The organism is Kitasatospora xanthocidica, from assembly GCF_014656195.1.
Classification (GTDB): Bacteria; Actinomycetota; Actinomycetes; order Streptomycetales; family Streptomycetaceae; genus Kitasatospora; species Kitasatospora xanthocidica.
This window is the reverse complement of the sequence record NZ_BNBY01000012.1, coordinates 167,442-225,112: the sequence shown is the minus strand read 5'-3', so window position 1 is coordinate 225,112 and position 57,671 is coordinate 167,442. Positions and strand designations below refer to the sequence as shown.

General features: G+C 74.6%; 43 protein-coding genes, 3 tRNA genes and 1 pseudogene (2 of these 47 cut by a window edge). 27 read left to right on the top strand and 20 right to left on the bottom strand.

Translation table 11 applies throughout. The annotated features are described in order from the left end of the window. Positions 1–2,791, bottom strand: partial view of an ABC transporter ATP-binding protein gene (locus IE332_RS22715; RefSeq protein WP_229928819.1) — the 5' portion only. The gene continues 1,274 nt to the left of window position 1, outside the view; only the first 2,791 of its 4,065 coding nucleotides appear in the window; the start codon lies at positions 2,789–2,791; its stop codon lies off the left edge, out of view. Between the two features lie 302 nt (positions 2,792–3,093). After that, complete coding sequence (locus IE332_RS22710; RefSeq protein ID WP_189919429.1) at positions 3,094–3,855, bottom strand: TetR/AcrR family transcriptional regulator; 762 nt, start codon at positions 3,853–3,855, stop codon at positions 3,094–3,096. Positions 3,856–3,988: 133 nt separating this feature from the next. Between IE332_RS22710 and IE332_RS22705 the strand changes: the two genes are divergently transcribed. The 4 genes from IE332_RS22705 to IE332_RS22690 all read left to right on the top strand — a co-directional run bounded on the left by IE332_RS22705 (position 3,989) and on the right by IE332_RS22690 (position 10,492). Beyond that, a complete protein-coding gene (locus IE332_RS22705) occupies positions 3,989–5,701 on the top strand; it encodes a carboxyl transferase domain-containing protein (RefSeq protein WP_229928818.1) in 1,713 nt (570 codons plus the stop codon). A 153-nt stretch (positions 5,702–5,854) separates the two neighbouring features. After that, positions 5,855–8,137: an acetyl/propionyl/methylcrotonyl-CoA carboxylase subunit alpha gene (locus tag IE332_RS22700; protein WP_189919427.1), complete on the top strand. Its 2,283-nt coding sequence runs from the start codon at positions 5,855–5,857 to the stop codon at positions 8,135–8,137. After that, positions 8,134–9,120 carry a hydroxymethylglutaryl-CoA lyase gene (locus IE332_RS22695; RefSeq protein WP_373313797.1) on the top strand — a complete coding sequence of 329 codons (987 nt, stop codon included), beginning with the start codon at positions 8,134–8,136 and terminating at the stop codon, positions 9,118–9,120. The genes IE332_RS22700 and IE332_RS22695 overlap by 4 nt, the downstream gene beginning before the upstream one ends. 181 nt (positions 9,121–9,301) lie before the next feature. Continuing rightward, entirely contained in the window at positions 9,302–10,492 is a 1,191-nt protein-coding gene (locus IE332_RS22690; RefSeq protein ID WP_189919424.1) for an acyl-CoA dehydrogenase family protein, read from the top strand. Positions 10,493–10,697: 205 nt separating this feature from the next. Here the strand turns inward: IE332_RS22690 and IE332_RS22685 are convergent, their stop codons facing one another. Further along, complete coding sequence (locus IE332_RS22685; protein ID WP_373313796.1) at positions 10,698–11,237, bottom strand: universal stress protein; 540 nt, start codon at positions 11,235–11,237, stop codon at positions 10,698–10,700. A 1,085-nt stretch (positions 11,238–12,322) separates the two neighbouring features. Between IE332_RS22685 and IE332_RS41140 the strand changes: the two genes are divergently transcribed. After that, entirely contained in the window at positions 12,323–13,456 is a 1,134-nt protein-coding gene (locus IE332_RS41140; RefSeq protein WP_229928817.1) for an HAD family hydrolase, read from the top strand. Positions 13,457–13,808: 352 nt separating this feature from the next. On the opposite strand, the gene IE332_RS22675 is transcribed toward IE332_RS41140, so the two are convergent. After that, a complete protein-coding gene (locus tag IE332_RS22675) occupies positions 13,809–14,609 on the bottom strand; it encodes a GNAT family N-acetyltransferase (RefSeq protein ID WP_189919422.1) in 801 nt (266 codons plus the stop codon). Between the two features lie 1,109 nt (positions 14,610–15,718). Here IE332_RS22675 and IE332_RS22670 point away from each other — a divergent pair. The 5 genes and pseudogenes from IE332_RS22670 to IE332_RS22650 all read left to right on the top strand — a co-directional run. Next, positions 15,719–16,724, top strand: a pseudogene (locus tag IE332_RS22670) (helix-turn-helix domain-containing protein); the annotation flags it as partial. An 862-nt stretch (positions 16,725–17,586) separates the two neighbouring features. Further along, positions 17,587–18,189 carry an oligoribonuclease gene (gene orn, locus IE332_RS22665; RefSeq protein WP_189919421.1) on the top strand — a complete coding sequence of 201 codons (603 nt, stop codon included), beginning with the start codon at positions 17,587–17,589 and terminating at the stop codon, positions 18,187–18,189. Positions 18,190–18,412: 223 nt separating this feature from the next. Further along, a tRNA-His gene (locus IE332_RS22660) sits at positions 18,413–18,488 on the top strand. Positions 18,489–18,645: 157 nt separating this feature from the next. Then, positions 18,646–19,092, top strand: a complete 447-nt coding sequence (locus IE332_RS22655; RefSeq protein WP_189919419.1) for a DUF4442 domain-containing protein — start codon at positions 18,646–18,648, stop codon at positions 19,090–19,092. Between the two features lie 109 nt (positions 19,093–19,201). Continuing rightward, positions 19,202–20,086 (top strand): hypothetical protein, encoded by an 885-nt coding sequence (locus IE332_RS22650; protein WP_189919417.1) that lies wholly within the window; start codon positions 19,202–19,204, stop codon positions 20,084–20,086. A gap of 117 nt (positions 20,087–20,203) precedes the next feature. Here the strand turns inward: IE332_RS22650 and IE332_RS22645 are convergent, their stop codons facing one another. The 3 genes from IE332_RS22645 to IE332_RS41130 form a co-directional block, all read right to left on the bottom strand. Then, positions 20,204–20,665, bottom strand: coding sequence for a GNAT family N-acetyltransferase (locus tag IE332_RS22645; protein ID WP_229928816.1), 462 nt, complete (start codon positions 20,663–20,665; stop codon positions 20,204–20,206). Between the two features lie 107 nt (positions 20,666–20,772). Next, positions 20,773–21,681: a spermidine synthase gene (locus IE332_RS22640; protein ID WP_189919414.1), complete on the bottom strand. Its 909-nt coding sequence runs from the start codon at positions 21,679–21,681 to the stop codon at positions 20,773–20,775. Positions 21,682–21,849: 168 nt separating this feature from the next. Next, positions 21,850–22,362, bottom strand: a complete 513-nt coding sequence (locus IE332_RS41130) for a hypothetical protein (protein ID WP_229928815.1) — start codon at positions 22,360–22,362, stop codon at positions 21,850–21,852. Positions 22,363–22,626: 264 nt separating this feature from the next. On the opposite strand from IE332_RS41130, the gene IE332_RS22630 reads away from it, so the two are divergent. Next, entirely contained in the window at positions 22,627–24,249 is a 1,623-nt protein-coding gene (locus IE332_RS22630) for an NsdA family TPR-like regulatory protein (RefSeq protein ID WP_189919412.1), read from the top strand. A 51-nt stretch (positions 24,250–24,300) separates the two neighbouring features. Here the strand turns inward: IE332_RS22630 and IE332_RS22625 are convergent, their stop codons facing one another. Next, positions 24,301–24,957: a histidine phosphatase family protein gene (locus tag IE332_RS22625; protein WP_189919410.1), complete on the bottom strand. Its 657-nt coding sequence runs from the start codon at positions 24,955–24,957 to the stop codon at positions 24,301–24,303. Between the two features lie 278 nt (positions 24,958–25,235). Here IE332_RS22625 and IE332_RS22620 point away from each other — a divergent pair, with 278 nt between their 5' ends. The 3 genes from IE332_RS22620 to IE332_RS22610 all read left to right on the top strand — a co-directional run bounded on the left by IE332_RS22620 (position 25,236) and on the right by IE332_RS22610 (position 29,645). Continuing rightward, positions 25,236–26,477 (top strand): hypothetical protein, encoded by a 1,242-nt coding sequence (locus IE332_RS22620; RefSeq protein ID WP_189919408.1) that lies wholly within the window; start codon positions 25,236–25,238, stop codon positions 26,475–26,477. Between the two features lie 109 nt (positions 26,478–26,586). Then, positions 26,587–28,212, top strand: coding sequence for an ATP synthase subunit B family protein (locus tag IE332_RS22615; protein WP_189919406.1), 1,626 nt, complete (start codon positions 26,587–26,589; stop codon positions 28,210–28,212). After that, positions 28,212–29,645 carry an AAA family ATPase gene (locus IE332_RS22610; RefSeq protein ID WP_189919405.1) on the top strand — a complete coding sequence of 478 codons (1,434 nt, stop codon included), beginning with the start codon at positions 28,212–28,214 and terminating at the stop codon, positions 29,643–29,645. Before IE332_RS22615 ends, IE332_RS22610 begins: the two co-directional genes overlap by 1 nt. Positions 29,646–29,658: 13 nt before the next feature. Here the strand turns inward: IE332_RS22610 and IE332_RS22605 are convergent, their stop codons facing one another. After that, positions 29,659–29,967, bottom strand: coding sequence for a hypothetical protein (locus tag IE332_RS22605; protein WP_189919403.1), 309 nt, complete (start codon positions 29,965–29,967; stop codon positions 29,659–29,661). Positions 29,968–30,225: 258 nt separating this feature from the next. Between IE332_RS22605 and IE332_RS22600 the strand changes: the two genes are divergently transcribed. From IE332_RS22600 to IE332_RS22590, 3 genes are all read left to right on the top strand, one after another. Further along, complete coding sequence (locus IE332_RS22600) at positions 30,226–30,582, top strand: DUF8844 domain-containing protein (RefSeq protein ID WP_189919401.1); 357 nt, start codon at positions 30,226–30,228, stop codon at positions 30,580–30,582. Between the two features lie 114 nt (positions 30,583–30,696). After that, on the top strand, positions 30,697–31,254 hold the full coding sequence (locus IE332_RS22595; RefSeq protein ID WP_373313795.1) for a bifunctional DNA primase/polymerase: 558 nt from the start codon (positions 30,697–30,699) through the stop codon (positions 31,252–31,254). 68 nt (positions 31,255–31,322) lie between these two features. Further along, positions 31,323–31,396: transfer RNA gene (locus IE332_RS22590), tRNA-Lys, on the top strand. A gap of 116 nt (positions 31,397–31,512) precedes the next feature. On the opposite strand, the gene pgi is transcribed toward IE332_RS22590, so the two are convergent. Beyond that, entirely contained in the window at positions 31,513–33,174 is a 1,662-nt protein-coding gene (gene pgi, locus IE332_RS22585) for a glucose-6-phosphate isomerase (RefSeq protein ID WP_189919397.1), read from the bottom strand. Between the two features lie 190 nt (positions 33,175–33,364). Then, entirely contained in the window at positions 33,365–34,948 is a 1,584-nt protein-coding gene (locus IE332_RS22580) for a Na+/H+ antiporter (protein WP_189919395.1), read from the bottom strand. A gap of 187 nt (positions 34,949–35,135) precedes the next feature. Between IE332_RS22580 and IE332_RS22575 the strand changes: the two genes are divergently transcribed. The 3 genes from IE332_RS22575 to IE332_RS22565 all read left to right on the top strand — a co-directional run bounded on the left by IE332_RS22575 (position 35,136) and on the right by IE332_RS22565 (position 37,046). Next, a complete protein-coding gene (locus IE332_RS22575; RefSeq protein WP_189919393.1) occupies positions 35,136–36,044 on the top strand; it encodes an NADP-dependent oxidoreductase in 909 nt (302 codons plus the stop codon). 101 nt (positions 36,045–36,145) lie between these two features. Then, positions 36,146–36,219 (top strand) — tRNA-Lys (locus tag IE332_RS22570). A gap of 164 nt (positions 36,220–36,383) precedes the next feature. Further along, positions 36,384–37,046: a DJ-1/PfpI family protein gene (locus IE332_RS22565; RefSeq protein WP_189919391.1), complete on the top strand. Its 663-nt coding sequence runs from the start codon at positions 36,384–36,386 to the stop codon at positions 37,044–37,046. Between the two features lie 47 nt (positions 37,047–37,093). On the opposite strand, the gene IE332_RS22560 is transcribed toward IE332_RS22565, so the two are convergent. Beyond that, positions 37,094–38,284, bottom strand: a complete 1,191-nt coding sequence (locus IE332_RS22560; RefSeq protein WP_229928814.1) for an MFS transporter — start codon at positions 38,282–38,284, stop codon at positions 37,094–37,096. Between the two features lie 95 nt (positions 38,285–38,379). Beyond that, positions 38,380–40,053, bottom strand: coding sequence for a chitinase (locus IE332_RS22555; RefSeq protein ID WP_189919387.1), 1,674 nt, complete (start codon positions 40,051–40,053; stop codon positions 38,380–38,382). Between the two features lie 212 nt (positions 40,054–40,265). Here IE332_RS22555 and IE332_RS22550 point away from each other — a divergent pair, with 212 nt between their 5' ends. Next, positions 40,266–43,535: a S41 family peptidase gene (locus tag IE332_RS22550; RefSeq protein WP_189919385.1), complete on the top strand. Its 3,270-nt coding sequence runs from the start codon at positions 40,266–40,268 to the stop codon at positions 43,533–43,535. A 79-nt stretch (positions 43,536–43,614) separates the two neighbouring features. Here IE332_RS22550 and IE332_RS22545 read toward each other — a convergent pair whose 3' ends face one another. Then, positions 43,615–43,845, bottom strand: a complete 231-nt coding sequence (locus IE332_RS22545; RefSeq protein WP_189919377.1) for a hypothetical protein — start codon at positions 43,843–43,845, stop codon at positions 43,615–43,617. A 150-nt stretch (positions 43,846–43,995) separates the two neighbouring features. On the opposite strand from IE332_RS22545, the gene IE332_RS22540 reads away from it, so the two are divergent. Further along, positions 43,996–44,775 (top strand): phosphoribosyl-dephospho-CoA transferase MdcG domain-containing protein, encoded by a 780-nt coding sequence (locus IE332_RS22540; protein WP_189919375.1) that lies wholly within the window; start codon positions 43,996–43,998, stop codon positions 44,773–44,775. A 133-nt stretch (positions 44,776–44,908) separates the two neighbouring features. After that, positions 44,909–45,553 (top strand): dihydrofolate reductase family protein, encoded by a 645-nt coding sequence (locus tag IE332_RS22535; RefSeq protein ID WP_189919373.1) that lies wholly within the window; start codon positions 44,909–44,911, stop codon positions 45,551–45,553. Positions 45,554–45,642: 89 nt separating this feature from the next. On the opposite strand, the gene IE332_RS22530 is transcribed toward IE332_RS22535, so the two are convergent. From IE332_RS22530 to snpA (IE332_RS22515), 4 genes are all read right to left on the bottom strand, one after another. Continuing rightward, the gene (locus IE332_RS22530; protein ID WP_189919371.1) at positions 45,643–47,724 is read right to left on the bottom strand and encodes a phosphocholine-specific phospholipase C; all 2,082 of its coding nucleotides are present in this window, start codon (positions 47,722–47,724) and stop codon (positions 45,643–45,645) included. 211 nt (positions 47,725–47,935) lie between these two features. Beyond that, positions 47,936–48,595, bottom strand: coding sequence for a pentapeptide repeat-containing protein (locus IE332_RS22525; protein WP_189919369.1), 660 nt, complete (start codon positions 48,593–48,595; stop codon positions 47,936–47,938). Positions 48,596–48,729: 134 nt separating this feature from the next. Next, positions 48,730–49,353: a snapalysin gene (gene snpA / locus IE332_RS22520; RefSeq protein WP_189919367.1), complete on the bottom strand. Its 624-nt coding sequence runs from the start codon at positions 49,351–49,353 to the stop codon at positions 48,730–48,732. A gap of 365 nt (positions 49,354–49,718) precedes the next feature. Beyond that, on the bottom strand, positions 49,719–50,369 hold the full coding sequence (gene snpA / locus IE332_RS22515; protein ID WP_189919365.1) for a snapalysin: 651 nt from the start codon (positions 50,367–50,369) through the stop codon (positions 49,719–49,721). A 225-nt stretch (positions 50,370–50,594) separates the two neighbouring features. Between snpA (IE332_RS22515) and IE332_RS22510 the strand changes: the two genes are divergently transcribed. Further along, positions 50,595–51,611, top strand: coding sequence for a LysR family transcriptional regulator (locus IE332_RS22510; protein ID WP_189919363.1), 1,017 nt, complete (start codon positions 50,595–50,597; stop codon positions 51,609–51,611). Here the strand turns inward: IE332_RS22510 and IE332_RS22505 are convergent. Continuing rightward, complete coding sequence (locus tag IE332_RS22505) at positions 51,608–52,822, bottom strand: low temperature requirement protein A (protein ID WP_229928812.1); 1,215 nt, start codon at positions 52,820–52,822, stop codon at positions 51,608–51,610. The two genes, IE332_RS22510 and IE332_RS22505, sit on opposite strands and share 4 nt — an antisense overlap. A 497-nt stretch (positions 52,823–53,319) precedes the next feature. Further along, positions 53,320–55,023 (bottom strand): ABC transporter family substrate-binding protein, encoded by a 1,704-nt coding sequence (locus IE332_RS22500; RefSeq protein WP_189919358.1) that lies wholly within the window; start codon positions 55,021–55,023, stop codon positions 53,320–53,322. A 337-nt stretch (positions 55,024–55,360) separates the two neighbouring features. Between IE332_RS22500 and IE332_RS22495 the strand changes: the two genes are divergently transcribed. The 3 genes in view from IE332_RS22495 to IE332_RS22485 are tightly spaced (at most 16 nt apart) and all read left to right on the top strand, a layout consistent with a single transcriptional unit that may run on beyond the window. Beyond that, positions 55,361–56,341, top strand: coding sequence for an ABC transporter permease (locus IE332_RS22495; RefSeq protein WP_189919356.1), 981 nt, complete (start codon positions 55,361–55,363; stop codon positions 56,339–56,341). A gap of 16 nt (positions 56,342–56,357) precedes the next feature. Then, positions 56,358–57,284, top strand: coding sequence for an ABC transporter permease (locus IE332_RS22490; protein ID WP_189919354.1), 927 nt, complete (start codon positions 56,358–56,360; stop codon positions 57,282–57,284). Continuing rightward, positions 57,281–57,671, top strand: the beginning of a protein-coding gene (locus IE332_RS22485) for a dipeptide ABC transporter ATP-binding protein (RefSeq protein ID WP_189919352.1). 1,763 nt of this gene lie beyond the right edge of the window; 391 of the gene's 2,154 nt are visible here — the first part of the coding sequence; the start codon lies at positions 57,281–57,283; its stop codon lies beyond the right edge, outside the window. Before IE332_RS22490 ends, IE332_RS22485 begins: the two co-directional genes overlap by 4 nt.

Sequence of the window (57,671 nt, the reverse complement as noted above, 5' to 3'; positions counted from 1 at the left end):
GCACGGCGAAGACCACCAGGGCCAGGCCCGCGTCGATGATCAGCAGGGCCGCGAAGATCCCGGCGAAGGTCAGCAGGCTGACCACGGCGGTGACCATGCCGGTCTGCAGGAAGGACGTCAGCGAGTCCAGGTCGGTGGTCATCCGGGTCATGATCCGGCCGGTCAGCTCGCGCTCGTAGTAGTCCAGGCCCAGCCGGTTGAGGTGGGCGAAGATCTTGAGCCGGAGCGTGTAGAGGACGCGCTCGCCGGTACGGCCGCTGATCCGGTTCTCGGCGCCCTGCACCAGCCAGTCCAGCAGGACCACGACCAGCGCGGTGAGCGCGGCCACCGCGACACCGGACATCAGGCCCTTGCGGACGCCCTCGTCGATGCCGTGCCGGATCAGCACCGGCAGGACCAGGCCGGCCCCCGCGTCCAGGGCGACCAGCAGGAGCGCGATCAGCAGCGGGGTACGGAAGGGGCGCAGCAGGCGGCCCAGGGAGAAGTCGGGGTCACCGGCCTCGGCCTCGGCCCGGGGGACGTCCGGGCTGTCGGCGGCGGGCGGCAGCGCGGCGACCTTGGCCAGCAGGTCGGGGTCGGCAGCGCGGGCGGCCTTGGCCAGGGCGGGGGTGGGGAGCGCGGGGATGGGGAGTGCGGGGGTGGACGGCTGTTCGACGGGCGGGGGGCCGGCGTGGGTGCCGGCCTGGGTGACCGTCGGGGCGTCGGCCTGGGCTTCCGTCGACGTGCCGGTCGGCCCTTCGGCCGGTGTGCCGGCGGCGGGGTGCTGGGTGGCGCGGCCCGCCTCGGGGTCGGTGATCAAGGCCCGGTACTGGGGACATCGGGCTTCGAGTTCCTCGTGCGTGCCGATGTCCAGCAGCCGGCCGCGTTCCAGGACGGCGATCCGGTCGGCGAGCTGGAGGGTCGAGCGGCGGTGGGCGATCAGCAGCGTGGTGCGGCCGGCCATCACCGAGCGCAGCGCGTCGTGGATCTCCGCCTCGACCTGCGGGTCCACCGCCGAGGTGGCGTCGTCCAGCAGCAGGATCCGGGGGTCGGTGAGGATCGCCCGGGCCAGCGCGATGCGCTGGCGCTGGCCGCCGGAGAGGGTCAGACCCTGCTCGCCGACCTTGGTCTCGTAGCCGTCCGGCAGCGCGCGGACGAACTCGTCGGCCTGGGCGGCGCGGGCGGCCGCGACGATCTGCTCGTCCGTGGCGTCCGGGCGGCCGTAGGCGATGTTGGTGCGGACCGACTCGGAGAAGAGGAAGCTCTCCTCGGGGACTATGCCGACCGTCGCGCGGACCGAGTCCAGGGTGAGGTCGCGCAGGTCGTGGCCGTAGAGGCGGACGGCACCCTCGGACGGGTCGTAGAAGCGCGACACCAGTTGGGCGACCGTCGACTTGCCGGAGCCGGAGGCGCCGACCAGGGCGAGGGTCTCGCCGGGGGCCAGCTCCAGGCTGAGGCCGTGCAGGACGGGGGCGGGGTGCTCGGGGTCGTACCGGAACTCGACCCGGTCGAACTCCAGGGCGACGTCGGAGGTCCGGGGGCCGACGGCCGTGCCGTGCGGGGTAGCGCCGTGCGGGGTCGTCCCGTGCGGGGTGGCGCCGTGCGAGGTCGTCCCGTGCGGGGTGGCGGCATCCTGGGTGAGGTCCAGGGTGAGCGCGTCCGGGCGCTCCTGGACCAGCGGGCGCTCGTCGATCAGCTGCAGGACGCGTTCCACGCCGGCCCGGGCCTGCTGGCCGACGGTGATGATCATGGTCAGCATCCGGACCGGGCCGGTCATCTGCGCGACGTAGGTCGAGAAGGCGACGAAGGTCCCGAGCGAGACCCGGCCGTCGACGGCCAGCCAGCCGCCGAAGGCCAGGACGGCGACCTGGGCGAGCGCGGGGATCGCCTGCATCGCCGGGTTGTAGCGGGCGTTGAGCCGGATCGAACGGAGCCGGGCCGCGAACAGGTTGTGGGAGGCCTGCTCCAGCTTGTCCAGCTCCTGCGCCTCCTGGCCGAAGCCCTTGACCACCCGGACGCCGCCGATCGCACCGTCCACCACGCCGGCGACGGCGGCCGCCTCCTGCTGGGCCGCCCAAGTCGCGGGGAACAGGCGCTTGCGGCTGAACGCGGAGACCCACCACAGCGCGGGCGCCATGACGAGGGCGACCAGGGTGAGCGGCGGGGACAGCCAGATCATCACGGCCAGCGACATGACGAACATCAGCAGGAAGCCGGTCATCATCGGCACCATCGAGAGCAGGCCGTTGACCAGCTGGAGGTCCGAGGTCGCGCGCCCGACCACCTGGCCGGTGTCGAGCCGGTCCTGGCGGTGGCCGTCGAGCCGGCCGAGCGAGCGGAACAGGTCGCTGCGCAGGTCGTGCTGGACGTCGAGGGCGAGCTGACCGCCGTAGTAGCGGCGGACCTGGGTGCAGCCGAAGACCACGACGGCGGCCAGCAGCAGCACCACCGCCCAGGGGGTCAGCGAGCGGGTGCGGGCGACGATGACGTCGTCGATGATCAGCTTGGTGACCAGCGGCACCAGCGCGGTGACGGCCATGCCGAGGAGCGAGGCACCGAAGGCGAGCAGCAGGCTGCGACGGGACCGCCAGCTGTACCCGACCAGACGGCGCAGCCAGCCGGCGGGCTCGGCGCGCCCGGTGCCGGTGTCCGCTCCGGTGGTGTCCGCTCGGGCGGTGTCCGTTCCGACGGCGTCCGCTCGCGCGGTGTCCGAACGGGCGGTGCGCTCGTCGACGAGGGCCTCCGGGGCAGGGCCCGGGGCCGGTGAGCCGCTCGGGGATGGCTCCACCGTGGATCCGTGAGTCTCAGGCATATTTAGGGATGCTAACCATTTCGTCGGGTGGCCGCCACGGCGTTTCCGCCCCGGTGGGGTCGGGCGGGCCGGAGCAGCCCGGATCGTCCGGTCCGGCGGACTGGGCAACAGCCGGCGGCCGACGGAGATTCCCGATCGAACGCCCGCACGGCCGACCTCGACGGCCGCCCGCCTCCAGGGTCGCCCCATCGCCCGGCGAACGCCCAGCGACCGGGGGTGGTCGGCCGCCCTCCTTTGGGCCTAGGCCTCCCGGCGGGGCGTTCGGGCGAGGGCTCGGCGGGAGAAGTCGCCGGGCGGAGGGGTCAGTCCTGTGCGGGGGCGTCGCCGCCCGAGGGCGACCCGTCGACGGCGGCCGAGCCCGTGGTGGCGGCGTTCGCGGCGGCGGCGAACGCGCCGTGGGCGAGGGTGTGCAGCAGGGCGGCCATGCCGTCCCGCTGGAGACCGGAGCGCTCACCCTGACCGGAGCGCTCACCCTGGCCGACGCGCTCGACGGAGCCGGGGTTCGGGCCGGAGCCCGAGCCCGGATTCGACCCCGGGTTCGAGCCGAGGCTGTGCGGGGTCGAGTTGATCAGGCCGAAGACGGCGTGCACGGTGGCCCGCGCCACCGGCTCGGCGGCGGGGTCGGCCAGCGGCGGGTAGGCCTGCCGGACCACGTCCACCCACAGCTCGACGTAGCCGCGCTGGAGCCGGCGGACGGTGCGGCGGTCCTCCTCCTTGAGGTTCAGCAGCTCGCGGTCGTGCAGGGTGATCAGGTCGCGGTCGTCCAGGGCGAAGTCGACGTGGCCGCCGATCAGCGCGTCCAGCGCGGCCGCCGGACCGTCGCCGCCGCCCGCCCGGCGGCGCCCCTCCTCCAGCAGGCGCTCGCTGATGCCGATCAGCAGGTCGGCGAGCATCGCGTCCTTGCCGGCGAAGTGGCGGTAGAGCCCGGGGCCGCTGATCCCGACGGCCTTGCCGATCTCGTCCACGCCCACGCCGAGGAAGCCCCGGGCGGCGAACAGTCGCGCGGCCTCCCGGCGGATCTGGTCGCGACGTGGGAGCGCGGAGGTTGCGGGGACGTTCGGCATGCCGTCCATCGTAGACAGTCGGGTTATCCGTCGTTAACCTGGGCGGCGTAAGTTAACGTTAATTAACGTCGGACTTCGAGGGCGCACGGCATCCGGCGCCCACCTGGTGCCGAGGGCAAGGGAGCTCTTGGGAATGGTCATCTCAACCGCCGGCACACCCACCGGCCTCCAGATCAGCGCAGCGAACGGCACCGCGACATCGCCGGTCCCCGTACCGCCCGGAGCCGCCGCCCCGGCACCCCGGCTCGGCACCTCGGTCGACCCGGGCTCCGCGGCCTACCGCGCGAACACCGAGGCGCACCAGGAGCTGGTCGCCGAACTGCGCGCGAAGCTCGACGCGGCCGCTCTGGGCGGCGGCGCCAAGGCCCGCGCCCGGCACACCGCGCGCGGCAAGCTCCTCCCGCGCGACCGGGTGGACACCCTGCTCGACCCCGCCTCCCCCTTCCTCGAACTGGCCCCGCTGGCCGCCGACGGGATGTACGACGGGGCGGCGCCCGCGGCCGGGGTGATCGCCGGCATCGGCCGGGTCGCCGGACGCGAGGTGGTGGTGGTCGCCAACGACGCCACCGTCAAGGGCGGCACCTACTACCCGATGACGGTGAAGAAGCACCTGCGCGCCCAGGAGGTCGCGCTGGAGAACCGGCTCCCCTGCCTCTACCTGGTGGACTCCGGCGGCGCCTTCCTCCCGATGCAGGACGAGGTCTTCCCGGACCGCGACCACTTCGGCCGGATCTTCTACAACCAGGCCAGGCTCTCCGCCGCGGGCATCCCGCAGATCGCCGCCGTGCTCGGCTCCTGCACGGCCGGCGGCGCGTACGTCCCGGCGATGAGCGACCAGGCCGTGATCGTCCGCAACCAGGGCACGATCTTCCTGGGCGGCCCGCCGCTGGTGAAGGCCGCCACCGGCGAGGTGGTCACCGCCGAGGAGCTGGGCGGCGGCGAGCTGCACTCCCGCACCTCGGGCGTGACGGACCACCTGGCCGAGGACGACGCCCACGCCCTCTCGATCGTCCGCACGATCGTCGCCGGGCTCGGCCCGCGCACGGCCCGGCCCTGGCCGCTCACCCCGGTCGAGCCGCCGGCCGTCGACCCGGCGGGCCTGTACGGCGCCGTCCCGGTCGACCCGCGCACGCCCTACGACGTCCGCGAGGTGATCGCCCGGCTGGTGGACGGCAGCCGCTTCGCCGAGTTCAAGGCCGAGTACGGCGCGACCCTGGTCACCGGCTTCGCCCGGATCCACGGCCACCCCGTCGGCATCGTCGCCAACAACGGCGTGCTGTTCTCCGAGTCGGCCGTCAAGGGCGCCCACTTCATCGAGTTGTGCGACCAGCGCGGCATCCCCCTCCTCTTCCTGCAGAACATCACCGGCTTCATGGTCGGTCGGCAGTACGAGGCGGGCGGCATCGCCAAGCACGGCGCCAAGATGGTCAACGCCGTCGCCTGCACCCGCGTCCCGAAGCTGACCGTGGTGATCGGCGGCTCGTACGGAGCCGGCAACTACTCGATGTGCGGCCGGGCCTACTCACCCCGCTTCCTGTGGATGTGGCCGGGTTCCAAGATCTCCGTGATGGGCGGCGAGCAGGCGGCCTCCGTGCTGGCCACCGTCCGCCGCGACCAGCTGGAGGCGCACGGCGAGCAGTGGCCGGCCGAGGCGGAGGAGGAGTTCAAGCGCCCGGTCCGCGAGCAGTACGAGCGGCAGGGCAGCGCCTACTACGCCTCCGCCCGGCTCTGGGACGACGGTGTGATCGACCCGATGGACACCCGCACCGTCGTGGGCCTGGCGCTCACCGCCTGCGCCAACGCCCCGCTGGCGCCGCCCGCCCCGTACGGCGTCTTCCGCATGTGACCGCCGGGCCGCCCCCGCGGTCGGTACCCCTTCGTCGTGACCCCTTCCTTCCGGGTGCGACGTCCGCGGCGCCGGTCCGGCTCCGGGCCGGCGCCCGACTTCCCACCGACACCTCCTTCGTACGGCTCCCCTCGACCCGGAGGAACGCCTCCCATGTTCGACACAGTTCTGGTCGCCAACCGCGGTGAGATCGCCCTCCGGGTGATCCGCACCCTGCGGCGGCTCGGCGTCCGCTCGGTCGCCGTGTTCAGCGACGCGGACGCCGACGCCCCGCACGTCCGCGAGGCGGACGTCGCGGTCCGGCTCGGCCCGGCCGACCGCAGCGACAGCTCGGCCGCCGAGACCTACCTGCGGACCGACCAGATCCTCGCCGCCGCCCGCCGCACCGGCGCCCAGGCCGTCCACCCCGGCTACGGCTTCCTCGCGGAGAACCCCGGCTTCGCCCGCGCCTGCGCCGACGCCGGCCTCGTCTTCATCGGACCGCCGCCCGGCGCGGTCGAGCTGATGGGCGACAAGATCAACGCCAAGGAGGCCGTCCGGGCCGCCGGCGTCCCGGTGGTCCCCGGCAGCCAGGCCACCGCGCCCACCGACGAGGAACTCGTCGCCGCCGCCGAGGAGATCGGCTACCCGGTGCTGCTCAAGCCGTCCGCCGGCGGCGGCGGCAAGGGCATGCGCCTCGTCCGGGACCCGGCCGAGCTGCCCACCGAGATCGCCGCCGCCCGACGCGTCGCCCGTACGGCCTTCGGTGACGACACCCTGCTGCTGGAGCGCTGGGTCGACCGGCCGCGCCACATCGAGGTGCAGGTGCTGGCCGACGCCCACGGCACCACCGTCCACCTCGGCGAGCGCGAGTGCAGCCTGCAGCGCCGCCACCAGAAGCTGATCGAAGAGGCTCCCTCCGTTCTCCTCAATGCCGAGACCCGCGCCGCGATGGGCGCCGCGGCCGTCCGCGCCGCGGAGTCCTGCGGCTACACCGGCGCCGGCACCGTGGAGTTCATCGTCCCCGGCATCGACCCGGACGCCCCCTCCGCCTCCGCCGCCGAGGGGGTACGGGACTTCTTCTTCATGGAGATGAACACCCGTCTCCAGGTGGAACACCCCGTCACCGAGCTCGCCGTCGCCGTCGGGCCCGACGCGACCCGGCTCGACCTGGTCGAGTGGCAGCTGCGCGTCGCCGCCGGCGAACCGCTCACCTTCACCCAGTCCGACATCTCCTTCCTGGGCCACGCCATCGAGGCCCGCATCTGCGCCGAGGACCCGGAACGGGACTTCCTGCCCACCGGCGGCCGCATCCTCACCCTGGACGAGCCCCGGGGCGAGGGCATCCGCGTCGACTCCGGGGTCGCCCCCGGAACCGTCATCACCAGCGCCTACGACCCGATGCTCGCCAAGGTCATCGCGTACGGTCCCGACCGACCGACCGCGCTGCGCCGGCTCCGCGCCGCGCTGGCCGACACCCGCATCCTGGGCGTCACCACCAACACCGGCTTCCTGCGCCGGCTCCTCGCACACCCCGAGGTCGTCGCCGGCCGACTGGACACCGGCCTGGTGGAGCAGACCGCCCAGCAGCAGCCGGCCCTGCTCACCGCGCCGTACTCCCCCGTCAACGCGACCGACCCGGCCGGGACCACGACGCCCGCCCACCCCGGGACCGGGGCCGACGCCGCGGCGACCGGATCACCGTCGCCCGCTCACCTCCTCTACTACGCGGCCGCGCTGGCACGGCACCTGGCACTCACCCCGGCCGCCACCCCCGACGGCTGGACCGACCCGTTCTCCCTTCCCTCCGGCTGGCGCCTGGGCGGCACCCCCGCCTGGACCACCCACCGACTCCGTACCCCCGGCCAGGACCCGGTGTCGGTGCGCATCCGTTCGATCACTGCGGGCAACGTAACCGATGCCACTGACAATCCCGCCGTGCCCACCCGTGAGGTGGAGCTCCGGCTCGGCGACGGACCGTCGCACCGCGCCCGCGCGACCCTGGCGGGCGACCGGCTGCACCTGACCGTCGACGGCCTGCAGACCACGTTCTCGCTGGCCACCGACGCCACCCCCGGCCTCGCCGCCGGGCCGGTGACCTGGCTCGGCATCGAGGGCGACGCCTGGCCGCTGCACGCCCACGACCCGGTCGGCGAGGCCGCCGCCGGGGCCGGCGCGCACCACGGCGCCCTCACCGCGCCGATGCCCGGCACCGTCACCGTCGTCAAGACCACGGCGGGCGAGACCGTCCGCAAGGGCCAGCCCCTGCTCGTGCTGGAGGCCATGAAGATGGAGCACGTGATCGCCGCGCCGCACGACGGCGTGGTGGCCGAACTACGGGCCACCGCCGGTGCCACCGTCGCGATGGAGGACCTGCTGGTCGTGGTCACCCCGGCCGAGGAGGCCACGACCGGAACGGTCACTGCCCCCGCCGAGCCCGCGGAGGTGCGGTCGTGACCACCCCCGCCCACGAGCCCGACGCCCTCGACCTGGGCCTGCCCGACCCGGTCCGCGCCCCCGGCCTGCCCGAGGAGGTCCGGATCCACGAGGTCGGACCGCGCGACGGCCTGCAGAACGAGGGCTCCCTGGTCCCGGTCGAGGTCAAGGCCGAGTTCATCGCCCGGCTCGCGGCGGCCGGCCTGCGCACCGTCGAGGCCACCAGCTTCGTCCACCCGAAGTGGGTGCCGCAGCTGGCCGACGCCGAGGAGCTGATGCCCAGGCTCGCCGGCCTGCCGGAGCGCCACCCCGGCCTGCGGCTGCCGGTCCTGGTGCCCAACGAGCGCGGCCTGGACCGCGCGCTCGCCCACCGGGCCGGCGACGTCGCGGTGTTCGCCAGTGCCACCGAGACCTTCGCCCGCCGCAACCTCAACCGCTCCGCGGACGAGGCCATGGCGATGTTCCGCCCGGTCGTGACCCGGGCGGCCGAGGCCGGGATCGCGGTCCGCGGCTACCTGTCGATGTGCTTCGGCGACCCGTGGGAGGGCCCCGTCCCGGTCCCCCAGGTGGTCCGGTACGGCGTGCAGCTGCTGGAGATGGGCTGCTCGGAGCTGAGCCTCGGCGACACCATCGGCGTCGCCACCCCGGGCCAGGTCGGCGCCCTGCTGGCCGGCTTCGCCCGGGCCGGGGTGGCCGCCGACCGGCTCGCCGTGCACTTCCACGACACCTACGGCCAGGCGCTCAGCAACACCCTGGCGGCGCTGCGCGAGGGCGTCACCACCGTGGACGCCTCGGCGGGCGGCCTGGGCGGCTGCCCGTACGCGAAGAGCGCCACCGGGAACCTGGCCACCGAGGACCTGGTCTGGATGCTGCACGGCCTCGGCATCCGCACCGGCGTCGACCTGCGCGCCCTGGTCGCCACCAGCGGCTGGATGGCCGAGCGCCTCGGCCGCCCGAGCCCCTCCCGCACCGTCCAGGCGCTGCTCGGCGCCGCCCGGGGCTGACCCGGCCCCGCCACCCGCTCCGGCGCCGGCCGCGCCCCCTTCGGTTCGGCCGGCGCCACGCACCACGTCCGTCCCGGACCGCCCATCCCTCAACCGCACCGCGCGACCGTCGGACCGCACGACGGCGCCGGTCGTCCCGCCCACGCCCGCGGCCACCCGGCCGGGCACCAGGAGGATCACCATGCTCGACCACCGACTCAGCAGCGAGTACGAGGAACTGCGGCGCACCGTCGCCGAGTTCGCCCAGGACGTGGTGGCGCCGAAGATCGGCGAGCTCTACGAGCGGGAGGAGTTCCCCTACGAGATCGTCCGCGAGATGGGGCGGATGGGCCTCTTCGGCCTGCCCTTCCCGGAGGAGTACGGCGGCATGGGCGGCGACTACTTCGCCCTCGGCCTCGTCCTGGAGGAGCTCGCCCGCGTCGACTCCTCCGTCGCGATCACGCTGGAGGCCGCCGTCTCGCTCGGCGCGATGCCGATCCACCGCTTCGGCACGGAGGAGCAGAAGCGCGAGTGGCTGCCCCGGCTGACCTCGGGCGAACTCCTCGGCGCCTTCGGCCTGACCGAGCCGGAGGGCGGCTCTGACGCCGGGGCCACCCGCACCACCGCGCGGTACGACGAGGCCACCGACGAGTGGGTCATCAACGGCACCAAGTGCTTCATCACCAACTCCGGCACCGACATCACCGGTCTGGTCACCGTCACCGCGCTCACCGAACCGATCGCTCGTTCGAGTGAAGAAGGCGAATTCCGCTCGCCCACGCGGGAGATCTCCTCCATCATCGTGCCCACCGGGACCCCGGGATTCCAGGTCTCGAAGAAGTACTCGAAGGTCGGGTGGAACGCATCCGACACCCGCGAACTGTCCTTTACCGACTGCCGCGTCCCCGCGGCCAACCTGCTGGGCGAGCGTGGCCGAGGCTACGCCCAGTTCCTGCGGATCCTCGACGAGGGCCGCATCGCGATCGCGGCCCTGGCCACCGGCCTGGCCCAGGGCTGCGTCGACGAGTCCGTGAAGTACGCCGGTGAGCGCCGGGCCTTCGGCCGGCCGATCGGCGCCAACCAGGCCGTCCAGTTCAAGCTCGCCGACATGGAGATGCGCGCCCACACCTCCCGTCTGGCCTGGCGGGACGCCGCCTCCCGGATGCTGCACGGTGAACCGTTCAAGAAGGAGGCCGCGATCGCGAAGCTGTACTCGTCCGAGGCCGCCGTCGACAACGCCCGCGAGGCGACCCAGATCCACGGCGGGTACGGCTTCATGAACGAATTCCCCGTCGCCCGTTTCTGGCGCGACAGCAAGATCCTGGAAATCGGCGAGGGCACCTCCGAGGTCCAGCGGATGCTCATCGCCCGGGAGCTCGGCATCACCTCGTGACCGCACGTCACCTCGTGACCGCACGTCACCTCGTGACCGCACGTCGGTGAACCACGCGGTCGTGGCGGCGACTTCGCAGCCGCCACGGTCGCGGAGGTCACGTCCTGAGCCGAGTCCCCCGGATCGACACGGTGCTCCGCAACCGGCGTCGAGGAGCGAGCCCACGGTGGAGGAGGCAACAGGAGGAGACGAACCGAACGGTCCCTCAGGGGATCACGATCACCGGGCGGTTGGCCCGCCGCGCCAGCCGGCCGGACACCGAGCCGAAGATCTTGCCGAGCAGGCCGTGCGTCGTGCCGACGACGATCGCGTCGGCGGCGTACTCGCGGCCGACCTCCTCGATCTCGTGGCAGATGTCGCCGCCGCGCTCGACCAGGATCCACGGCACCCCGGCGAGGAAGTCCGCGCAGGCGAGCTCCAGGCCGAGGACCTCGGTCCGGTGGTCGGGCAGGTCGACGAACACAGGCGGCTCACAGCCGGCCCAGACCGTCGCGGGCAGCCGGTTGGCGACGTGCACGATCACCAGGCCGCACTGCGACCGGCGCGCCATGCCGACCGCGTAGGCGAGGGCGCGCTCGCTCGACAGCGAGCCGTCGAAACCCACCACCACACCGTGCTGGAAGGTCGGGTCGAGGGACGGCGCGGGGTTGTCCTGTGCCGACGGCTCGGTACGGCCGCCGAAGGCGCTGGCTGCGCCCGAGGCCGCCTCCGGGCGCTCGGCGCCCGGGCCGAGGCGGCCCGTCACCGGAGGCCCCGCAGGGTCGGCCGGGGGCTCGCCACGCCGCTGGCGGGAGCCTGAACGGTCACGGCGGGCGAGGTTGCCGCGACGGGCGAGGCCGCGCAGAGCGCGCGCGAGGCCTTGGGGGCCGTCATGCCCGTCGTCCGGCTCCGCCCGCTCCGCGAGGTCACCCGGTCCACCCGGTCCGCCTGGTCCACCGGGTTCGTCCGGCTGGGCCGCAGCGGCGGCACTGGTCCGCTCACGGCCGATCGACTCGCTGCCGGTCCGCTCGCTGCCGGTCCGACCGGACGGGACGCGCCCTGGGGCCTCCGCAGGTGCGCCGGCCCACACGTCTGCGTGCCCGTCGTCGTTCCCACTGGCGTGCGCGCCCCCGAGGCCGCCCTCAGCACGGCCGAGAGCACCGTCGAGGCGCTCCGCGGCGTGGCCGTCGACCGGGCCGGGGTTCGTACGGGCGCCGTCTCCCCCGGTCGCTGCGCCCGCGCCGCGGGGCGTGTCCGGTTCAACCGGTCGGGGAGGCTCAAAACCAGCCATGGCTCACGGCTCTTCGATGGAGAGGGGCCGACAGGAGAGGACAACGCTGCCCGTGCGGCAGGCCCGCCCACGGGATGACGTCGGTCTGCGCCGCGCAGCACCGTATGTGACCTGTTCCTTTCAGAGTACGACGGGCAGGGGGCCCAGCCCAGTGGCGAAGCCCCGGAGCGACGTTGTTCCCGCGAAAGGGGGATGCGCCCGCCGTGGCAGTGCGCCCCGCCCGCAGGCCATCGCGCCCCCTCCGAGAAGGAGGTTCTCTGGAGCTTGACTGAGCGGACCGGGCGGCGCAACAGCCCCGCGGGACACCGTGACCGGACTGTCATGGATCGGCGACGATCCGTTGCGGCACGTCGCGAACCGTTACGCCCCGCCCGTCGCGAACCACCACGTCCCACAGCTCTCCGGCCGCCCCGCGGGCCCGCCCGCGCACCGCCCGTACCCGGCCCGCGCAGGATCCGTACGTCAGCCGTCGGAGCCCGAATCAGCCACTTCGTACGGCTTCGCGACGTGCTCTGGCATTTGCCACGTGCATAGGCGCGGGCGCTGGCACCATGCTCGGCATGCCCCTGCTCCTGTTCGACCTCGACAACACGCTGCTCCCCCGGGACGCCGCCTTCCGGGCGTGGGCGCAGGACTTCCTGTCCGACCACGGTCTGCCGCCCGGTGACCTCGACTGGTTCGTCACCCTCGACGGGGGCGGCTACGTACCGCGCAGCACCGTACTGTCCGCGGTCCGGCGCCGCTACGGCCTGGACGTGTCCACCGACTTCCTGCTCGCCCACTACCGACGCGGCATCAACTCCCATATCCACTGCCCGCCCCGGCACATCGAGGCGTTGCGGGCCGCGCGGGCGGCGGGGTGGACGCTCGGGATCGTCAGCAACGGCGGCACCGGGCCGCAGTTGGAGAAGATCCGCCGGACCGGGCTGGGGCCGCTGGTCGACGGCTGGGTCATCTCCGAGGAGGCCGACTGCCTCAAGCCGGACCCGCGGATCTTCGAGATCGCCGCCCAGCGTTGCGGTGTCGCGCCCAGCGGGGACTGGGCCGCGCGGACCTGGATGATCGGGGACCACGCGCCCGCGGACATCGCCGGGGCCGAACTGACCGGGCTGCGCAGCGTCTGGCTGCACCACGGCCGCCCGTGGGCGGAGATCGGCTACCGGCCGACGCTGAAGGCGGCCGGACTGCCGGAGGCCGTCGGCCAGGTGCTGGCCGCGCGCAGCGCGCCCTCGCCCCGGCCGGGGATCCGGGCCGGCGGGGCGTCCCGCCGGGGCGCGACCGGGGTGCCGGTGCGGGCGACGGCGCTTCTCGGCGCGCGGTCCGGCGCACGCCTGACGGCGGCCGCCCCGCAGGGCGCGAGTGCGCCCGTTCCCGCGAACGCCGGGACGGGCCGCGACCCGGGCGTAGCAGCCGGCTCGGGTGTCCGAAACCGGTCAGGCGGGTTTGCCGTGATCGCCGACGCCCGCACCGACGCGGGGGCGCTCTCCGGGGCAGGGGCGGAGGCCGGGCTCGGCGGGGGCGCAGACGACCTCGGGCGCGCGCCGGTCGTGCGCCCGGCGCCCCTCCGTACGGCACCCCTCCAGGCGGCGACCGACGGGCGGCCGGCAACCGCCCGGACCGTCTTCGCCGTGGCGCCCGGCGCGGCAGCCTCCCCGGGGTCGGCCCCGGCACCCGCGACGGCCGCCGCCGGATAGCAGCCCTTCGGCCCCACCGGCCCTACCAGTCCCAGGGGCCCCACCCACACCGGTGACCCCACCAGCCTCAGGGCCCCCGGGCCCCGTTTCGAACCCCCGTCGTCCGCTCCGAGGGCGGGCGGGGCGGGGTCGGGGCACCCGCGTCGCCAGGCGGGGGTTCGGAGACGGCTCCAGGGGCCCCGGCAGCGCTTGGCGGCCCCAGGGGCCCCACCACCAGCCGTGATGGTGCTCGGCCACCGACCGGCCACGGACCAGCCATGGACCGGCCACCGCTCGACAGCCCACCGGTCACGGACCACCGACCCGACCACTGGCGACCGGCCACCGACCACCGCCCGGCCGCTCCCCCCGGTCAGCCCGCCGCCGAGGTGCGGCTCCACCAGCAGGTGCGGGCCTGCTCGGTGAACCCGAGCTTGCGGTAGAGCGGTTCGCCGAGCGAGGTGGCGACCAGGGTGGCCGGGCGGTCCGGGTGCGCGTGGACCAGGGCGGTCTGCAGGACGACCTTGGCGACCCCCCGGCCGCGCCAGGCGGGCAGGGTGGCCACCCAGTACACGCCGGTGGCCCGGCCGTCGTCGTAGGTGAGGCAGGTACCGGCCACGGCGCCGTCGACCCGGCCGAGCCACGCCCGCCAGCCGGGTTCGGCCAGCAGCCGTTCCGGGAGCGCCTCGCCTCGGACCCAGGGCTGGCGGGCGGGCAGCGGGAATCCCTCCACGATCGCCCGTTCGACCTGCGCGAAACTGTCCCCGTCGACGGCCTCATCGACCGTCAGGGCGCCGCCCCCGTGCGCCTCGAAGACCGCGGGCAGCACGTCCGGCACGCCTTCGACCGGCGCCGGGTCACGGACCATCACCGGCATGACCGACGTCCGGTCGGCCCCGAAGCAGGTGAGGTCGAGCCCGCCGTACGGGTCCTCCAGGGTGAGGGATATGGTCGACCACTCGTCCAGCAGGTCAGCCAACTCCCGTTCCACCAAGCCTGGTTCGGCGTACGGGCGGGTGACCACGAAGCGGTGCGGGTCGCCCGGGGTCCGGGCGCAGCGGATCGCCGTCAGCCCTGGGAGGACACGGGTTCGCCAGCCGTGCGCACGGGCCTGGGCGAGCCAGAAGGCGGCGGCGTTGTCGTTGGCCCGTTCGAGCCGGCTGTCGGTGGTCACGGCAGGACCGTAACCCGACGGTCCGGATAGCGGTTCCACCCCGCCAGGCTTGGCCGGATGAAGCCTGGGAGGCGCACGACTCATCTCCGTGCGCCCTCTCGTGCACCGCCGATTTTCGGTCAATTTCGCGCCACTCTCTCCCGCTTGGGCAAATCCGCAGCCCAGACCCGCCGATCGGGCGCACGGGGGCCGGACGTCCCAGGAACGGCCCCGCGACAACCAGCCACCGTTGCCACGGCCCTCTTCCCAGAAGGGTCGACGGGTGCCACGCTTCGTGATCGAATGCATCACGCCAAATTGCCATGTCGACATAGCGTCGGATGGTGAACTTGTCACAACGGCAACGGTCCACCCGATAGATTTCGATCTTGGCCAGCAGTGCCGCACCACCCACACCACACCACCGAGGGGGCTTGAGCGCCTTGAGCAGGGTGAGCAGGAGCGACGCGGGTCCTGACAGCGGCCAGGCGACGGCCGGCACCGCGGGTCGGGCCGCGAGAAGCACCGGCACCTCCGCGATCGCCGCCACCACCCGCGCCTCCGGCATCCCGGGCCCCTCGGGCGCCGCCCCGCACCCCTCGTACCCCGCAGCGCACTCGCCCGCCGGCGGCCCGGGCGCGGTCCCGGCCCCCACCGAGCACGGTACGGCGGCGAGCGGGAACCACCAGCCCTACGGGGGCCAACCGGCGTTCGGCGGACACCCCACCGGCGGGCACACCGCCAACGGGCACCCCACCGGCGGGCACACCGCCAACGGGCACCCCACCGGCGGGCACACCGCCAACGGGCACCCCACCGGCGGGCACGCCGCCAACGGCGGACACCCCACCGGCGGACAGCCCGTCAGCCGAGGCCTCGTCAGCCACGCCCCGGCCTACGGCGGCGAGTACCCGGGCTACCCCGGCTACTCCGGCCATCCCGCCTACCCCGGCGGCGCTCCGGGCCAGAACGGCGCCTCCGGTGCCGTCGGCGGGGGCCCGCTCGGCAGCGGAGGCCCGCTCGGCGGCCTGGCGCTCGGCACCGCCCCCGGCCACGGTCCGCTGGGCCACGGCGGCCACGGCAGCCACAGCGGTCACGGCGGCCCCGGGGCGAACGGTGCCTCGGCGACGGTGACCTCGGCCGCCCCGCGCAAGCTGTCCGGCCGGCGCCGCCGGGAGACCGTCGCCGTGCTGATCTTCGGCGGCGCGCCGATCTTCGAGAGCTCCATCCCGCTCTCGGTCTTCGGCGTGGACCGCCAGGACGCCGGGGTGCCCCGCTACCGCCTGCTGGTCTGCGCCGGTGAGGAGGGCCCGCTGGCCACCACCGGCGGCCTGACCCTCTCCGCCCCGTACGGCCTGGAGGCCCTCGCCCGGGCCGGCACGATCGTCGTACCGGCCTGGCGCTCGATCTCCCAGCCCCCGCCGGTCGAGGCGATCACCGCCCTGCGCAAGGCCCACCACGAGGGCGCGCGGATCATCGGCCTCTGCACCGGCGCCTTCGTCCTGGCCGCCGCCGGTCTGCTCGACGGCCGCCCGGCGACCACCCACTGGATGTACGCGCCGACGCTGGCCAAACGCTACCCACGGGTCCACGTCGACCCGCGCGAGCTGTTCGTCGACGACGGCGACGTGCTCACCTCGGCCGGCACCGCCGCCGGCATCGACCTGTGCCTGCACGTGGTGCGCAGCGACCACGGCGCCGAGGCCGCCAACGCGCTGGCCCGCCGCCTGGTGGTGCCCAGCCGTCGCGGCGGCGGAGGACAGGCCCAGTACATCGATCAGTCTTTACCGGAGGAGATCGGCAACGACCCGTTGGCCGAGGTGGTCACCTGGGCGCTGGAGAACCTCAACCAGCAGTTCGACGTCGAGGTGCTGGCGGCTCGTGCCTACATGAGCCGGCGCACCTTCGACCGACGGTTCCGCACGCTCACCGGCAGTGCGCCGTTGCAGTGGCTGATCACCCAGCGGGTGCTCCAGGCGCAGCGGCTGCTGGAGACCTCGGAGCTGTCGGTGGACGACGTCGCGCGCCGGTGCGGGTTCCGTTCGCCGGTGGCACTGCGCGGGCACTTCCGGCGCCAGCTCGGGGTCTCCCCGGCCGCGTACCGGACCAGCTACCGGGCGCGCCGCCCTGGGCAGCAGCCGCCGACGGCGGCCGGTGCGCACGGCGGCGACCTGCGGCTGCCCGGCGCGCTGCAGCACGCGGCGGCCGGGGCGGCGGCGGGCGGTCAGCTGTTCGGCGGGGCGCACGGCGGGCAGTCGATGCAGCCGTTCCCGGCCGGTCCGGGGATGCCGGTGCCGGCCGGTGCCCACGGGCAGCCGGTGCCGCACGGTCAGCCGGTCGGCCACGGCCAGCCGGGAGCGCACGGCCAGACGCCCGGGTTCGGCCCGGGGCAGGCCGTGACGCCGGCCGCCCAGGCCTTCCACGCCCGGGCCGGTCAGCCCTACCCGCAGTCCGCGCAGCAGCCGCACCCCGGGCAGCAGGGTGCGGCGGGGCGCGGTCCGGCGCGGCCGCCGCTGGTGCCGCCGCAGGCCGGTGCGGGGACGGGACGTCCGCCGCGCACCGCCGAGCACGCGGCGGCCGAGGACGGCCTCCCCCAGCCGGGGGCGCGCGGCCAGGGCCAGGGGCACCGCAGCGCGGTCGAGCGTCCCGCGGACGAGCCGGGTGCGGCCGGACGCGGGCACGGCGCGGCCGGCGGCCGGATGCCCGCTCCCGGTGGGCAGCCGGCGCCCGGGTCGGGCGAGCTCCGCGGCCGTCAGGCCCGGGCGCCGCAGGTCCGCACCCAGGGCGGCCGACCCGCCGCCGAGGGTGCCCGGCCGGCGCGCGAGACCCGTACCGGACGGGACGGCCACCCGGTCCGCACCGGCCGGGAGGGTGAGCACCCGGACGGCCACGGCGCGCACGGCGGGGCGGAGGAGCACCAGGCCGAGGCCTGCGCTCCGGCACCCCGCTCGGCTCCACCGGTCCCCGCGGCGCGTGATCGCGCCGTAGGGTGAGTTGCGTGAATGACCGCTTGGTATGGATCGACTGTGAAATGACCGGCCTCGACCTCGACCGGGACGCCCTGGTCGAGGTCGCGGTGCTGGTGACGGACTCCGAGCTGAACGTCCTCGGCGAGGGCGTGGACGTCATCGTCCGCCCGCCGGCGGAGGCGCTGGCGAACATGCCCGAGGTGGTGCGCGCGATGCACACCGCCTCCGGCCTGCTGGACGAGCTGGAGCAGGGCGTGACCCTGGCCGAGGCGGAGGCGCTGGTGCTCGCGTACGTGCGCGAGCACGCGCCGGAGGCCGGGAAGACGCCCCTGTGCGGCAACTCGGTGGCCACCGACCGCGGCTTCCTGGCCCGGGACATGCCGGCCCTGGAGAAGCACCTGCACTACCGGATCGTGGACGTGTCCTCGATCAAGGAGCTGGCCCGCCGCTGGTACCCGAAGGCGTACTACAACAGCCCGCAGAAGGGCGGCAACCACCGGGCGCTCGCCGACATCCGGGAGAGCATCGACGAACTGCGGTACTACCGCGAGGCCGTGTTCGTCCCCCAGCCCGGCCCGGACGCCGACACCGCGCGCGCCATCGCCGGGAAGTACCAGGCCTCGGCCGACTGATCCCGGAACACCCGGGCGGGTCCCGTCGCGGGTCCAGTCGCGGGTCCCCCGTCAGGGGGCCCGTCACAGGGCCCGCCGCAGGACCGGTCGCAGACCCGCCGCAGGACCCTCCGGGGTGCCCGCGTCCGCCGGAACGAAACCGTGGCGCGAGCACCCTCTCCGATCCTGTAGAGTTCTCTCTGTCGGCACGGGAACGCGAGAGCGGGAACGGACCGGACAGATGGTGGGTATAGCTCAGTTGGTAGAGCACCTGGTTGTGGTCCAGGTGGCCGCGGGTTCGAGTCCCGTTACTCACCCCAGAGCCCGAGGGGCCGATCTCTTCAAGAGGTCGGCCCCTCGGGCGTTTTCGCATGCCCGCGTCCGGCGCGGCTTCAACTGCCCCCGCCGGCCCGGCTTTTCCGGTCGACCTCGGCCGACCCCTGCCGCCGGAAGCTACCAGCTAGTAACATCGTCGCCATGACCACACCTACGATCGGCCAGATGCTCGACTCCACCGTGCCGATGGCGCACACCCTGAAGCTCGAGTACCTGGAGACCACCCCCGAGCGCGCCGTGCTCCGGCTGCCCGACCAGCCCGCGTACCACAACCACGTCGGCGGCCCGCACGCCGGCGCGATGTTCACGCTCGCCGAGTCCGCCAGCGGCTGCATCGTGCTCGCCGCCTTCGGCGACCAGCTCTCCCGGGCCGTGCCGCTCGCCGTGAACGCCGAGATCGCGTACAAGAAGCTCGCCATGGGCGAGGTCACCGCCACCGCCGTGCTCGGCCGCCCGGCCGCCGAGGTCGTCGCCGAGCTGGACGCCGGCGGCCGCCCGGAGTTCCCGGTCACCGTCGAGATCACCCGCGCCGACGGCGCCGTCACCGGTGTGATGACCGTCACCTGGACCCTGCGCCCCAACTCCTGACCGCCGCGCGGTCCTCGGCCCCGGGAACACCAGCCCGGGGCCGCTCGCGCGATGACTGTCCGTGACGGCGGGCGTGACCTCACCCCCCGTCCGCTCGTTCTCAACTCACGTGCGAGCCAATCACGCGACCAAGCCCCGGGCACCCGCCCCCCACGGCATCACCGGAGCCCGGCGCGGGCCCACCCGATGGCTGCGCCGCCCCCGCGCCCTCGCGGCCGGCTGGGCCCTGCTCGCGCAACTCTGGGGGCTCGGCGCCGCCGGCGCGTACGCGGCCTCCGCCGAACCGCTGCCCGACCCCGCCCAGCCCGCCGTCCGCCGTGCCCTGCACGGCGCACCGGCGCTCGACGGACCCGCGCTCGACGGGTCGTCAACCGGACGCCCCGCCGGACCGGGGCAGTCCGCCACCGACCCGGCGGGCCGCTCCCCGGGGCTCGTCGGGGAGCTGACCGGCGACGGTCCGGCCGAAGGGGCCACCGGGGCGGTCCGCGACACCCTCCAGGACCGGATCCGGGCCGGCGGACTGCCCCTGCCCGGCCAACGGGCGGCCCTCCCCGACGCCTTCGCGATCGCCTCCGGCCTGCTCGACACCGTCCCCGCCCAGGCCAGGCCCGCCGAGACCCGTGCCTCCCGCGAGGGCGAACCCACCGGACCGCCCGCCGGCCGGCCGCGCCCCGGCACCGACCGGGCCGCCGTGCCGAGGCAGCGCGAGGTCGCGGAGGCCGCCACGGAGCCGCAGGCCGCCGCGGCGACCGTCACCACGCCCGGGGCCGCGGCCGACCGCGACGGAACGGCGCCCACCACCGCCCCCGCCGGCCCGGGCGACGCCGGGACGCCGGGAACACCCGAGACGCTCGCCATCGCCGACACCGCCACGGTGACCGCCGTGGACGACGGCTCCGCCACCGCGACCGCCGTCCTCGCCCCCATCGCCGCCGGACTCCTGCTCACCGGGGCGGCCATGTGCAAGCACCGCGGGCTGCCGCGCGGGCACTGAACGGGCCGGCGCCCAACGCACGGGCAGCAGGTCCGAGAGCGTGTCCGACGACGCGCGGCGGATCAGCGCGCGGCGCCGGGGTACGGGCGGTGCGAGGCGGCGGGTAGGGGCGCCGCCCTAAGCCCCGGACACCGGTTCCAGCGCCAGCAGCGGGAGTTCACGCCCGGGGATCGAAGCGGACGGGGTGCTGCCGATCCGGACCGCCCCCATGGCCCGGTAGAACGGCTCGGCGTGCGGGTCGGAGTCGATGGTGAGCCGACGCAGCCCGAGCGCCGTCGCCCGCTCGCGGACGTGGCCGAACAGGGCCCGGCCGACGCCCCGGCCGATCGCCCCGGGCTCGACGAAGAGCATCTCCAGCGACCCGCTCGGCGGCCCGCCGGACAGCAGGGCGAACCCCAGCACCCGGCCGTCCTCCTCGGCCACCGCCGTGAACGACCCCTCGATCACGGCGGCGTCGACGGTCAGCTCCTCCCGGCAGGCGGCCATGAAGGCCTCGTCGTACCCCCAGTACGCCTTGGACCGCAGTGCGATGCCGGTGAGCAGCGCGGCCTCGTCCGGTCTGGCCGGTCTGATCTGCACGGGGTAACCCCTTCGGTCGGCGACGACACGGACGGGGCCATTGTCGGCGGCGGTCCGGTCGCCTGCCAACGGTTTCGGTCCGCCGGCGGGCGGCGAGCGCGCAGCCGTCAGCGGAAGACGCCCGGGGGCGGTTCCGGGGACGGGGCGGCGGTGGCGTCCGTGGCCGGGGCGGCCCCGGCGGCGAAGTCGGTGAGGGCGCGGCCGTGTTCGACGCGGGCGTGGGCGGGGTCGGAGGCGGCGCGGCGGGTGAGGTCGGCGATCGGCAGCGGGGTGTGGGCGGCGGCCAGGACGAGGTTGCCGAAGCGCTTGCCGCGCAGCACGGCGGGGTCCGCGATGAGGCAGAGCTCGGGGAACACCGCGCCGAGGGTGGCGACCTGGGAGCGGGCGAAGGGCAGGGCCCCGCCGTCGGCGATGTTCGCGGCGTACCAGCCGCCGGGGGCGAGGGCCCGGGCGGCGAGGGTGGTGAACTCGACGGTGGTGCAGTGGGCCGGTGTACGGGCGCCGGAGAAGACGTCGGTGATGACCAGGTCGACGGTGCCCTCGGGGGTGCGCTCCAGCACGCTGCGGGCGTCCCCGCCGCGCACCTTGATCTGCCAGCTCCGGTCCAACGGCAGTTCAGCGCGGACGAGTTCGGTGAGCGCGGTGTCGATCTCGGCGACCTGCTGGCGGGAGCGCGGCCGGGTGGCGGCGGCGTAGCGGGCCAGGGTGAGGGCGCCGCCGCCCAGGTGCAGGACGGTCAGCGGGCGGCCGGGCGGGGCGACCAGGTCGATCAGGTGGCCGAGCCGGCGCTGGTACTCGAAGCCGAGGTGGGTGGGGTCGGCGAGGTCGACCAGGGACTGCGGGGCGCCGTCGATCAGCAGCGACCAGGCGGCGGGGCGGTCGCGGTCGGGCCGGAGTTCGGCCAGGCCGGAGCCGACGGGACGGGAGAGCGGGCCCTGGGCGTGGGTACGCCCGCCCGCGCCGGTGGCGGCCGCCGTCTCGCCGCCGCGCGCGGCCCTGCTGCTGCTTCGTCCCATGACGGCCATTATCGCCGCCGGGGCCGGGAACCCCTGGTCGGGCCAGGGCCAGGGCCAGGTCCAGGTCCAGCCGGGAACCCCTGGTCGGGCCGGAACCGCCGCTCCCCCGGTCGGGCCGGGACCGGCCACCCGCGCGGTCGCCGCCCCCGCCGCGGGAGCGCGCGTCGGCTAGAACGGGCCGAGGCCGCCCGCGGTGAGCGTGCAGGCGGCCTCGCAGAGGGCGGAGCGGAGCACCCAGGCGTCGGTGGGGCGCGCGGTGCAGCCAGCGCCGGCGGGCGGGATCACCCAGCGCGGGTCGGTGGCGGCGGGCACGAGGGCGCCCGCCGTACAGGAACTGCCGGGCAGGTGCCAGGTCTCCCAGGTGCCGGCCGGGACGAGGAAGGCGACCGTGCTGCCGTTGCGGCTCTGCAGCACGACCCCGCAGGCGCGGCGCAGCCTCAGGATGTCGACGGCTTCCAGGCCGTGCCGCAGGGCGACCGTCACGGTGTCGCAGCCGGTGACGAGGGTGCTCTCCTCGGGGACGGCGCGCTCGCGCCGGTGACCGCCGCAGGGGGCGCGTCCGCCCTCGACCGGTCCCCGGCCGGGGATCCGGTCGTCGGCGGGGTCGGGCAGCAGGGCGGGGGCTGCGCCGGCGAGCACGCCCCCGGCAACGGGTCGGTACTGCGGCAGTCCGGTGGCCATCACGGGCCCTCCTGTACCTCGTCGGATCCGGAAGCCCAGCCGCCCGGAGGGGCCACCGGGCTGGGGACGGACCGGGGCGACGGCCTGGGCTTCCACGTATCAGGACAACGCGGCGGACGCACCCCAGGCCACGGGGCGCATTACAGCAAGGCATGGCATTTCATGGCGGATATCCCGCAACATCGCCCGTTTTGCCCGGTATTGTCAGCAGATCTCCCGCGAACCCCATGTGTCCACTCGGTAACTCCGAGTACTCTCAGCGCCATGGCAGCCACCCCACCGGCCGAGCCGAACCGACCGTCCCCCAACACCGTGATGCGCGCGCTGCGCGGCGACCGTTCGCCCGGAGAGTTCGCCATGGCGGTGCGCCGGGCCGCCCGTGAGATCGGCGAGCACGTCTCCTGCGACGCCCGCTACGTCGGGCGGGTCGAGTCCGGTGAGATCCGCTGCCCCAACTACGCCTACGAGCGGGTCTTCCGGCACATGTGGCCGGACCGCACGCTCAGCGACCTCGGCTTCGCCTCCCGGACCGACGTCCGCCGCCGCTCGGCGGACGTCGGCACCGGGCGGGCCGAACCGTCCCCGCTCCACCCGCCGTTCCCGCCCCTGCCCGCCCCGCGCTCACCACTCTCCACTCAACTCCCGTACGCTGCCTCGCCGTACGTGGATCCAGCCGCACCGGTCGGCCCCCCGTGGCCGAGCCCCGGCGCGGTGCCCCGGGGGCCTGATGGATCGCCCTATCTCGACGAGGAGAACGACGACGTGCGTCGCCGTACGTTCCTGGCCGGCGGCACCACCGCGCTGGCCGCCGTGATCGGCATCGACCGGTCGGCCGCGGCCGCCGGTCGACCGGCCGGTGCCGACGGCGCCTCCGGTGTGCTCACCGGCCAAGGCGCCCTTCCCGGTACGGAGTTCGCCGTGCCGTCGCTGCTTCCGGCCGACCCCCCGGTGCCCGGCCGGCCCGGGCCGGTGCCGCCGCCGCGCCGGGTCGGCGCCGCCGAGGTGCTCGGGGTCGAACAGGCCGTCCGGGACATCCGGTTGGCCGACGACGCGCACGGCGCCGACGCCCTGTACGAATTCGCGGGGCAGTCGCTGCGCACCGCGTACGTCCTGCTCAACGAGGGCGAGTACAGCGCCGAGACGGAACGCCGGCTGCAGGCCGGAGCAGGTGAACTCGCCATCTCGGTCGGCTGGTTGGCCCACGACTCGAACCGGCTCGCGGACGCCCGCTCGTTCTACTCCGAGGCGCTGGCCACCGCCCGGATGGCCGCGGACCCGGCCCTGGAGGCGCACGTCTTCTGCAACAGCGCCTTCCTCGCCCGGGACGCCGGCCGCCCCCGCGAGGCGCTGCGCGCCGCCCAGGCCGGACAGGTCGCCGCCCGGGAGCTGGGCTCCGACCGGCTGCTCGCCCTGCTGGCCATGCGCGAGGCCGGCGCCTGGGCCCTGCTGCAGGACCGCGCCTCCTGCGAACGCGCGCTCGGCCGGGCGTACGGGCTGTTCGACCGCGGCCCCGCCGAGGCCGACCCGGAGTGGATGTCCTTCTTCGGCGAGGCCGAGATCGCCGGCCTCCAGTCGCAGTGCTGGTCCGCGCTCGGCGACTGGGACCGCGCCAGCGAGCAGGCCGGGCTGGCCATAACGCTGCAGGAGCCGCACTTCGTCCGCAACCGGGTCCTCTACACCGCCGAACTGGCCCACGACCGGCTCGGCCGGGGGGACGTGGCGGGCGCGGCCCACCACGGCTCCGCCGCCGTCGCGCTGTTCGGCGACGTCCGCTCGGCCCGGATCCGGAGCATGCTCGCGGACACCGCCGGGCGGCTGCGCCCGCACGTCGCGGTGCCCGAGGTGCGGCGGTTCCTGACCGCGTACGACCGGGTGGCGGCCGCCTGACACCGCCGGACCGGACGCGGGCGGCCGCCCGTCGGTGCCCACCAGCGCCGGTCAGTGCCCGGCGGTCAGCCCCTCCAGGTGGGAGAGGTCGTTCCAGATCTCCACGGCCGGGGCGCCGTACTCCCAGGACAGCACGCACAGCGCCGCCGTGCCGAGCTTGAAGCGCTGGGCGTACTCGGGCGGCAGGCCCAGCCAGCGGGCGGCCAGGATGCGCAGCAGGTGGCCGTGCGCGAACAGGACGACGTCCCGGTCGGCGCAGTGCATCACGGTGGTGTCCGGCTCCGGGACGCCGTGCTCCTGGTTGAGGCCGGCGAGGAAGGCGTCCACCCGGGCGGCCACCTCGGAGAGCTTCTCGCCACCGGGCACGCCGTCCCGCCAGATCAGCCAGCCGGGGTGGTCGGTGGCCCGGATGTCCACGCCGGTGCGGCCCTCGTAGCGGCCGTAGTCCCACTCCATCAGCTCCGGCCGGTCCACCGCGCGGTCGCCGAAGCCGGCCAGGGCGCAGGTCTCCTTGGCGCGGCCGAGCGGGCTGGTGTAGACGAGCGCGTCCGGCATCCCGTTCCAGGGGGCCTTGGCGAGGCGGGCGCCGAGGGCCCGGGCCATCGCGCGGCCCTCCTCGGTCAGCGGGATGTCGGTGCGGCCGGTGTGACGGCCGGTGGCGGACCACTCGGTCTCGCCGTGGCGGACCAGCACGATTCGGGCGGGCATGGGGGGCTCCTCGCAACGGGGCGGCGGCAACGGTCGGTCTCACCCTTGAGCACCGGGTTCCATGATCCCCCACCCGGACGGCGGACACGATCGCGGGCCGGTGCGGACGGCGTCCGGTCGGCCCGCGACCGATCGGCGGCCCGCCCGCGAACGATCGGCGGACGCCCCGCCGGCGACGCGCCGACACCGCGCCGACGGCCGGATCCGACCGCCCGCGTGCCCTCCGGCGGCCCGTCCGCACCGGGTTGTCGGACCCGGATGCGACACTGGGCCGCACCATGAACGTCTCGACGAACGTCCCGCCCGGCGGGTCCGCTGAGCCGCTCGCCCAGCGGCTCGCCGAGCTGCGCGGACCGGCCCCGCAGCGCAGTCTGAACGCCCGCTCCCTCGCCGCGCTGGCCGCCAATCCGGGCTGCCACCGCCGCGCGGTGCTCGACGCGGCCGGGGTCGACAAGTCGGCGCTGGCCGCCCGGCTCGGCCGCCCCGCCCCCTTCGGCCAGTCCCCCTTCGCGATCGCCCGCGGCGTGATCTTCGAGTCCCGGCTGAAGGCGGACGACTACGCCGCGCTGCTGGAGCCGCTCCGCCACCACCTCGGCGTCCCGGCGGACGGCCACGCCCCGCTGGAGGTGCCGGACCTGCTGCAGCGCTCCGGCCCCGCCGTCCGCGCCGACCGGACGGCCCAGGCGCTGGCCCGGGCCGCCGCCGACCCGGACGCCTGGACGCTGCTGGACCACCCCCTGCTGCGGCTGGACGTGGCCGGCGGCACCTCCTACCTGGAGCCGGACGCGCTCGTGGTGCACGGCGGGCGGTGCACGGTGGTCGAGATCAAGTCCTTCCCGGTGCTCGACGGCAGCGCGGACCCGGCCAAGGTCGGCGCCGCCGCCCGCCAGGCCGCCGTGTACGTGCTGGCGCTCCAGCGGGCCGCCGCCGCGGCGGCCGGGGTGCCCCTGAGCGACGACCCGTACACCGAGCAGCGGCTGCCGGGCAGCCCCCGGACCAGCGTGCTGCTGGTCTGCCCGAAGGACTTCGGCAACCGGCCGACGGCGGTCGCCGTCGACGTCCGCCGCGAACTGGCCACCACCCGCCGCCAGCTGAGCCGGATGACCGGCATCGGCCGGCTGCTGGAGGCGCTGCCCCCGGACGCGGGCTTCGACCTGGCCTGCGACGAGGCGGGCGCGCCGGCCCGGACGGCCGAGCAGCTGACCGCCTCGGTCGAGGCGGTGCCCGCCGCGTACAGCCCGGACTGCCTCTCCACCTGCGAGCTCGGCTTCCACTGCCGCGCCCGGGCCCGCCGCGACGACCGGGTCGAGCAGCTCGGCCGGGGCGTGCGCGGCGAGCTGGGCAGCATCCGGACAGTCGCCGAGGCGCTGGCCGCGGCCGGCACCAAGGCCGAGGACCTGGCCGGCACCGACGACGGCACCGATGACGACACCGACGGCGGCGCCGAGGACGCCGCCGAACGCCTGGCCTACGCGGCCGCCCTGCGCGCGGAAGCCCTGGCGGCGGGGGCGCCGGCATGAGCGGGAGCGACGGCATGAGCGGGAGCGACGGCATGACCGGGCGCGACGTGGGGATCGTCGAGGGGCGCGCGCGGACGCACGCCCCGGCCGGGCGCCGGGGGGCGGGCGCATGAGCCTCTTGACCACCCTGGCCCGGCTGGAGGCCGTCCGCAGCGGCCGGGCCGAGCCGCTGGCCACCGTCCGGCACCGGCACCTGTCCGACCGCCCGATGGTGCTGGTCCCGCTGACCGCGGCCGGCGAGTCCGGCGCGCCGCTGGCGGTGCTGCTGGGCACCGACCGGGAGGCGCCCCGGCTGCACCTGGTGCCGCAGCCGCTCAACCGCACCCTGCGGTCCGACTTCCTGGCCGGGCTGGCCGCCGACCTACTGCCCTACCTGGAGTCCTTCGCCGAGGACGTGGAGCAGATCGAGGGCTCCGAGAAGGACCCGGAGACCGGCGAGAAGACCCAGGTGTTCCGCGAGCTGTGCGCGGACGCCCCGCAGCTGATCGTGCCGAACGGCGCCGGTGTGCGGCACCTCGCCCTGATCGGCCGCTCGACCCGTTTCCGCCGCACCGCCGAGGACGCGGACCCGGGCCCCTACCCGGCGCCGGTCCGGGTGCCGCTGCTCGGCCGCTGGCTGACGCACTTCACCGACCGCGCCCAGGTGCCCGGCTCCAGCCTGCTGCTGCCGATGACCAGCCTGCTGGCCCGGCACTGGGCCACCGGCCAGAGCCACCTGGAGGACCAGCACCTGGCGGCCCGGCTGGCCTGGCACCGTCCGCCGCCCGGCCTGACCGGTGCCGAGGCGGCCGAGCTGGCCGAGTCCGCCCGGGACGACGCCGGACAGCTGCTGCACCCGCCGGCCGGCCCGGCCACCGACCCCCGCTTCGACGAGGCGGTGCTCGCCCCGGCGATCACCCGCTACGACTCCGCCGCGGGCGCCCTGCGGCACGCCGCCGAGCAGGGCGACGAGGCCGCCGCCGAGCGCGCCCGGGCGGCCGTGCGGGCCGCGGTCGGGCAGCTGGAGGAAGCGCTGACGGCCGTCCTGCTGCCGACCTGGCGGGACGTCTGGTACGGCCTGGACCTGCTGCGCGCCCTGCCACCGGCCGGGCACCTGGAGGAGCGCTGGACCGGCGACCGCTGGTCCTTCACCGGCCACCGGGACCGCCTGGCGGCCGGTGAGCCCCCGCAGCCCCGGCAGGACGACGCCGTCACCGCCGCCCGCAAGCTCGCCCAGCGCGAGCGCGAGCAGGCCCGGCTGGACGTCCAGGAGGCGCTGGACGACCCGCTGGCGATGGCCGAGCACCGGCTGGCCGGCGAGGCGTTCAGCGGGGTGGTGACCGAGGTGGTGCCGGACTGGGACACCACCGGCCGCTCCCCCAAGCCCCGCCCGCTGGTCACCCTGCGCACCACCGACCGTCCGCACGCGGACCTCGGCCGGGAGGCGCACCGGGTCTGGGGGTCTTCGCGGCCGGAGGGCGGCGCCGGCCCGTCGGCGCAGAAGGCCGAGATCGTCGCGGTCGACCCCGTCGGGGGCACCGTCACGCTGCGGGTGCTGTCCGGCATGGGCCGCCGGAAGGAGCCGGAGCCGGGCAGCCTGCCCGAGCCCGGCGAGGCGGTCACCTTCACCCTGTTCGAGTTGACGGTCCGCCAGTCCGCGCCGCTGCCCGAGCCGGACGACACCCCGTGGACGCACGGCGGCCCGCCCGGCGCCGCGCCCGTACCTGCCCCGTCCACCTCCGAGGAGTGGGAGTGATGGCCACCCCGCCCCCTGTGCCGACCCCTGCGCAGTCCCCCGAGCGGTCGCCCGCGCCGACCCCTGCGCCGACCCCCGAGCCGGCCGCCCGGCAGGCCCCGGGCGCGGCCGCCGACGCCGCCGTGGCCGGGATCCTGGCGGCGACGGTCCGCCCGCCGGCCGGCGCCCCGCGCGGCGTGGTGGTGGACTCCCCGCCCGGCGCCGGGAAGTCGACGCTGGTGGTCCGGGCCGCCCGCGAGCTGGTCGAGGCCGGCGAGCGGCTGATGATCGTCGCCCAGACCAACGGTCAGGTGGACGACCTGGTCGGCCGACTGGCCGAGAAGGCGCCGGGCCTGACGATCGGCCGGCTGCACGCCGCCGACTCCAGGCCGGGCCCGGAGGTGCTGAAGCACGCCAGTGTGACGCCCTCCGACAAGGTCGGCGAGCTGGCCGGGCACGACGTGGTGATCTCCACCGCGGCCAAGTGGCAGTGGGTGCGGGCCGAGGCGCCGTGGCGGCACGCGATCGTCGACGAGGCGTACCAGATGCGCTCGGACGCCCTGCTCGCGGTGGCCCGGCTGTTCGAGCGGGCGCTGTTCGTCGGCGACCCGGGCCAGCTGGACCCGTTCACCGTGGTCGGCACCGAGCAGTGGGCCGGGCTGTCGTACGACCCGTCCGGCAGCGCCGTGGTCACCATGCTGGCGCACAACCCGCAGATCGAGCCGCACCGGCTGCCGGTCTCCTGGCGGCTGCCCGCCAGCGCGGCGCCACTGATCTCCCGGGCGTTCTACCCGTACACGCCGTTCCGCTCCGGCACCGGTCCGGACGACCGTCTCCTGACCGCCGCCGTCCGCCCCGACGGCTCGGCGCTGGACGCGGCGATCGACCGGGCCGCCGAGCACGGCTGGGCCCTGCTGGAGCTGCCCGCCCGGCACACCGTGCGGACCGACCCGCAGGCGGTGGCTGCGGTCGCGGCCACCGTGCGCCGGCTGCTGGACCGCGGGCTCACGGCGCACTCCGAGCAGGGCCGGACGCCGCTCACCGCGGACCGGGTCGCCGTCGGCACCGCCCACCGCGACCAGGCGGCGGCGGTGCGCGCGGCCCTGCTGAAGCTGGGCGTCCCGGTGGACGGCGCGGCCGGGCCGGCCGTCACGGTGGACACCGCCAACCGGCTGCAGGGCCGCGAGTACGACGTCACCGTGGTGCTGCACCCGCTCTCCGGCCGCCCGGACGCGACCGCCTTCCACCTGGAGACCGGCCGGCTCTGTGTGCTCGCCTCCCGTCACCGGCACGCCTGCATCGTGGTGGCCCGGGCCGGGATCGCCGGGCTGCTGGACGAGCACCCGGCCACCGAGCCGGTGCAGTTGGGGGTCCCGGTGGCCTTTCCGGACGGCTGGGAGGCCAACCATCAGGTGCTGGACCACCTGAGCGGCCACCGGGTCCGCCTGCGGTAGGGACCGGTAGGCGTCAGTCCTCGGTCTCGCAGACCGCGAAGGCCTTGACGGCCGTGTGGTCGGCCCGCGCGTACCAGCTCTTCGCGTCGACGGACGGGCCGTTGTAGGTGACGGTGTCGTGCGCCCCGGGGGGCAGCTGGTACCCGCCGCCGGTCAGGTGGGTGCCGCTCGGGCAGGTCGCCTGCGACAGGCCGCCGGGCGGGCTCGGCTCGCCCTGCACCACCAGCGCCGTCTCGGCGGCGAAGGCCGGAGTCGCCGTGGCCGGTCCGAGGGCCGGGGTGATCAGCAGGAGGCCGGCCGCGAGGCCCTTCCGTACGCGCATGGGGTTCTCCGTGGGGTTGTGGGCGACCGGAACGCCCGGACGGCTGGACGCCGGGAACACCCGGACAACCGATTCGCATGCGATCAGGTCACCCCGCGCCCGTTGCGCGCCCCGGGGCGCACGCCGGGGAATAGCGCCCGCACGCGCACCGTTCCGTTACCGGCCTTCGCCGCGAGACAATGGACGACGGCCACAACCCGGGCGGCGCAGCCCGGTGCAGCTCTGCCCGCCCCATCGAGACCCCGGAGGTGTCCGTCCATGCCCGACTCCCCTGCTGAGTCGACCGAGCCGACCAGGCGTAGGCGTCCGGTGCAGCTGCTGTTCGAGCCGCAGTCCGCCGAACCGGAGCCGGAACGATTCTTCGACCTGGAGTCGATCGCGGACCCGGCGGAGCTGCTGCGCCGCTCCACCGAGCTGGCCCTGGCCTTCCGGGCGGCGGCCGAGCGGGCCACCGACTTCCAGGCCGTCGCCGCCGCCCAGCTCGCCGACCCGCGCCGGTTCGACGCGCTCTCGGACGCCGACATCGCCGTTCGGGCGGACTGGACCCCGGACTACGCCGCCAAGATGATCGAGTACGGCCGCACCCTGCTCGAACCGCGCCGCCACGAGGACTGACCGCCGGCCCGTTGGCATATGCCAGTGGCGGAGGGTACGCGATGCCCCGCCGCCCTGTCCGGCGAACACCGCTTTCCACCGTTCCCGGGGCGCGCACGGCGCACGCTGCTGTGCGTGGACATCTGGACCTATCAGTCGGTGGAGTACGTCAGCGCGGCCGGGGAGGCCTGGCTCGCCTCCGCCAGCGAGTACCCGCGCAGCATGCGCGCCCTCTGGGAGACCCGCCCGTGGGCGCCCTCGGTGCTGCCCTGCGGGCGCGCCTTCGACGTGATCAGCATGCCGGCGCTGTTCGGCCGCCGGGTGCTGGACGAACTGTGGGCCTCCGGGCCCGGCTGCGGGCCGGTGGCGAGCCACCGGGGCCGGACCCTGCTGTTCGTCCAGCCGGGCGCGGCGCCCCGGCTGCGCCGGCTGCTGGCCTGGGAGGAGTGGGCCCGGGACGTGCCGCCGCTGCTGTGCCACGGCAAGGGCGACGCGGTGACCGTGCCGCCGCTGCAGCGGATGCTGAACAGCCCGGACTCCCCAGGCCGGGGCGCCGGGCGGTGGATCGTCGCCCCGGACGAGCGGGAGCCCTGGCTGCCCGGCGCCTCGGTGCTGCTGTGGGCCTGCGTCCGGGCGGCGCGCGAGCCGGGCGCGCCGGTGCCCGCCGGGGCGGCCGTCGTGTCCGGCGGGTGAACGCGGGACGACCGGTATTCGATTTTGGCCCGGACGCACGGCGCTGCTAGAGTCTTCTCTGTCAGCAGGCGCCGCTAGCTCAGTTGGTTAGAGCAGCTGACTCTTAATCAGCGGGTCCGGGGTTCGAGTCCCTGGCGGCGCACAGACAGCCGGAAGGCCCCTTGCGAAAGCAGGGGGCCTTCCGGCGTTTTCGGCTTCCTGTTCCCGGAAGACGGGACGGCCGGACCGCCCGCCGGAGCGGACGGCCCGGCCGGGGGCTCAGCGGCCGCGCAGCGCCCGGTAGCGGGCGACCAGCTCGGCGGTGGAGCTGTCCAGCTGCTCGGCGCCCTCGCCGGTGAGCAGCACCGGCTCGATCCGCTTGGCGAGCACCTTGCCCAGCTCGACGCCCCACTGGTCGAAGGAGTCGATGTTCCAGATCGCGCCCTGGACGAACACCTTGTGCTCGTAGAGCGCGACCAGCTGGCCGAGCACCGACGGGGTCAGCTCGCCGGCCAGGATCGTGGTGGTCGGGTGGTTGCCCTTGAAGGTCTTGTGCGGGACGAGCTCGGCGGGCACGCCCTCGGCCGCGACCTCCTCCGGGGTCTTGCCGAAGGCCAGCGCCTGGGTCTGCGCGAAGAAGTTGGCCAGCAGCAGGTCGTGCTGGGCGACCAGGCCCGGGAGCAGGTCGGCGACCGGCCGCGCGAAGCCGATGAAGTCGGCCGGGATCACCTTGGTGCCCTGGTGCAGCAGCTGGTAGTAGGCGTGCTGGCCGTTGGTGCCGGGGGTGCCCCAGACCACCGGGCCGGTCTGCCAGTCCACCGGGGTGCCGTCGCGGGTCACCGACTTGCCGTTGGACTCCATGTCCAGCTGCTGCAGGTAGGCGGTGAACTTGGACAGGTAGTGCGAGTACGGCAGCACCGCGTGCGCCTGGGCGTCGAAGAACGCGCCGTACCAGACGCCCAGCAGGCCGAGCAGCAGCGGGACGTTCTGCTCCGCCGGGGCGGTGCGGAAGTGCTCGTCGACCAGGTGGAAGCCGTCCAGCATCTCGCGGAAGGCGTCCGGGCCGATGGCGATCATCAGCGAGAGGCCGATCGCCGAGTCGTAGGAGTAGCGGCCGCCGACCCAGTCCCAGAACTCGAACATGTTGGCGGTGTCGATGCCGAAGTCCTGCACGCCCCGGGCGTTGGTGGACAGCGCGACGAAGTGCTTGGCCACCGCCTCGGTGCCGGCGCCCAGGCCGTCGAGCAGCCAGTCGCGGGCGGAGACCGCGTTGGTGATGGTCTCGATCGTGGTGAAGGTCTTCGAGGCGACGATGAACAGCGTCTCGGCCGGGTCGAGGTCGCGGACGGCCTCGTGCAGGTCGGCGCCGTCCACGTTGGAGACGAAGCGGACCTCCAGGTCGCGCCGGGTGAACGAGCGCAGCACCTCGTAGGCCATCGCCGGGCCGAGGTCGGAGCCGCCGATGCCGATGTTGACGACGGTGCGGATCCGCTTGCCGGTGTGGCCCGTCCACTCGCCGCCGCGGACGCGCTCGGCGAAGGCCGCCATCTTGTCGAGGACGGCGTGCACGGCGGGCACCACGTTCTCGCCGTCGACCTCGATCACGGCGTCGCGCGGGGCGCGCAGCGCGGTGTGCAGGACGGCGCGGTGCTCGGTGTTGTTGATCTTCTCGCCGCGGAACATCGCGTCCCGCAGCTCGGCGACGCCGGTGGCGGCGGCGAGTTCGCGCAGCAGCGCCAGCGTCTCGTCGGTGACCAGGTGCTTGGCGTAGTCGACGTGCAGGTCGCCGACCCGCAGGGTGAGGCGGCGGCCGCGCTCCGGGTCGGCGGCGAACAGCTCGCGCAGGTGGGTGTCGCCCAGCTCGGCCCGGTGCTTGGCCAGGGCGGCCCACTGCGGGGTGCGGTCCAGCGGGGTGCGGGCGTCGGCGCGGGTCTCCGACATCGGTGGGTCCTCGATTCATCTGGGTGCAGGAACCGGCAGGGCCAGGCGTGAGCCCTGGGAAAGGCGAGGGTCTCTGTGCGAGGTCGTGCGGGTACTGGTGGTGCGCCGACTCCGTTGACGGCCTGCCCGGGTTCAGCCTATGCAACCCCGGGGGCGGTCGCGCACATTCCGCCCGCGGGCGGACGACTCGTCACTTCCGCTCCGAGCGCAGGTCGAGGCCGCGCAGCACCTGGTCGACCAGTTCCGGGTCGGCGCCGAGCTCGCTGCGGGCGGCGAGCATCTCGCGGCGGGAGGCGGCGATCATCTCCTGCTCGACGTCCCGGGCGGCCCGCCACTGGGACAGCCGCAGCTTGGCCTCGGCGGCCTCCTCCTCGGCGTAGTTCTCCGGGCAGAGCCGGGCCAGCCGGTCGTGCTGACGGTCCCGCAGCCGGTCGGCGACCTCGACGGGCAGCCGGTCCTGCTCCTCCAGCTCGCCGAGCCGCTTGAGCCCGGCCTTCGCGGCCCGCCACCAGAGCTGGCGGACGGCCTGCTCGTGGCGGTCCTGGTCGATGTCCAGCCGGAGCCGCTTGGCCAGCCAGGGCAGGGTCAGGCCCTGGACCAGCAGGGTGAAGAGCACCACGCTGAAGGCGATGAAGACCAGCCGGCCGCGCTCGGGGAAGTCCTCGCCGGAGTGCAGGGTGAGCGGGATGGCGAGCGCCAGGGCGACGGTGGCCACCCCGCGCATGCCGGACCACCAGAGGACCACGCTCTCCTTCCAGCTGAACGGGGTGTCCTCGTCGTCGCCGCTGCGCAGCTTGCGCGACACCCAGCCGGCCGGCAGCAGCCAGAGCAGCCGGACCCCCACGACCACCACGATCACCACGGCGGCGTCGCCGATGAACCCGGTCCAGCCGCTGCCGGCCTCCTTGAGCACGGTGGCCAGCTCCAGGCCGATCAGGCCGAAGGCGACGCCGGTGATCAGGATCTCGACCACCTCCCAGAAGGCGTTGCCGACCAGCCGGTAGGAGACGGCGTCGGCGTCGGTGGCCCGCTCGGCCAGGTAGAGCGCGCAGACCACGACGGCGAGCACGCCCGAGCCGTGGATCTCCTCGGCGACGGTGTAGGCGGCGAAGGGCACCAGCAGGTTGAGCGCGACCTGCTGGGTCGGGTCGTCCAGCCGCTCGGCGAGCTTGGCGTTGACCCAGCCGAGCACCACCCCGACGACCACGGCCAGCACCGCCGACAGGACGAAGCGCAGCACCGCGTGGCCGACCGAGAAGTCGCCGCTGACCACGGCCTCGATCGCCAGCGAGTAGATGACGATCGCGGTGACGTCGTTGAACAGGCCCTCGCTCTCGAGGATCGCCACCAGGCGGCGGGGCAGGCCGACACTGCCGGCCACCGCCACGGCGGCGACCGGGTCGGGCGGGGAGACCAGCGCGCCGACCGCGATGGCCGCGGCGAGCGGCAGGGCGGGCAGCAGCCAGTGCACCGTACTGGCCACCGCGACGGTGGTGACCACCACCAGGGCGACGGCCAGCAGCAGGATCGAGCGGACGTTGGCCTTGAAGTAGCGCACCGAGGAGCGCCGGGCGACCGCGAAGATCAGCGGCGGCAGGACCAGCGGGAGGATCAGCTCGGGTTCGATGCTGACGTCCGGGATCTGCGGGACGAGCGCCATGACGATGCCGAGCAGGGTCATCAGGACCGGCTGCGGCACTCCCGTCTTGCGTCCGAGCGGCATGGTGACCACGGAGGCGAGCAGCACCAGGAAGAACAGGGGAAGCTGGCCCACGGGGAGGTTCCTCTCGACGACGGACGGCTGAGCGCCGTCCAGGATAAATCTGACAATGCGCCCATCGGTGAAGACGCGCCGAACAAGGACTTGACCTCAAGTGGACTTCAAGTCCGAGGATGGGGCCGGTCGACGGGAGCTGTCGGGCAGTCGAGCGGTCCAACGGTCGAGAGGGCGGGGAGCAGACATGAAGGCGGTCACGGTGACGGGGTCCGGCGGTCCGGAGGTCCTGCGGGTCACCGAGGTGCCCGATCCGGAGCCCGGCCCGGGCGAGGTGCGGGTGCGGGTGTACGCGGCCGGGGTGCAGCCGGTGGACCTCGCGATCCGGGAGGGGTTCCGGCCGCCGGGGCTGACCGTCGAGCCGCCCTTCGTCCTCGGCAACGAGTTCGCCGGGGTGGTGGACCGGCTGGGACCGGACAGCGGGGACTGGAAGGTCGGCGACGAGGTGATCGGCTTCCGGCTGCTGGACAGCCACGCCGAGCTGGTCACGACGGACGCCGCCCAGCTGGTGGCCAAGCCCGCCGGGATGCCCTGGGAGCAGGCCGGCTCGCTCTCCGCCTCCGGCCAGACCGCGCACACCGCGCTCGACCTGCTCGGGGTCGGCCCCGGCGACACCGTCCTGGTGCACGGCGCCTCGGGCGGGGTCGGCACGGTCGCCGTCCAGCTGGCCCGGGCCCTGGGCGCCACCGTGGTCGGCACCGCGAGCGAGCGCAACCACGCGTACCTGCGCGAGCTGGGCGCCGTCCCGGTCGCGTACGGGGAGGGGCTGGCCGAGCGGGTCCGGGCGGCCGCGCCGCAGGGGGTGACCGCGGCCTTCGACGCCGCCGGGCGGGGCGCGCTGGAGGCCTCCGTCGAGCTGGTCGCCGACCGGGAGCGGATCGCCACCGTGGTCGACTTCGAGGGCGCCGCACGACTGGGCGTACGGGCCGTCCGCACCCTGCGCACCGCCGCCCGGCTGACCGAACTGGTCCGGCTGTGGGAGGCGGGCGGGCTGCGGCTGGAGATCGCCGAGGCCCTCCCGCTGGAGCGGGCCGCCGAGGCCCACCGGTTGGTCGGCACCGGGCACGTCCGGGGCAAGGTGGTGCTGACCATGTGAGCCCCGGGGCCGGACCGCGCGATCGGCCCGGAGGAACGGGGGACCTCCGGGCCGATTGTGTGTTTCGGCCGCTGACCAGGTAATGTTCTCCACGTCAGCAGGCGCCGCTAGCTCAGTTGGTTAGAGCAGCTGACTCTTAATCAGCGGGTCCGGGGTTCGAGTCCCTGGCGGCGCACAGACAGCCGGAAGGCCCCTTGCGAAAGCGAGGGGCCTTCCGGCGTTTCGGCGTACCCGCGCGGCGGTTGGCGTACGGTCCACGCGGCGCACCGCCCCAGCGGTGGCAGGAAAGGTGGGCCACAGGTCATTGCTGCCACCCCGGCCCGCTGACAGGCTGGCCGCATGGGAGCACACACCGTGCTGGTCGTCCTCTACGAGGGCGTGCAGAGCCTCGACGTGACCGGCCCCGTGGAGGTGTTCACGGGCGCCGGCAACGCCTCCGGGCGACCGGGGGCGTACCGGGTGGTCACCGCCTCGCCGGGCGGCCGCCCGGTGCGCTGCACCAGCGGGCTGCGGCTGCTGCCGGACACCGGCCTCGACGCGGTCGGGCCGGTGGACACCCTGCTGGTCCCCGGCGGGCCGGGCACCCGGGCGCGGCTCTCGGACGGGCCGGTGCTGGAGTGGCTGCGGGCCGTGGACGCGACCACCGCCTGGACCACCTCGGTCTGCTCCGGTTCGCTGGTGCTGGCCGCCGCCGGGCTGCTGGCCGGCCGGCGGGCCACCTCGCACTGGGCCTGCCTGGAGGAGCTGGGCAAGCTCGGGGCCGAGCCCACCGGCACCGAGCGGGTCGTGGTGGACGGCAAGTACGCGACCGCGGCCGGGGTCTCGGCCGGGATCGACCTGGCCCTGTCGCTGGCCGGCCGGCTGGCCGGGGACCCGGTCGCGCAGTCGATCCAGCTGCTCATCGAGTACGACCCGCGGCCGCCGTACTCGGCGGGCTCCACCGCCAGCGCCCCGGCCGAGCTGGTCGCCCGGATGCGGGCGAACGGGCTGGCGATCGGCTGACGATCGGCTGACGACCGGCTGACGGAGGCGAACGGGCGGGCGCACGGCTAGCCGCGGACCGGGGGGAAGGCGTGGCGGCGGGCGCCGGCGACCACCGCGAGGACGGGCAGCATCAGCGCGAGGACCGTCCAGGGCAGGGCGCCGGCGCCGAGCCGGCTCAGGACGACGCCGCCGGCCACCCCGCCGCCCGCCATCGCGGCGTTCCACAGGGTCACCAGCACGGCCTGGGCGGCGTCCGCCTGCTCGCCTCCCGCGTCTCCGAGGGCGGTCTGCAGCAGGGTCGGGGCGCCGCCCCAGCCCAGGCCCCAGAACGCCGCCGCCAGGTACACCAGCGGCGCGTCGCCGGAGCGCACCGCGAGGACGCCCGCCGCCACCGCGACCAGCAGCGCGCCGCCGATCGTCAGCCGCCGCAGCCGGCGGTGGATGTGGGCGCCGGTGAGCCAGATGCTCGCCAGCGAGGCCAGGCCGAAGACCAGCAGCACGGTGCCGGTGGCGCCGCCGAGGCCGGCCCGGTCGAGCAGGGGTGCGATGTAGGTGAACAGGATGGTGTGCGCGAGCACGAAGAGCACGGTCACGGTGAGCACCGGCCGCACGCCGGGCACGGTGAGCGCGCGCCGGACCGGGGCCCGCTCGCCGTCCGGCTGCCCGGGCTGCTCGGGCAGCATCGCCGCGATCCAGCCGATCACGACGACCGCCAGTGCCGTCATGGCCAGGAAGGGCACCCACCAGGCGAGGATCCGGCCGAGGAAGGTGCCGACCGGCACTCCCAGCGACAGCGCCACCGGCACCCCAGCCATCGCCACGGCCATCGCCCGGCCCTGCTGCTCGACCGGCACCAGCCGGCGGGCGTACCCGGCCAGCAGGGCCCAGGCGAGGCCGGCCGCCACGCCCGCGAGGAAGCGGGCGGCCATCGTGAGCGGGTAGTCGCCGGAGACCGCGGTCACCGTGTTGGCCACCGCGAAGCCGCCCATCGCGGTGAGCAGCAGCCGCTTGCGGTTCCAGCCGGCGGTGGCCGCGGTGAGCGGGATCGCGGTGACCGCGGTCCCGATCGCGTAGACCGTGACGGTCTGCCCGGCGGCCGACTCGCTGACGCCGAGGGACTCGCCCATGCCGGGCAGCACCCCGGCGGGCAGGGTCTCGGTGAGCGCGGTGACGAAGACCGCGGTGGCCAGGGCGAGCAGGGCGGGGAGCGGAAAGGGCTTGCGGGGTACCGGAGTCGGGAGCTGTGTGGTCGCCATGGGGACCATGCTTGGACCTCACACCGGTGTCAGGTTCAAGCACGGCGTCAGGTTCAAGCACGGCCCCGTGGACGTTCCGGCCGGCGGGTGCCGGGTCAGCGGCCGAAGTAGCCGTCGAAGTTCCTGGAGAACTCCTGGCCGCCGAACCGGTCCCAGTTGATCGACCAGGTCATCAGCCCGCGCAGGTTCGGCTGGGCGCCCGAACGCGGCACGTACGTTCCGCAGTTGGTGAGCTTGGTGAGGCAGTCCAGCGCCTTGTCCACCTCGGCGGGGGCGATGTAGCCGTTGCCCGCGTTGGTGGTGGCCGGCATGCCGATGGCGACCTTGGCGGCGGGCAGCGCCGGGAACACGTTGTTCGCGTTGCCCGCCACCGGGAAGCCCTTGAGCAGCATGTCGGTCATCGCGACGTGGAAGTCGGCGCCGCCCATCGAGTGGTACTGGTTGTCCAGGCCCATGACGGAGCCGGAGTTGTAGTCCTGGACGTGCAGCAGGGTGAGGTCGTCGCGCAGCGCGTGGATGACCGGCAGGTACGCCCCGGCCCGCGGGTCCTGGCCGCCCCAGGGGCCGGATCCGTAGTACTGGTAGCCGAGTTGGACGAAGAAGGTCTCCGGCGCCATGGTCAGCACGAAGCCCGCGCCGTACTTGGCCTTGAGGGTCTTCAGCGCGGAGATCAGGTTGACCACGACCGGGCTGGTCGGGTTCTTGAAGTCGGTGTCGCCCGTGTTGAGGGAGAGCGAGTGGCCCTCGAAGTCGATGTCCAGGCCGTCCAGACCCCACTTGTCGATGATCGCCGAGACCGAGCTGACGAAGGCGTCCCGGGCGGCGGTGCTGGTCAGCTGGACCTGGCCGTTCTGGCCGCCGATCGAGATCAGCACCTTCTTGCCCCGGGCGCGCTTGGCCGCGATGGCGGCCTTGAAGTCGGCGTCCGACTCGACGGTCGGGCACTCGGTGACCGGACAGCGGTTGAAGCGGATGTCGCCGGAGGTGACGGAGGTGGGTTCGCCGAAGGACAGGTCGATGAAGTCCCAGGAGTCCGGGACGTCGGCCATCCGGGTGTAGCCGGAGCCGTTGGCGAAGCTCGCGTGCAGGTAGCCGACCAGGGCGTGACTGCCGGCGGGCGGGCTGGTCGGGGTGCCGGTGGGCGTGCCCGTGGGGGTGCCCGTCGGAGTACCGGTGGGCGTGCCCGTGGGCGTCGCGGTCGGCGAGGTGGTCACGGTGGGCGTGGGCGTCGGACTGGGGGCGCCCGGGCCGTCCAGCGAGACGTCGTCCGCGTAGTAGGTCCCCTGGCCGTACCAGCCGTGGGTGTAGACGGTGGCGCTGGTCTGGTTGGCGCCGGTGGTGAAGCTGACGCTGAGCTTCTGGTACGAGCCGCCGGTGCCGGGCGTCCAGGTGCTGGGGCCGCCGTCGACGCCCAGGTAGACGTAGGAGCCGTTGACGTACGCGCTGAGCGTGTACGTGGTGCCGGGGGCGACGGTGACGGTCTGGCCGCACTGGGCGGTGTCGCCCGACGAGGCCGCGGCGGCGAGCGCCCGGCTGCCGCCGTGCACCGGGCTGGTGACGACGCTGCCGGAGCCGCCGGTGCAGCTCCAGGGGCCGAGCGAGCCGGATTCGAAGCCGCCGTTGACCAGGAACTCGCCGGCCGAGGCGGCGGGGGCCAGGCCCAGGGTGACGCCGACCAGGGTGGCCGCGGCGACGGCGGAGGCCGTGCCGGCGGCGAGCGCGGCACGGCGGTGGGCCCGGCGAACGGGCGAGTAGCGGGGTCTGCGCATGCGGGTGCTCCTGCGATGGCGCGGTCGTGGGGGACGTCCGAGGGCACGCCGGAGCACGCGCCAGTGGGGGGAACGGCCCGGCCTGGCACCCTAGTTGGACTAGACCACTGAAGTGGATCCGGCTGTACGGTGTCAATGGTCCAGACCGGTTCGGGGCCTCCTCGCCCGCCGTTCCGGTTGCCGGGTGTGACACCCCGTCGAAGGATGGAGGGGTGACCCCGCCCGGCTACCTCCGCCACCCCCACCTGCACGGCGGCCTGCTCACCTTCACCGCCGAGGACGACGTCTGGATCGCCCCGCTGGACACCGGGGGCACCGTCACCGGACGGGCCTGGCGGGTCACCTGCGACCGCACCCGGGTCAGCCACCCCCGCTTCTCCCCCGACGGCACCACCCTCGCCTGGACCGGCTGGCTGAGCCTCACCCCCGAGGTCTGGACCGCACCCGTCGACGGCGGCGAGGCGCACCGGCTCAGCTTCTGGGGCAGCCAGGACACCCGGGTGCGCGGCTGGCTGCCGGACGGCGAGGTGCTGGCCGTCACCTCCTTCCACGAGCCCTTCGGCCACTACACCTGGGCGCACGCCCTGCCGCCGGACGGCTCCCCCGGCCGCCGGATGCCCTGGGGGCCGGTCGGCGACGCCCAGATGAGCCGGGAGCGCACCGTCCTGCTCACCGGCGCCGCCCCGCACGAACCGGCCGCCTGGAAGCGCTACCGGGGCGGCGCCGTCGGCCGGCTCTGGGCGGACGGCGAGCGGATCCTGCCCGACCACACCGGCCACCTCGCCTCCCCGATGCCGGTCGGCGGGCGGATCGCCTTCCTCTCCGACCACGAGGGCGTCGGCAACCTCTACTCCTGCCGCCCGGACGGCACCGACCTGCGCCGCCACACCGACCACGCCTCCTACTACGCCCGCGAAGCCGCCACCGACGGCACCCGGATCGTCTACCAGCACGCCGGCGACCTCTGGCTGCTGGACGGCCTGGACGCCCCCGCCCCGCACCGGCTGCACGTCCCGCTCGGCGGCGCCCGGGCCGGCCGCCGCCCGTACCAGGTCGGCGCCGCGACCCAGGTCAAGGACCTCGCCTGCGACCGGACCGGCCGGGCCGGGGTGATCACCGTGCGCGGCAGCCAGTACTGGCTCACCCACAAGGACGGCCCGGCCCGCGCGCTCGCCGACACCCCGGGGGTGCGGACCCGGCTGCCGGTCATGCTCGGGCACACCGGCGAGGCGGCCTGGATCACCGACGCCGAGGGCGCCGACGCGATCGAGGTGCTGCCACTGCCCGGCCACGAGGCCGCCCCCGAGCACGGGCACGAACACGAACACGGTCACGCGGGCACGGCCACCCACGCGGGCGGGGACCGCCACCGCCACCGGGTGCTCGCCGCCGGCCGGCTCGGCCGGGTCCTGGAGCTCACCGCCTCCCCCGACGGCAGCCGCCTCGCCGTCTGCGCCTCGGACGGGCGGCTGCTGCTGGTCTCCGCCGCCGACGGCGAGGTCCGCGAGCTGGCCTCCTCCGCGTACGGCCCGGTCTCTAGCGCCCGGTTCTCCCCCGACTCGCACTGGATCGCCTGGTCCCAGCCGGTCGCCGGACGCTCGCTGCGCCGGATCCGGCTCACCCGCACCGGGGCGCCCGCGCCGATCACCGAGGTCACCGACGGCCGGTTCGAGGACGAGCAGCCGGTGTTCACCCGGGACGGCCGCTACCTGGCCTTCCTGTCCTGGCGCGGCTTCGACCCGGTCCACGACGTGCACACCGGCGACCTCTCCTTCCCGCTCGGCTGCCGCCCGTACCTCGTCCCGCTCACCGCCGACACGCCCTCGCCGTTCTCCGCGCCCGCCGAGGAGCCCGCCCCGCGCGGGGACGGCGGCGGCGACGGCACCGTCCTGGTCGAGCCGGAGGGCATCGGCGAGCGGCTGCTGCAGTTCCCGGTGATCGCCTCCAAGTACTCGGCCACCGACGCGGTACGCGGTGGCCTGGTCTGGCTGCGCTGGCCGATCTCCGGCACCCTCGGGCAGACCTTCGCCAGCCCCGAGGACACCTCGGGCCGCCCCTCGCTGGAGTACTTCGACCTGGCCCGGGGCACCCGCAGCACGCTGGTGGACAAGCTGGACGGCTACGCGGTCTCCGGGGACGGCGGCTCGGTCGCCGTCTACTCGGCCGGGACGCTCCGGGTGGTCCCGGTCTCCGCGCCCTCCGCCGGCACCGGCGTCGACCTGCGCCGGATCACCCACACCGTGCACCCGGCCGCCGAATGGCGCCAGGCCTACCACGAGGCGGCCCGGATCGTCCGGGACCAGTTCTGGGACGCGCGGATGTCCGGCCTGGACTGGCCCGCCCTGGTCGCCCAGTACGAACCGTTGCTGGAACGCGTCTGCTCACCCGACGACTTCGCCGACCTGCTGCGCGAACTCCTCGGCGAGCTGGGCACCTCGCACGCCTACGTCACCACCTCCCGGCGCGCCGAGGGCCCGTCGCTCGCCCAGCAGCCGCTCGGCCTGCTCGGCGCCAACGCCCGCCGCTCCCCCGACGGGCGCTGGCTGGTCGAGCGGGTGCTGCCCGGGGAGTCCTCCGACCCTCGCGCCCGCGCCCCGCTCGCCGCCCAGGGCGTCCGGGACGGCGACGAGCTGCTCGCGGTCGGCGGCCGCCCGGTGGACCCGGTGCGCGGACCGCTGCCCCTGCTGGCCGGCACCGGCGGCACCACCGTCGAACTGGCCCTGCGCACCGGACCGGACGGCCCGGTGCGGCGGATCGCGGTCACCCCGCTGACCGATGAACGGCCCATCCGCTACCAGGACTGGGTGACCAAACGCCGCGCCCTGGTACGGGAGTTCAGCGACGGGCGGTGCGGCTACCTGCACATCCCGGACCTCGGTGGCTCCGGCTGGGCGCAGTTCAACCGGGACCTGCGGCGCGAGCTGGACAAGCCCGCACTGGTCCTGGACGTCCGCGGCAACGCCGGCGGCAACGTCTCCGAGCTGGTCCTGGAGAAACTCACCCGGCACGTCCTGGCCTGGGACTTCACCCGGGACCGCCAGCCCGTCCGCTGGCCCCGGCACGCGCTGCGCGGCCCGCTGGTGGCCCTCGCGGACGAGGCCACCAGCTCGGACGGGGACGTGATCATCGCGGCCATCAAGCTGCTCGGGCTCGGACCGGTGATCGGCAACCGCACCTGGGGCGGGGTGGTCGGGATGTCCGGACGGCACACCCTCGGCGACGGCACCCAGATCTCGGTGCCGAAGAACGCCTCCTGGTTCAGCGGCGGGCTCGGCTGGTCGGTGGAGAACCGCGGCGTCGAACCGGACGTGCACGTGCTGCGCACCCCGCGGGACTGGGCCCGCGGGCGCCACCCCGAGCTGGTCACCGCCGTCCAGCTCGCCCTGGAACTACTGGAGGACGCGCCGGCCGCGGAGCCCCCGCCGGAGTCCACGCCCCGGCCGGACCTGCGGCGCCCGCCGCTGCCGCCGCGGGCGCGGTGACCGGCCGGGCCGGGCCCGCTCCTGCGGCGCCCGGGCCCGGCTGATCCCCGGGCTCAATCCCAGGGGTCGGCCCCGGGCATCAGTCCCAGGGATCGCCCTCGGCGGTCATGTTCTCGGCGGCCCGCCGGTCGGCCTCCTCCTGGGAGAGCCGCTCCCGGGAGAGCCGGTCCTCGCTCTGGCGGGCGCGCTCGACGTCGTCGCCGAACGCGTCGGCGGCCTCGTCGTGGGCGAGGGCCGCCCGCTGCATGGCGTCCTCACCGGTGGCCTCGTGCTGCGGCGGCCGGTGGAACAGCCTGTCGAAGATGCCCATGACTCCTCCTCCTACGGACGGAATGTCGGAACTCCGGGCTGTCCCCCACTCTCACACCGGGCGCTCACGGACGCACGTTGAGCCTTTGGTCCCGGTGGAACGCGTCGAAGGGCCGTAGTCGGGGGCGCGGAGCGGGCGGAGGGTGGCGGTGTGAGGAACCCGATCGAGGAACTGCACGACGGACCGCGCCGCCGGGTCGGCCCGCTGGCCGCGCTGGACGGCCGGCTGCCCGGCGCGCACGACCTGCTGCTGATGCAGTGCCCCGGCTCGCTGCGGCCCCTCACCGGCGGCGAGCTGCCGGACTGGGCGCGCGCGGTGCTGCGGGCACACCCCTGGGTGACGGTCGGCCGGGCGCCCGCGGTGGTCGGCCACCCGGTGGACCCGCCGCACCCGCGGCAGTGCGCCCGGGACCCGGAGGCGGCGCCCGAGCTCTGGTCCCCGGTGACCGTGCGCGGCCCGCGCCCCGGACAGCGGCTGGACGCGCTGGCCCCCTGGGCGGCGGTGGCCCGGACGCTGCGCCCCGAGCAGCTGGTCGAACGGCGCGCCCGCCTGGCCCCCGAGCGGCTCACCACGATCCCGGCGCTGGCCCTGCTGCCGGAGGTCGGCCGGCTGGTGGCGGACCACCGGCTGCCCTGGGGCCCGATCGGCGCGGCCGGCTACGAACTGGGCAGCGGGGTGCCGGTCACCGGACCGCTCAGCCCGCTGCGGCTGGTGCTGCGCGCCCCGCAGCCGGTCAGCCGGCGCGACGCGCTGCAGCTGCGGCGGGCGCTGAGCAAGCTGCCGCTGCCGGTGCAGGCCGAACTGGAGACCCGGCACGGCTCGGTGCAGCTGGCGGAGTACGCGGCCGGGCAGCCCGCCCTCACCCTGCTGACGCCGTACGGGCCCCGGGAGGTCCACGATCCGTGGTTCCCCCGGGGCCCGTACCTGTGAGCGATGACGCCGGCTCCGCCCCCCGGTCGGAAAATGGTCCGGGGCCGATGTCAATCCGGCCGGGTCCGCTCCGACGTCATGGCGTGCGGCGCCCCGCCGCGCGACGACACGGACGGACCGGACGAGGGAACCCATGGATCAACTGCTCAGAGTCATGAACTTCAACGTCTCCAGGGACGGCATCGGCGCCGGTGAGCACCAGACCTTCGAGCGGCCGTTCGGCCAGGACCGCCCCGAGCGGCTGTTCGGCTGGGCCGGAGCCACGGCGAGCTGGCCCATGCGCACGGATGCCGGGGGGAGCCGTGGTCTCGACGACTACTTCACCCGGGACTTCGCCCGCAACATCGGTGCCGAGATCATGGGCCGCAACAAGTTCGGGCCGCAGCGCGGGCCGTGGCAGGACCACGAGTGGCGCGGCTGGTGGGGTGACGAGCCCCCGTTCCGCACCCCGGTGTTCGTCATGACCCACCACGAGCGCCCGTCGTTCACGCTCTCCGACACCACGTTCCACTTCGTCGACGCCGACCCGGCCACCGTCCTCGCCCGGGCGCGGGAAGCCGCCGGGGGCAAGGACGTGCGACTCGGCGGCGGGGTCACCACCATCCGGCGGTTCCTCGACGCCGACCTCGTCGACACCCTGCACGTGGCGGTCTCGCCGGTGGAGCTCGGGTCCGGCCTGCGGCTCTGGGAGTCCCCCGACGAGCTCCTCGACCGCTTCCACTCGGAGGTCGTGCCCAGCCCGAGCGGCGTCACGCACCACCTGTTCTGGCGGAGGTGACGACCTGGCCCGGCGGAGGTGACGCGAGGCCCCTGGAAACCGCCCTGCCGGGTGGTGGGGCCTCGCGTTCCGCGCGGTGCGGGCGGCCGTCAGCCGCTGACGCTGGGGGTGCCGGTCTCCAGGTGGCCGGTGAACCGCTGCGACCAGCTGCTGTCCGCGTCCACCGTCACGGTGAGGTCGTACCAGCCGTCGGTGTAGGCCACCACGTTGAAGAAGTCGCTGACGCTGCCGCCGGCCGGCACCTGGTACGTCCAGGGGCCGTCCGTCCGGTAGTTGTTCGACGCGATGGTGAAGGTCATCGGCGTGCCGCCGTTGTTGGCCAGCTTGAAGTAGACGGCGAGCTTGCCGGTACCCGGCTCGACCGCGTACGAGGCGGTGACGGCCGCGTTCTTGCCCGCCTTGGTGGCGTCGCCCTTGAAACGGCGCAGGAAGCGGTTGGGGCCGACCACCGTGAGGTCGTACGGGCCGCCGCCGAAGCCGGTGCCGCAGTTGAAGAAGTCGCTGGTGCTGCCGCCCGGGTCGACGGTGTACTGCCAGGGGCCGCCGCTGCGGTAGGCGTTGGCGTAGGCGGCGAAGTGCGCGGACTTGGCGGCCGCGGCGCCCTGGTTGGCCATCGCGATCCAGACCTTCATCACCCCGCCGGAGCCGAACTCCAGGTGGTCCAGGTTGGCGTTCGGCTGGTACGGCAGGGCGCGGGCCGGGCGGGTGCCGGACTCCTGCACCGGGAGCTGGTTGTTCACCGGCGCCGGGTTGGGCAGCGGGCCGCAGGCGGACAGGCCGATGGTCTGCGAGGTGTCGGGCAGCGCGGGCAGGCCGTACACCGGGTTGGCGAAGTCGAACACGCTGGTGAGGTCGCCGCAGACCCGGCGGCGCCAGTCGCTGATGTTGGGGCTGGTGGCAGGCGTGCCGAGGGCGGCCGTCCAGACCTCCAGGAAGCGCAGCACCGAGGTGTGGTCGAAGGTCTCGGAGTTGACCCAGCCGCCGCGGGTCCAGGGCGAGATCGCGAGCATCGGGACGCGGAAGCCGAGCCCGATGTTGGTGCCGCTGTAGAACTCGCCCGGGGTGCCGGCCGGGGCGACCGGCGGCGGGACGTGGTCGAAGAAGCCGTCGTTCTCGTCGTAGTTGACGAACAGCACGGAGGAGTCGAAGACGGCCGGGTCCGCGTTGAGCGCGTCGATCACCATGTGGACGAAGTGCGCGCCGTCGGCCGGGGTGGCGTACGGGTGCTCGGAGGAGGCCTGGTCCGGGACGATCCAGGAGACCTGCGGGAGGGTGCCGGCCAGCACGTCGGCCTTGATCGCGGCGGCGATGTCGTCCGGGGTCCGGCCGGTGACCTTGGGCACCGAGCCCATGCCCTTGACGGCCAGCGGGCTGCCGGCCGGGGCGCCCGAGAACTGGCTGAAGTAGGCGAGGGCGTTGTCGCCGTAGTTGTCGGCGGCGTTCTGGTAGACCTTCCAGCTGACGCCGGCGGCCTCCAGGGCCTCGGCGTAGGTCTTCCAGCGCAGGCCCTTCTCGTCGCCGCCGTCGTAGGCCGGGCCGCCGGCGGTGCCGGCCGGGTCGATCTGGCCGGACCAGTGGTAGGTGCGGTTGGGGCCGGTCGCGCTCAGCACCGAGCAGTGGTAGGCGTCGCAGACGGTCCAGTTCTCGGCCAGCGCGTAGTGGAACGGGATGTCCTGGCGGGTGAGGAAGCCGAGCGTGCGCACATTGCCCTTGGCGGCGACCCAGGAGTCCATCTTGCCGCCGTTCCACGCCTTGTGCTGGTCGCTCCAGCCGTGGCTGAGGTCACCGTTGCACTGGGCGAGGCGCTCGGGGTCGGCGCCGCCGGCCGGCTTGGTCTGGCTGAACTGCCACGGGTACTGGCGGGAGAGCAGGCCGTTGGGCTGGTTGAAGACGCTGTAGCCGCCGGAGATCTGGATCGCGCTGCGGTCGGCGAAGCCGCGTACCCCGCGCAGCGTGCCGAAGTAGTGGTCGAAGCTCCGGTTCTCCTGCATCAGGATCACCACGTGCTTGGCGTCGGCGATGGTGCCGGTGGTGGCGAGCGCGGTGCCGGCGGCGGGCGCGGTGCCCGCGGCGCCGGGGGCGGCCCCCGCCGCACCGGTGCCGGCCACCGCGAGACCGGCCGCGGCGGCACCGGACAGCGTGACGAACTTCCTACGACTCAGCTCGGCCATCAGCCCGGCCCGTCCCTTCGCTGGCGATGTTGTTCACACAACTCGGCTCACTCGATCGCGGAGCAGTCTCCCCCTCCGGCGGAGCGGACCACCAGAGGCGTGCGGCAGGTTTGGCGGACTGTTCGTCCGGGGGTCACCGAGCGACGCGGGGCTGAACGCACGACGGAATCGCCGGGGAGGGCCGGCGGACTGGGGCGGCGGGCGGGGGCGGTCAGCGGTCCTGCACGTCGATGCCCAGCGCCTGGGCGAACTGCGGTGCCAGCTCCAGCAGTTGGGTGGAGCTGATGACCGCGCCACGCAGCCCCTGGTGGCCGTCGGCCAGCCCGAGCCGGACGGCGCCGCGCAGATCGGTCCCGCTCAGCGTCGCACCGCGCAGCCGGACCTCCTCCAGCGTCGAGCCGGGGAAGGACACCCCGGTCAGCTTCGCCTCGCCGAAGTCCACGTCGCGCAGCAGGCAGTCCTCGAAGACCACGTCCCGCAGGACGGCGGAGCGCAGGTTGACCGCCTCCAGCTTGCAGCCGCGGAACACCACCCGGCGCAGCGCCGAACCGTACCCGGCGACCCCGGCCAGCACCCCGCCGACGAAGGCGCTGTCCTGCCACTCGGTGTCGCTGAGGTCGCAGGCCACCCAGCGGCCGGCCTGCACCCAGACCTCGTTGAACCGGGCCTGGCGCAGCTTGACCCCGCTGAGCGCGACACCGGTGAAGGCGCACTCCAGGAAGGCCGCCCCGGCGCCCGACTCGTCGGTGTGCTCGCCACCGTCGAAGTGCGCGGTGTCGTACCGCTCGTCGCTGCGCAGCGGCCCGGTGTGCGGGCGCAGCAGCTCGGCGTACGGGAGGTCGGTGAGCTGGTCGGGGACGGTACGGGCCATGGCGGCACACCTCGCGGTCGGGGGCGGACTGGTCTCGCCCGCATGCTCGCACGCGGCACCGACAGCGCCGCTCCGGCCACGCACGCCGGCCCGGCCGCAGCGGTGTGCGGCCGGGCCGGGGCTCAGCGGTGGGGTCAGCCGCGCGCCCAGAGGGAGTTGACGCGGCTGCGCTCGGTGCTGTTCGGGTAGGGGTTGGTGCAGGAGGTGCCGGGGCCGCCGCCCGACATCAGCTCGCTGCACGGGCCGGAGTAGTGGTCCGGCAGGCCGAGCACGTGCCCGGTCTCGTGGGCGGTCACCCGCACCGAGTTGTACTGCCGGTTCTGCTGGTAGTCGAGGAAGATGTAGCCGCGCCCGTGCCCGTCGGTGCTCGCGTACGAGCCGCGGCTGTCGTTGCCCTCGTAGTACTTGAAGTCGGCGGCCGAACCGGAGCGCAGCTGGACGTTGGCGACCGAACCGTTCCAGATCTGCGCGGCCTGGGATATCTGGTTGCGGAAGGTCGGGGCCGAACTGGCGTCGTAGGTGACCACGACGGTGGCCAGGCCGGGGTTGGCGGCCTGCTTGGCCTTCGCGGAGGCCATCACCGCCTGGAAGAACGCCTGGTTGTCCGCGGTCTCAACGGCCGAGCCGGCGTACGTCGAGGCGGTGTAGCCCTGCGCGGCCGGGGCGGCCGGGGCGGCGGCCGCGGCCGTGGCCGGCAGCACGGCGAGGCCGGCCGCGAGCGCGAGGCCGAGGGCGGCGGACAGCATGGATCGCTTCATGGTGGGGGCTCCGATTCCTGTGGTGCCGTGGCCGGATTGGGGGCCGGCCCTGGGGGACACCTGGTCAACGGGTGATGTCCCCAGAGCTTCGGGCAGCCCGGCGGGCGGGCGGATGATGTCAATCCGCGATAGCTCCGTGCAATACCCCTGCGTCGGCCAGGAATTGACGCGTCTTTTCCGTACCTTGACCCAACCGTGCCCCTGGCATTCCGTTCCGGCGGGGGCTAGGCTCCGAAGCGGGGAAGTACCCGAGCGGCGGGCCGCTTGATTCCGGCCGAGCGGCCCGCCGCGCCCGGCCCCGCCCAGCGGACGGGGCCGGTTGCACCGCCGCGGGGCGGTCGGCGCGGGTCACCGTCCCGGCGAGGTCAGTGGACCGCCGCGAGACCGTTCGCCCAGAGGTAGTCGACCTGGCTCCGCTCGTCGGCGTCGGGGTAGGGGTTGGTGCAGGAGGGGCCGGGGCCGCCGCCCGACATCAGCTCGCTGCACGGGCCGGAGTAGTCGTCGGGCAGGCCGAGCACGTGCCCGGTCTCGTGGGTGGTGACGCGCACCGAGTCGTACTCCTGGTTCTGCTGGTAGTCGAGGAACACGTAGCCGTGGCCGTGGCCGTCGGTGCTCGCGTAGGAGCCCTGGCTGTCGCTGCCCTCGTAGTACGAGAAGTCGCCCTGGCCGCCGGTCTCCTGGAGCCGCACGTTGCGCACGGAGCTGTTCCAGATCCGCGCGGCGGTGGCTATCTGACTCGCGAAGGAGGGCGCGTTGCCGGTGTCGTAGGTGACGGTGACGGACCGCAGCCACGGGTCGGCGGCCCGCTTGGCCTTGACCGAGGCCACCACGGCCCGGAAGAAGGCCTGGTTGTCGGCGGCCTCCGCGGCTCGCGCGGCGGGACCGGCGTGTGCCGCCGGGGTGTAGCCCTGGACGGCCGCGGGCGCGGCCGGCGCGGCGACTGCGGTGGTGGGCAGGGCGGCGAGGCCGGCCGCGAGGGCGAGGCCCAGGGCGGCGGACAGCACGGATCGCTTCATGTGGGGGCTCCGGATTCGCGGTGCGCCGCCTCGCCGGAGCCGGTGGGGGCCGGGTACGGCGGTGGCGCACGGTGGGGGCCGCCCCGGTCGGTGGCCGGGGCGGGTTGCTGCCCCCGAGCTTCGACCCGCCCGGGCCCGCCACGGATGATGTCAACCGGCGATAGCCCCGTCGCATACCGGTGGGGTCCGCCGTGGCTTGTCCCGGCTCAGACTTGATTGACTGTCATGTCCTTGGCGAGGAGGCTCGATGGCGTCTATGCTCCCGACGTGGAGCTCGACGTGAGACACCTCCGGGTGCTGTGCGCGATCGCCGACAGCGGCAGCCTCCGCAAGGCCGCGCTCCAGCTCGGCATGACCCAGCCCTCCCTCACCACCCAGCTGCACCGCATCGAACGGTCCATCGGCGGCACCCTGTTCACCCGCGAGCAGACCGGCAGCCGGCCCACCGCGCTCGGCCACTCGGTGCTCTCCCGGGCCCGGCCGGTGATCACCGAGATGGCCGCGCTGGTCGCCGCCGCCCGCCAGGAGGCCCGCGACGCGAGCGGGCCCGGCCGGCAGCGCCGGCTGCGCATCGGCAGCGTCGGCAGCCGCGCGGTCGCGGCCTGGCTGCGCCGGGTGCACGACCGGCTGCCGGACACCGACACCACCATCCACGTCGACGTCTCCGCCAGCGCGCTGCTGCGGATGGTCGCCGCCGACCAGCTGGACGTGGCCTTCGTGCACGAGAGCGAGGGCTTCCCGCTACGGGTGCCGCCGGACGCCGAACAGCGGGTGCTGATGGCCCGCGAGCCGCAGTACGTCGAGCTCGCCGCCGGGCACCCGGCCGCCACCCGCCCGGTCGTCCGGCTCACCGACCTCGCCGAGGACACCTGGATGGTCGACCCGACCGCCGACCACGAGTACGCGGCGATGCGCCGGGTGTTCAGCGAGGCCGGGCTCAACCCCCGGGTGCTGCAGGTGCGGGACAACGCCACCGCCGCCGAGCTGGTCGCCTCCGGCGAGGCCGTCCGCCCCTGCCAGCCCACCTCCCCGCCCGGCCCCGGCACGGTCGTCCGCCCGGTGGACGGGGACCCGCTGGCCGTCCGGCTGCTGTTCACCTGGCGACCGCGCGCGCTCAGCCCGCCCGCCCTGGACGCGCTCTACGGCGAGCTGCGCGCCGCCTACCTGGACCTGGCCAAGGTCAACCCGGCCTACCTGGCCTGGCTGACCCGGCACGAACCCGTCCTGCTCGGGCGGGGCTAGAGCCGGGCCCCGGCCCGGCTCTCCCGGCCGTGGACCAGCACGCCCGCCGCCACCATCAGCGCGCAGACCAGGCCCGCCGCGAGCACCCCGGAGCCGCCGAAGGCGGTGCAGGCCAGCACCAGCACGGCCCCGGCCGGCGCCAAGGCCTGGGCGAGCGCGCCGCGCTTGGTGTGCCGGGAGTGCAGGAACCAGACCGTGACCAGGTAGACCGCGGTCGGCACGGTGACCGTCGCGGTGGCGGCGGTCTCGGAGATCTCCGCCTTGTGCACCGCCGACTCCACCGCCACCTCCAGCCCGGCGCCGATCGCCGCCGCCGAGCCGAACACCAGGTAGTGCCCGTACCCCCAGGCGAAGGCCTGCCGGTTGGAGCGCAGGTGCTCGTGGACGGGCCGGGCGAAGTAGATCCACCAGGCGGCGAAGCAGATCAGCAGGCCGCCGACGGCCACCGGCACCAGTCTGCCCAGCTCCTCGTGCTCGTCGACCGCGGACTGCACCGCGACGGTCGCCGCCGCCACCGTCTCGCCGAGCACGATCAGGGTGAACAGCCCGTACCGCTCGGAGATGTGGTGCGGGTGCCAGGAGGTCTGCATCCGCAGCTCCGCGATCACCGGCACGGCCAGCTCGCACAGCACCCCGACCGGGATGACGTACGGGCGGGCGCCGTGCGGCAGGAGCAGCAGCACCACCCAGCCGAGCTGGCAGACCGTGATCCCCACCGCGTACCGCACCGCGACCCGGCGGGCCTCGCCCTGCTCGCCGGCCGCCGCGCGCAGCCACTGGGTCACCATCGCGAGGCGCATCACCACGTACCCGGTGATCGCCAGCGCCAGGTCCTGGGTGGCGAACAGCCGGGGCACCCCGGCGGCGAGGATCAGCACCCCGGCGATCTGCACCAGCGTGGTGATCCGGTACGGCACGTCGTCGCAGTCGTACGCGGAGGCGAACCAGGTGAAGTTCATCCAGGCCCACCAGATCGCGAAGAAGGCCAGCGCGTAGCCGCGCAGCCCCTCCCCGTAGTGCCCGGCCGCGAGGGAGTGGGCGAGTTCGCGCCCGGCCTGGCCGACGGCGACGACGAAGCAGAGGTCGAAGAACAGTTCCAGCGGGGTGGCGACCCGGTGCGGCTCGTCGCGGTCGCGCGGGATCATCGGGCGCACCGGCGGCGGGTCGACGTGCTGGGCGCGGGGTGCCGCGGCGGCGGGGTCACTGGCCATCGGGGCTGCTCCGGGGTCGGGAGGGCGGGTCGTCCCGCGCATCCTGGCAGCGCCCCGGGCCCGGCGCACGCACCGGCGCGGCGCGCGCGCCGGGCAATGCGCCGGTCGGGGGCCGGTCGGGGACCTGGGGCCGCGCCGACGGGGCCCCAGGGCAGCCCCGCCTCAATGACCCCGTATGTCCCTTTTTTCCTTGCCGTCAGCCGTAGTTGACGCTCCGGTGCGCGAACCGGGTGACAGCGCGGCGGGTTTCCGGGCGCGCCCCGCGCGCTGCGCCGCGAGGGGCCCCGGCGCCGCTAGATTCATCCCGGTCGGAAGGACGCGGGCCCTGCGGGGCCCCATGACACGGGCGGCCTGCGGGCAACGCGGAAGGTCAAGGCGGGTGGCGGGACAGCGGGGGCGGCGGAGCCGACCTTCCCGTGTCCGCGCCACCGGCCTCGTGATCACCGCGCTGCTCGCCAGCGCCTGCCGTGCGGCCCGGCCCGCCGCGTGCGCGGCGGTTACTTCTCCCAGCCGACCTTGGAGTAGTCCACGCCGGCCAGACCGAACGCGCCGTAGTTGGCCAGGCCCTTGCGGGCCGCCACCACGGTCGGCCGCTGGTAGAGCTCGACGGTGTGGCCGAGCTCCCAGATCTTCGCGTCGGCCTGGTTGTAGAGCTTCGCGGCCTCCGCCGGGTCGAGCGTGCCGGCCGCCTTCTTCAGCAGCGCGTCGATCTCCGGCGTGCCGAGCTTCGAGAAGTTGCCGAAGACGTTCTCCCCCACCGGCAGGCGGAAGTTGAGGAGGGAGCTGGAGAGCGGGAACGAGTCGGTGTTCCGCCAGCTGGCGATCTCGAACTTGCCCGGGTTCACGTACTTGGTGAAGAAGTCGTTGGAGGGGACCTTGTCGAGGTCGACCTTGACCCCGGCCGTCAGCCACATCGCGGCGGCGGCGGTGGCCAGGTCCAACTGCGCCTGCGGGGTGGCGTCGTTGACGACCCAGTGCAGCTCCAGCTGCTTCCCGTCCTTGGTGCGCGGCTGACCGCTGCCCGCCTCCTTCCAGCCCGCCTCGTCGAGCAGCTTCTTGGCCGCGCCCAGGTCGAACTTCGCCCAGTCGCCGGAGTTGTCCTGGTAGCCGGTCTGGTTGGGCATGATGATGTGGTTGCCGAGCGGCTTGAACTCCACCGGGACGCCGTTGTTCGCGATCTTGATCAGCGCCGAGCGGTCCAGCGCCCTCCCGAGCGCCTGGCGGACCTTCTGGTCCGCCAGCGCGCCGCCCTGGCCGAACGAGATGTGCACCTCGTCCCACGGACTGGCGGTGCGGATCACGGCGTCCTTGGAGTCCTTGAGCTGCCCGTACGCGGCGGCGGTGCCGGCCGTGGCGAAGTCGATCTCGTTGTTGAGGAACGCCTGGGTGGTCGCCGACTGGGACATCACCCGGAAGGTGATCCGGTCGGCCTTGGGCTTCGTCCCCCACCAGGCCGGGTCCGGGACCAGGGTCAGGGTCTGCGCGGTCTTGTCCGCGGTCCCGACCTTCAGCGGGCCCGCGGTGATCGGGATCTTCTCCACCCAGCCCTGGTTGAAGTCGTCCGGGGTCCCGATGCCCGCCGCCGGGATCAGCGGGCGGAACAGGTTCTGCCAGTCGGCGTACGGCTCGGAGAAGGTCACCTTGACCTCGGTCGGGTCCGCCCCCTGCTCGACGGCGGAGATCAGCTCGTAGCCGGCGGAGTCGGCGATGTTGTAGCCGTCCTTCTTGCCGTTGCTGGCCTCCCAGTCCGCCTTGAAGTCCAGGTAGCCCAGCGGCTTGCCGTCCGACCACTTCGCCTTGGGGTTGAGCTTGTAGGTGATCACCTGCGGGGAGGTCGAGGTGACCTTGGCCTCCTGCAGGTAGTCGGTGACCGGCTGGAAGTTGCCGGCGGCGTCGGTGGTGAAGAGGTCCGGCTCCAGCATGCGCATGATCTCGACGGCGTCGCCGTACCGGCCGTCCACCTGGAACGGGTTCCACTGGGTGATCCACTGGTACAGCGGGAAGCGCACCTCGCCGCCGTCCTTGACCTGGTCCAGCGGCTTGGCGTTGATGTCCTGGGAGTCCTGTCTCGGCGGCTCGCTCTTGGCCACGCCGTCTCCGGATCCGCCCCCGCCCGAGGTGCACGCGGTGACCGCCAGCGCGGCGGCGACGGCGAGGGCGGTGGCCCGGCCGAGGCGGCGAGCCGTGGTGGAAGCGTCCATGAGGGTCCCCCTGGTGAGGTCTGCGGAACAGGAGTTGCGGCGCGACAGGCATGACCCGGCTTGAGCGTGGGCACTCAATCCGGCATCGAGCCAGAGGAACGTAACAGCGGATCAGACCGGCCACCAGGGGGAGGAACGCACACCTGATCCAAACGTCACCTGCGGCAACGCTGCCGCAACACGCCCGCTGTCCCCGGGTGCTTCACTCTGACCTGCGCTTTCCCGACTCCCCTGCCACCTCCGCCACCTGACGCCCGATCCGGGCCCCGACCGAAGGCCACCACCCGATGCCCACCAGACGCGTCGGCCCCGCCCCCGCCACCCCGGGCGGCCGCTGATGCTCCGCTACCTGGCGAAGCGCCTGGGCTACTACACGGCGCTGCTGATCGCCGCCGTGTTCCTGGCGTACGCGATATCCGCGACCGCCCTGCAGCCGCGCACCTACTTCGACGCCAAGGTCCCGCGCCCGGCCGCCGAATCGGTCGAGCACCAGCTCACCGCGCTCAACCTGAACGACCACACCCCGGTCGTCGAGCGCTTCGGCCACTGGGCCGGCGGGCTGCTCCACGGCGACCTCGGCCGGACCATCCACGACACCCCGGTCTCCGACGACTTCGGCCGCCGGGTCTGGGTCTCGCTGCGGCTGCTGCTGCTCGGCAGCCTGCTCGGCATGGTCCTCGGCGTCGCCGCCGGGGCCTGGAGCGCCGTGCGCCAGTACCGGTTCTCCGACCGGCTGCTCACCGTGCTGTCCTTCGTCCTGCTCTCCACCCCGGTCTTCCTGGTCGCGCTGTTCCTCAAGAACGGCGCCATCGCCGCCAAGGACGCGGCCGGCCACGACGTGATCCCGTTCACCGGCTACGAGACCCCCGGACTCACCGGCGGCCTCGGCACCCACCTGGCCGACTGGGCGCTGCACCTGCTGCTGCCGACCATCTCGCTGGCCCTCGGCGGCCTCGCCACCTACAGCCGCTACCAGCGCGGCACCATGCTCGACGTGCTCGGCTCCGACTACCTGCGCACCGCCGAGGCCAAGGGCCTCACCCGCCGGCAGGCGCTGCTGAGGCACGGGCTGCGGACCGCCGTGATCCCGATGTCGACCATGTTCGCCTACAGCTTCCTGGGCATCTTCACCGGCGCGATCTTCACCGAGACGATCTTCGGCTGGCACGGCATGGGCGAGTGGCTGATCCAGTCGATCAACGAACAGGACGTCAACTCCGTCGTGGCCGTCAACCTGTTCACCGCCGTCGTCGTCCTCGCCTCCGGCTTCCTCGCCGACACCCTGCACGCCGCCCTCGACCCGCGCGTGCGGTCCTGACCGGAGGTGACCTGAGATGACCACCACCGTCGCCGAGCCCTCCGCCTCGGCCACCGCACCCCGGTCCACCGGCCGGGGACGGCTCGTCCTCGCCCGGCTGCTCGCCGCCCGCGGCGCCGTCACCGGGACCGTCGTCGTCCTGCTGCTGTTCGCGCTCGCCTTCGGCGGCCCGTACCTCACGCCCTGGGACTACGCCGCCCCGGACTTCTCCGCTCTGCACCAACCCCCGTCCGCCGACCACTGGTTCGGCACCAACGGGGTCGGCCAGGACGTGTTCGCGCAGACCGTCCGCGGGCTGCAGAAGTCGCTGGTCATCGGCCTGCTGGTGGCGCTGTTCTCCACCGTGCTGGCCTCCGTGGTGGGCGCCTGCGCCGGCTACTTCGGCGGCTGGGCCGACCGGGCGCTGATGTTCCTGGTGGACCTGATGCTGGTCTTCCCCAGCTTCCTGATCATCACCATCGTCTCGTCCCGGCTGAAGAGCGCCGGCTGGATCGCCTTCGTGCTGCTCCTCGCGCTGTTCAACTGGATGATCACCGCCCGGGTGGTCCGCTCGATGACCATCTCCCTGCGCGAGCGCGAATTCGTCCGCGCCGCGCGGTTCATGGGCGTGCGGCCGCTGCGGATCATCAGCCGGCACATCCTGCCGAACGTCGCCTCCTTCCTCATCATCGACGCCACCATCGCCGTCGGCGGCGCGGTGATGAGCGAGACCGCGCTCTCCTACTTCGGCTTCGGGGTCAAGGCGCCGGACGTCTCGCTCGGCACCCTGCTCGCCGCCGGGACCAGCGAGGCCCCGGTCTTCCCCTGGCTGTTCTACTTCGCCGCCGGCCTGCTGGTGGTCTTCGTCCTCGCCGTCAACCTGATCGGGGACGGGCTGCGCGACGCGCTCGACCCCACCTCCGGGGCCGCGCCCCGCCGTCGCCCCCGTAGGAAGCGCCCGTGACCACCGCCCTCGACACCACCACCGTCGACACCCCGCTGCTCGCCGTCCGGGACCTTCGGGTGGACTTCGCCGGGCCGCACGGCCCGGTCCCCGCCGTCCGCGGGGTGGACCTCACCCTGCGGCGCGGCGAGACCCTCGGCATCGTCGGGGAGTCCGGCTCCGGGAAGTCCGTCACCGCGCTCTCCGTGCTCGGACTGCTGCCCGGGACGGCGCGGGTCAGCGGGTCGGTGCGGCTGGACGGCCGGGAGCTGGTGGGGCTGCCGGGCAAGGAGCTCGCGGCGATCCGCGGCCGCCGGGTCGCCATGGTCTTCCAGGACCCGCTCTCCGCGTTCACCCCGGTCTACCGGATCGGCGACCAGATAGCCGAGGCGGTCCGGATCCACCAGC

Coding starts and splice junctions, on each gene's coding strand:
- IE332_RS22710 (WP_189919429.1), bottom strand. CDS start 3,855: ATGCCGAACGTCCCCGCAACCTCCGCGCTCCCACGTCGCGACCAGATC.
- IE332_RS22705 (WP_229928818.1), top strand. CDS start 3,989: ATGGTCATCTCAACCGCCGGCACACCCACCGGCCTCCAGATCAGCGCA.
- IE332_RS22700 (WP_189919427.1), top strand. CDS start 5,855: ATGTTCGACACAGTTCTGGTCGCCAACCGCGGTGAGATCGCCCTCCGG.
- IE332_RS22690 (WP_189919424.1), top strand. CDS start 9,302: ATGCTCGACCACCGACTCAGCAGCGAGTACGAGGAACTGCGGCGCACC.
- IE332_RS41140 (WP_229928817.1), top strand. CDS start 12,323: ATGCCCCTGCTCCTGTTCGACCTCGACAACACGCTGCTCCCCCGGGAC.
- IE332_RS22655 (WP_189919419.1), top strand. CDS start 18,646: ATGACCACACCTACGATCGGCCAGATGCTCGACTCCACCGTGCCGATG.
- IE332_RS22640 (WP_189919414.1), bottom strand. CDS start 21,681: ATGGGACGAAGCAGCAGCAGGGCCGCGCGCGGCGGCGAGACGGCGGCC.
- IE332_RS41130 (WP_229928815.1), bottom strand. CDS start 22,362: ATGGCCACCGGACTGCCGCAGTACCGACCCGTTGCCGGGGGCGTGCTC.
- IE332_RS22630 (WP_189919412.1), top strand. CDS start 22,627: ATGGCAGCCACCCCACCGGCCGAGCCGAACCGACCGTCCCCCAACACC.
- IE332_RS22625 (WP_189919410.1), bottom strand. CDS start 24,957: ATGCCCGCCCGAATCGTGCTGGTCCGCCACGGCGAGACCGAGTGGTCC.
- IE332_RS22620 (WP_189919408.1), top strand. CDS start 25,236: ATGAACGTCTCGACGAACGTCCCGCCCGGCGGGTCCGCTGAGCCGCTC.
- IE332_RS22615 (WP_189919406.1), top strand. CDS start 26,587: ATGAGCCTCTTGACCACCCTGGCCCGGCTGGAGGCCGTCCGCAGCGGC.
- IE332_RS22610 (WP_189919405.1), top strand. CDS start 28,212: ATGGCCACCCCGCCCCCTGTGCCGACCCCTGCGCAGTCCCCCGAGCGG.
- IE332_RS22605 (WP_189919403.1), bottom strand. CDS start 29,967: ATGCGCGTACGGAAGGGCCTCGCGGCCGGCCTCCTGCTGATCACCCCG.
- IE332_RS22600 (WP_189919401.1), top strand. CDS start 30,226: ATGCCCGACTCCCCTGCTGAGTCGACCGAGCCGACCAGGCGTAGGCGT.
- pgi (WP_189919397.1), bottom strand. CDS start 33,174: ATGTCGGAGACCCGCGCCGACGCCCGCACCCCGCTGGACCGCACCCCG.
- IE332_RS22575 (WP_189919393.1), top strand. CDS start 35,136: ATGAAGGCGGTCACGGTGACGGGGTCCGGCGGTCCGGAGGTCCTGCGG.
- IE332_RS22565 (WP_189919391.1), top strand. CDS start 36,384: ATGGGAGCACACACCGTGCTGGTCGTCCTCTACGAGGGCGTGCAGAGC.
- IE332_RS22560 (WP_229928814.1), bottom strand. CDS start 38,284: ATGGCGACCACACAGCTCCCGACTCCGGTACCCCGCAAGCCCTTTCCG.
- IE332_RS22555 (WP_189919387.1), bottom strand. CDS start 40,053: ATGCGCAGACCCCGCTACTCGCCCGTTCGCCGGGCCCACCGCCGTGCC.
- IE332_RS22545 (WP_189919377.1), bottom strand. CDS start 43,845: ATGGGCATCTTCGACAGGCTGTTCCACCGGCCGCCGCAGCACGAGGCC.
- IE332_RS22535 (WP_189919373.1), top strand. CDS start 44,909: ATGGATCAACTGCTCAGAGTCATGAACTTCAACGTCTCCAGGGACGGC.
- IE332_RS22530 (WP_189919371.1), bottom strand. CDS start 47,724: ATGGCCGAGCTGAGTCGTAGGAAGTTCGTCACGCTGTCCGGTGCCGCC.
- IE332_RS22525 (WP_189919369.1), bottom strand. CDS start 48,595: ATGGCCCGTACCGTCCCCGACCAGCTCACCGACCTCCCGTACGCCGAG.
- snpA (WP_189919367.1), bottom strand. CDS start 49,353: ATGAAGCGATCCATGCTGTCCGCCGCCCTCGGCCTCGCGCTCGCGGCC.
- snpA (WP_189919365.1), bottom strand. CDS start 50,369: ATGAAGCGATCCGTGCTGTCCGCCGCCCTGGGCCTCGCCCTCGCGGCC.
- IE332_RS22510 (WP_189919363.1), top strand. CDS start 50,595: ATGTCCTTGGCGAGGAGGCTCGATGGCGTCTATGCTCCCGACGTGGAG.
- IE332_RS22505 (WP_229928812.1), bottom strand. CDS start 52,822: ATGGCCAGTGACCCCGCCGCCGCGGCACCCCGCGCCCAGCACGTCGAC.
- IE332_RS22500 (WP_189919358.1), bottom strand. CDS start 55,023: ATGGACGCTTCCACCACGGCTCGCCGCCTCGGCCGGGCCACCGCCCTC.
- IE332_RS22495 (WP_189919356.1), top strand. CDS start 55,361: ATGCTCCGCTACCTGGCGAAGCGCCTGGGCTACTACACGGCGCTGCTG.
- IE332_RS22490 (WP_189919354.1), top strand. CDS start 56,358: ATGACCACCACCGTCGCCGAGCCCTCCGCCTCGGCCACCGCACCCCGG.